The 55,429-nt window shown below is 73.7% G+C and carries 57 protein-coding genes, 1 tRNA gene and 2 pseudogenes (2 of these 60 only partly in view); 25 read left to right on the plus strand and 35 right to left on the minus strand.

The genetic code is table 11. The annotated features are described in order from the left end of the window. Positions 1-357: the final stretch of an APC family permease gene (locus PVK37_RS03995; RefSeq protein WP_275032346.1), read on the plus strand. It extends 888 nt beyond the left edge of the window; 357 of the gene's 1,245 nt are visible here — the last part of the coding sequence; the start codon falls outside the window, past its left edge; its stop codon occupies positions 355-357. On the opposite strand, the gene PVK37_RS31805 is transcribed toward PVK37_RS03995, so the two are convergent. From PVK37_RS31805 to PVK37_RS04010, 3 genes are read right to left on the minus strand one after another with little or no spacing between them, the layout of a single operon-like run. Beyond that, positions 348-758 carry a hypothetical protein gene (locus PVK37_RS31805; protein WP_275032347.1) on the minus strand — a complete coding sequence of 137 codons (411 nt, stop codon included), beginning with the start codon at positions 756-758 and terminating at the stop codon, positions 348-350. The genes PVK37_RS03995 and PVK37_RS31805 overlap by 10 nt on opposite strands. Positions 759-785: 27 nt before the next feature. Then, positions 786-1,046: a hypothetical protein gene (locus PVK37_RS04005; protein WP_275032348.1), complete on the minus strand. Its 261-nt coding sequence runs from the start codon at positions 1,044-1,046 to the stop codon at positions 786-788. Beyond that, on the minus strand, positions 1,046-1,333 hold the full coding sequence (locus tag PVK37_RS04010) for a DivIVA domain-containing protein (protein WP_275032350.1): 288 nt from the start codon (positions 1,331-1,333) through the stop codon (positions 1,046-1,048). The genes PVK37_RS04005 and PVK37_RS04010 overlap by 1 nt, the downstream gene beginning before the upstream one ends. 155 nt (positions 1,334-1,488) lie before the next feature. On the opposite strand from PVK37_RS04010, the gene PVK37_RS04015 reads away from it, so the two are divergent. Then, positions 1,489-1,707: a helix-turn-helix transcriptional regulator gene (locus PVK37_RS04015; protein ID WP_275032351.1), complete on the plus strand. Its 219-nt coding sequence runs from the start codon at positions 1,489-1,491 to the stop codon at positions 1,705-1,707. 46 nt (positions 1,708-1,753) lie between these two features. After that, positions 1,754-1,942 (plus strand): hypothetical protein, encoded by a 189-nt coding sequence (locus tag PVK37_RS04020; RefSeq protein WP_275032352.1) that lies wholly within the window; start codon positions 1,754-1,756, stop codon positions 1,940-1,942. A gap of 30 nt (positions 1,943-1,972) precedes the next feature. Here the strand turns inward: PVK37_RS04020 and PVK37_RS04025 are convergent, their stop codons facing one another. Then, positions 1,973-3,871, minus strand: coding sequence for a potassium channel protein (locus PVK37_RS04025; RefSeq protein ID WP_275034949.1), 1,899 nt, complete (start codon positions 3,869-3,871; stop codon positions 1,973-1,975). A gap of 67 nt (positions 3,872-3,938) precedes the next feature. Here PVK37_RS04025 and PVK37_RS04030 point away from each other — a divergent pair, with 67 nt between their 5' ends. The 6 genes from PVK37_RS04030 to PVK37_RS04055 all read left to right on the plus strand — a co-directional run bounded on the left by PVK37_RS04030 (position 3,939) and on the right by PVK37_RS04055 (position 9,978). After that, positions 3,939-4,421, plus strand: a complete 483-nt coding sequence (locus PVK37_RS04030; RefSeq protein ID WP_275032353.1) for an MSMEG_6728 family protein — start codon at positions 3,939-3,941, stop codon at positions 4,419-4,421. Positions 4,422-4,438: 17 nt separating this feature from the next. Continuing rightward, the gene (locus PVK37_RS04035; RefSeq protein WP_275032354.1) at positions 4,439-5,977 is read left to right on the plus strand and encodes a hydroxysqualene dehydroxylase; all 1,539 of its coding nucleotides are present in this window, start codon (positions 4,439-4,441) and stop codon (positions 5,975-5,977) included. 110 nt (positions 5,978-6,087) lie between these two features. Next, positions 6,088-7,257, plus strand: a complete 1,170-nt coding sequence (locus PVK37_RS04040) for a hypothetical protein (RefSeq protein WP_275032355.1) — start codon at positions 6,088-6,090, stop codon at positions 7,255-7,257. A 330-nt stretch (positions 7,258-7,587) separates the two neighbouring features. Further along, positions 7,588-8,031: an HNH endonuclease gene (locus PVK37_RS04045; protein ID WP_275032357.1), complete on the plus strand. Its 444-nt coding sequence runs from the start codon at positions 7,588-7,590 to the stop codon at positions 8,029-8,031. A gap of 289 nt (positions 8,032-8,320) precedes the next feature. Continuing rightward, positions 8,321-8,725, plus strand: a complete 405-nt coding sequence (locus PVK37_RS04050) for a YciI family protein (RefSeq protein WP_275032359.1) — start codon at positions 8,321-8,323, stop codon at positions 8,723-8,725. Then, positions 8,722-9,978, plus strand: a complete 1,257-nt coding sequence (locus PVK37_RS04055) for an RNA polymerase sigma factor (RefSeq protein WP_275032360.1) — start codon at positions 8,722-8,724, stop codon at positions 9,976-9,978. Before PVK37_RS04050 ends, PVK37_RS04055 begins: the two co-directional genes overlap by 4 nt. A gap of 186 nt (positions 9,979-10,164) precedes the next feature. Here the strand turns inward: PVK37_RS04055 and PVK37_RS04060 are convergent, their stop codons facing one another. The 3 genes from PVK37_RS04060 to PVK37_RS04070 all read right to left on the minus strand — a co-directional run bounded on the left by PVK37_RS04060 (position 10,165) and on the right by PVK37_RS04070 (position 12,600). Next, positions 10,165-11,388, minus strand: a complete 1,224-nt coding sequence (locus tag PVK37_RS04060; protein WP_275032361.1) for an RNA polymerase sigma factor — start codon at positions 11,386-11,388, stop codon at positions 10,165-10,167. Continuing rightward, positions 11,385-11,735 (minus strand): YciI family protein, encoded by a 351-nt coding sequence (locus PVK37_RS04065; protein WP_275032362.1) that lies wholly within the window; start codon positions 11,733-11,735, stop codon positions 11,385-11,387. Before PVK37_RS04065 ends, PVK37_RS04060 begins: the two co-directional genes overlap by 4 nt. A gap of 91 nt (positions 11,736-11,826) precedes the next feature. Beyond that, entirely contained in the window at positions 11,827-12,600 is a 774-nt protein-coding gene (locus PVK37_RS04070) for an enoyl-CoA hydratase/isomerase family protein (RefSeq protein ID WP_275032364.1), read from the minus strand. 193 nt (positions 12,601-12,793) lie between these two features. On the opposite strand from PVK37_RS04070, the gene PVK37_RS04075 reads away from it, so the two are divergent. Then, a complete protein-coding gene (locus tag PVK37_RS04075; RefSeq protein ID WP_275032365.1) occupies positions 12,794-13,450 on the plus strand; it encodes a type 1 glutamine amidotransferase domain-containing protein in 657 nt (218 codons plus the stop codon). Between the two features lie 60 nt (positions 13,451-13,510). Here PVK37_RS04075 and PVK37_RS04080 read toward each other — a convergent pair whose 3' ends face one another. Together PVK37_RS04080 and PVK37_RS04085 are read right to left on the minus strand one after the other, a co-directional pair. Then, positions 13,511-13,921 carry a VOC family protein gene (locus PVK37_RS04080; protein WP_275032366.1) on the minus strand — a complete coding sequence of 137 codons (411 nt, stop codon included), beginning with the start codon at positions 13,919-13,921 and terminating at the stop codon, positions 13,511-13,513. 35 nt (positions 13,922-13,956) lie between these two features. Then, positions 13,957-14,358: a helix-turn-helix domain-containing protein gene (locus PVK37_RS04085; protein ID WP_275032367.1), complete on the minus strand. Its 402-nt coding sequence runs from the start codon at positions 14,356-14,358 to the stop codon at positions 13,957-13,959. A gap of 146 nt (positions 14,359-14,504) precedes the next feature. Here PVK37_RS04085 and PVK37_RS04090 point away from each other — a divergent pair, with 146 nt between their 5' ends. After that, positions 14,505-15,371, plus strand: coding sequence for an alpha/beta fold hydrolase (locus tag PVK37_RS04090; protein WP_275032368.1), 867 nt, complete (start codon positions 14,505-14,507; stop codon positions 15,369-15,371). A 195-nt stretch (positions 15,372-15,566) separates the two neighbouring features. On the opposite strand, the gene PVK37_RS04095 is transcribed toward PVK37_RS04090, so the two are convergent. Continuing rightward, positions 15,567-15,643: transfer RNA gene (locus tag PVK37_RS04095), tRNA-Thr, on the minus strand. A 377-nt stretch (positions 15,644-16,020) separates the two neighbouring features. Between PVK37_RS04095 and PVK37_RS04100 the strand changes: the two genes are divergently transcribed. Beyond that, positions 16,021-17,112, plus strand: coding sequence for an ABC transporter ATP-binding protein (locus PVK37_RS04100; RefSeq protein ID WP_275032369.1), 1,092 nt, complete (start codon positions 16,021-16,023; stop codon positions 17,110-17,112). 67 nt (positions 17,113-17,179) lie between these two features. On the opposite strand, the gene rlmB is transcribed toward PVK37_RS04100, so the two are convergent. Beyond that, entirely contained in the window at positions 17,180-18,322 is a 1,143-nt protein-coding gene (gene rlmB / locus PVK37_RS04105; RefSeq protein ID WP_275032370.1) for a 23S rRNA (guanosine(2251)-2'-O)-methyltransferase RlmB, read from the minus strand. Then, the gene (gene cysS / locus PVK37_RS04110; RefSeq protein WP_275032371.1) at positions 18,322-19,737 is read right to left on the minus strand and encodes a cysteine--tRNA ligase; all 1,416 of its coding nucleotides are present in this window, start codon (positions 19,735-19,737) and stop codon (positions 18,322-18,324) included. The genes rlmB and cysS overlap by 1 nt, the downstream gene beginning before the upstream one ends. Before the next feature lie 351 nt (positions 19,738-20,088). Between cysS and PVK37_RS04115 the strand changes: the two are divergent. Both PVK37_RS04115 and PVK37_RS04120 read left to right on the plus strand, forming a co-directional pair. Further along, a pseudogene (locus tag PVK37_RS04115) lies at positions 20,089-20,724 on the plus strand (IclR family transcriptional regulator); the annotation flags it as partial. Positions 20,725-21,013: 289 nt separating this feature from the next. Next, the gene (locus PVK37_RS04120) at positions 21,014-21,946 is read left to right on the plus strand and encodes a DUF559 domain-containing protein (protein ID WP_275032372.1); all 933 of its coding nucleotides are present in this window, start codon (positions 21,014-21,016) and stop codon (positions 21,944-21,946) included. Positions 21,947-22,214: 268 nt separating this feature from the next. Here PVK37_RS04120 and PVK37_RS04125 read toward each other — a convergent pair whose 3' ends face one another. The 6 genes from PVK37_RS04125 to PVK37_RS04150 all read right to left on the minus strand — a co-directional run bounded on the left by PVK37_RS04125 (position 22,215) and on the right by PVK37_RS04150 (position 27,753). Beyond that, positions 22,215-23,903: a S8 family serine peptidase gene (locus PVK37_RS04125; protein ID WP_275032373.1), complete on the minus strand. Its 1,689-nt coding sequence runs from the start codon at positions 23,901-23,903 to the stop codon at positions 22,215-22,217. 89 nt (positions 23,904-23,992) lie between these two features. Next, positions 23,993-24,682, minus strand: a complete 690-nt coding sequence (locus PVK37_RS04130) for an HAD family hydrolase (RefSeq protein ID WP_275032374.1) — start codon at positions 24,680-24,682, stop codon at positions 23,993-23,995. Between the two features lie 17 nt (positions 24,683-24,699). Then, a complete protein-coding gene (locus PVK37_RS04135; RefSeq protein WP_275032375.1) occupies positions 24,700-25,269 on the minus strand; it encodes a GNAT family N-acetyltransferase in 570 nt (189 codons plus the stop codon). Positions 25,270-25,311: 42 nt separating this feature from the next. After that, on the minus strand, positions 25,312-25,893 hold the full coding sequence (locus tag PVK37_RS04140; protein ID WP_275032376.1) for a pyridoxamine 5'-phosphate oxidase family protein: 582 nt from the start codon (positions 25,891-25,893) through the stop codon (positions 25,312-25,314). Between the two features lie 86 nt (positions 25,894-25,979). After that, a complete protein-coding gene (locus tag PVK37_RS04145) occupies positions 25,980-27,380 on the minus strand; it encodes a class II fumarate hydratase (RefSeq protein WP_423790999.1) in 1,401 nt (466 codons plus the stop codon). Positions 27,381-27,477: 97 nt separating this feature from the next. Continuing rightward, on the minus strand, positions 27,478-27,753 hold the full coding sequence (locus PVK37_RS04150; protein ID WP_275032378.1) for a hypothetical protein: 276 nt from the start codon (positions 27,751-27,753) through the stop codon (positions 27,478-27,480). Positions 27,754-27,969: 216 nt separating this feature from the next. Between PVK37_RS04150 and PVK37_RS04155 the strand changes: the two genes are divergently transcribed. Next, entirely contained in the window at positions 27,970-28,161 is a 192-nt protein-coding gene (locus PVK37_RS04155) for a hypothetical protein (protein WP_275032379.1), read from the plus strand. 210 nt (positions 28,162-28,371) lie between these two features. Here PVK37_RS04155 and PVK37_RS04160 read toward each other — a convergent pair whose 3' ends face one another. The 3 genes from PVK37_RS04160 to PVK37_RS04170 form a co-directional block, all read right to left on the minus strand. Further along, positions 28,372-30,039: a fumarate hydratase gene (locus PVK37_RS04160; protein ID WP_275032380.1), complete on the minus strand. Its 1,668-nt coding sequence runs from the start codon at positions 30,037-30,039 to the stop codon at positions 28,372-28,374. Between the two features lie 171 nt (positions 30,040-30,210). Beyond that, positions 30,211-31,626 carry a PQQ-binding-like beta-propeller repeat protein gene (locus tag PVK37_RS04165; RefSeq protein WP_275034950.1) on the minus strand — a complete coding sequence of 472 codons (1,416 nt, stop codon included), beginning with the start codon at positions 31,624-31,626 and terminating at the stop codon, positions 30,211-30,213. Between the two features lie 130 nt (positions 31,627-31,756). After that, positions 31,757-33,151: an MFS transporter gene (locus PVK37_RS04170; RefSeq protein ID WP_275032382.1), complete on the minus strand. Its 1,395-nt coding sequence runs from the start codon at positions 33,149-33,151 to the stop codon at positions 31,757-31,759. Positions 33,152-33,221: 70 nt separating this feature from the next. Between PVK37_RS04170 and PVK37_RS04175 the strand changes: the two genes are divergently transcribed. Then, positions 33,222-34,238: an ArsR/SmtB family transcription factor gene (locus tag PVK37_RS04175; RefSeq protein WP_275032383.1), complete on the plus strand. Its 1,017-nt coding sequence runs from the start codon at positions 33,222-33,224 to the stop codon at positions 34,236-34,238. Here the strand turns inward: PVK37_RS04175 and PVK37_RS04180 are convergent. Continuing rightward, the gene (locus tag PVK37_RS04180) at positions 34,233-34,724 is read right to left on the minus strand and encodes an FBP domain-containing protein (protein WP_275032384.1); all 492 of its coding nucleotides are present in this window, start codon (positions 34,722-34,724) and stop codon (positions 34,233-34,235) included. The two genes, PVK37_RS04175 and PVK37_RS04180, sit on opposite strands and share 6 nt — an antisense overlap. Positions 34,725-34,795: 71 nt before the next feature. Between PVK37_RS04180 and PVK37_RS04185 the strand changes: the two genes are divergently transcribed. Then, positions 34,796-35,389, plus strand: a complete 594-nt coding sequence (locus PVK37_RS04185; RefSeq protein ID WP_275032385.1) for a TetR/AcrR family transcriptional regulator — start codon at positions 34,796-34,798, stop codon at positions 35,387-35,389. Between the two features lie 26 nt (positions 35,390-35,415). On the opposite strand, the gene PVK37_RS04190 is transcribed toward PVK37_RS04185, so the two are convergent. Beyond that, positions 35,416-35,937, minus strand: coding sequence for an Lrp/AsnC family transcriptional regulator (locus tag PVK37_RS04190; protein ID WP_275032386.1), 522 nt, complete (start codon positions 35,935-35,937; stop codon positions 35,416-35,418). Positions 35,938-36,050: 113 nt separating this feature from the next. Between PVK37_RS04190 and hppD the strand changes: the two genes are divergently transcribed. The 3 genes from hppD (at position 36,051) to hisC (ending at position 39,708) form a co-directional block, all read left to right on the plus strand. Then, the gene (hppD, locus tag PVK37_RS04195) at positions 36,051-37,256 is read left to right on the plus strand and encodes a 4-hydroxyphenylpyruvate dioxygenase (protein WP_275032387.1); all 1,206 of its coding nucleotides are present in this window, start codon (positions 36,051-36,053) and stop codon (positions 37,254-37,256) included. 149 nt (positions 37,257-37,405) lie between these two features. Next, complete coding sequence (locus PVK37_RS04200) at positions 37,406-38,608, plus strand: RDD family protein (protein ID WP_275032388.1); 1,203 nt, start codon at positions 37,406-37,408, stop codon at positions 38,606-38,608. Beyond that, complete coding sequence (gene hisC, locus PVK37_RS04205) at positions 38,605-39,708, plus strand: histidinol-phosphate transaminase (RefSeq protein ID WP_275032389.1); 1,104 nt, start codon at positions 38,605-38,607, stop codon at positions 39,706-39,708. The genes PVK37_RS04200 and hisC overlap by 4 nt, the downstream gene beginning before the upstream one ends. Before the next feature lie 118 nt (positions 39,709-39,826). Here hisC and PVK37_RS04210 read toward each other — a convergent pair whose 3' ends face one another. The 5 genes from PVK37_RS04210 to PVK37_RS04230 all read right to left on the minus strand — a co-directional run bounded on the left by PVK37_RS04210 (position 39,827) and on the right by PVK37_RS04230 (position 44,431). Further along, positions 39,827-41,101, minus strand: coding sequence for an outer membrane protein assembly factor BamB family protein (locus PVK37_RS04210; protein WP_275032390.1), 1,275 nt, complete (start codon positions 41,099-41,101; stop codon positions 39,827-39,829). A 46-nt stretch (positions 41,102-41,147) separates the two neighbouring features. Continuing rightward, positions 41,148-41,651: an SRPBCC family protein gene (locus PVK37_RS04215; protein WP_275032391.1), complete on the minus strand. Its 504-nt coding sequence runs from the start codon at positions 41,649-41,651 to the stop codon at positions 41,148-41,150. Between the two features lie 201 nt (positions 41,652-41,852). Then, entirely contained in the window at positions 41,853-42,062 is a 210-nt protein-coding gene (locus PVK37_RS04220; protein ID WP_275032392.1) for a DUF397 domain-containing protein, read from the minus strand. Positions 42,063-42,245: 183 nt separating this feature from the next. Then, positions 42,246-43,502 carry a fumarylacetoacetase gene (fahA, locus tag PVK37_RS04225; protein WP_275032393.1) on the minus strand — a complete coding sequence of 419 codons (1,257 nt, stop codon included), beginning with the start codon at positions 43,500-43,502 and terminating at the stop codon, positions 42,246-42,248. After that, positions 43,499-44,431, minus strand: a complete 933-nt coding sequence (locus tag PVK37_RS04230) for a hypothetical protein (protein WP_275032394.1) — start codon at positions 44,429-44,431, stop codon at positions 43,499-43,501. Before PVK37_RS04230 ends, fahA begins: the two co-directional genes overlap by 4 nt. 90 nt (positions 44,432-44,521) lie before the next feature. Here PVK37_RS04230 and PVK37_RS04235 point away from each other — a divergent pair, with 90 nt between their 5' ends. Then, the gene (locus PVK37_RS04235; RefSeq protein ID WP_275032395.1) at positions 44,522-45,688 is read left to right on the plus strand and encodes a homogentisate 1,2-dioxygenase; all 1,167 of its coding nucleotides are present in this window, start codon (positions 44,522-44,524) and stop codon (positions 45,686-45,688) included. A gap of 48 nt (positions 45,689-45,736) precedes the next feature. Here the strand turns inward: PVK37_RS04235 and PVK37_RS04240 are convergent, their stop codons facing one another. The 4 genes and pseudogenes from PVK37_RS04240 to PVK37_RS04255 form a co-directional block, all read right to left on the minus strand. Further along, positions 45,737-46,750: a tetratricopeptide repeat protein gene (locus PVK37_RS04240; RefSeq protein ID WP_275032396.1), complete on the minus strand. Its 1,014-nt coding sequence runs from the start codon at positions 46,748-46,750 to the stop codon at positions 45,737-45,739. Positions 46,751-46,896: 146 nt separating this feature from the next. Next, positions 46,897-47,367, minus strand: a pseudogene (ispF, locus tag PVK37_RS04245) (2-C-methyl-D-erythritol 2,4-cyclodiphosphate synthase); the annotation flags it as partial. Positions 47,368-47,383: 16 nt separating this feature from the next. Further along, complete coding sequence (gene ispD, locus PVK37_RS04250) at positions 47,384-48,088, minus strand: 2-C-methyl-D-erythritol 4-phosphate cytidylyltransferase (protein WP_275032397.1); 705 nt, start codon at positions 48,086-48,088, stop codon at positions 47,384-47,386. Positions 48,089-48,142: 54 nt separating this feature from the next. Continuing rightward, on the minus strand, positions 48,143-48,628 hold the full coding sequence (locus PVK37_RS04255; protein WP_007073334.1) for a CarD family transcriptional regulator: 486 nt from the start codon (positions 48,626-48,628) through the stop codon (positions 48,143-48,145). A gap of 355 nt (positions 48,629-48,983) precedes the next feature. Between PVK37_RS04255 and PVK37_RS04260 the strand changes: the two genes are divergently transcribed. Then, on the plus strand, positions 48,984-49,682 hold the full coding sequence (locus tag PVK37_RS04260) for a hypothetical protein (protein ID WP_275032406.1): 699 nt from the start codon (positions 48,984-48,986) through the stop codon (positions 49,680-49,682). Positions 49,683-49,855: 173 nt separating this feature from the next. Here the strand turns inward: PVK37_RS04260 and PVK37_RS04265 are convergent, their stop codons facing one another. From PVK37_RS04265 to PVK37_RS04275, 3 genes are all read right to left on the minus strand, one after another. Further along, the gene (locus tag PVK37_RS04265) at positions 49,856-50,626 is read right to left on the minus strand and encodes a hypothetical protein (protein WP_275032408.1); all 771 of its coding nucleotides are present in this window, start codon (positions 50,624-50,626) and stop codon (positions 49,856-49,858) included. A gap of 25 nt (positions 50,627-50,651) precedes the next feature. Then, on the minus strand, positions 50,652-51,701 hold the full coding sequence (locus PVK37_RS04270) for a type III polyketide synthase (protein WP_275032409.1): 1,050 nt from the start codon (positions 51,699-51,701) through the stop codon (positions 50,652-50,654). Between the two features lie 94 nt (positions 51,702-51,795). Further along, positions 51,796-52,560: a methyltransferase domain-containing protein gene (locus tag PVK37_RS04275; RefSeq protein ID WP_275032411.1), complete on the minus strand. Its 765-nt coding sequence runs from the start codon at positions 52,558-52,560 to the stop codon at positions 51,796-51,798. Positions 52,561-52,605: 45 nt separating this feature from the next. On the opposite strand from PVK37_RS04275, the gene PVK37_RS04280 reads away from it, so the two are divergent. The 3 genes from PVK37_RS04280 to radA form a co-directional block, all read left to right on the plus strand. Continuing rightward, a complete protein-coding gene (locus PVK37_RS04280) occupies positions 52,606-53,448 on the plus strand; it encodes a UbiA family prenyltransferase (RefSeq protein ID WP_275032412.1) in 843 nt (280 codons plus the stop codon). Between the two features lie 140 nt (positions 53,449-53,588). Next, a complete protein-coding gene (locus PVK37_RS04285) occupies positions 53,589-54,359 on the plus strand; it encodes a RodZ family helix-turn-helix domain-containing protein (protein WP_275032413.1) in 771 nt (256 codons plus the stop codon). Between the two features lie 88 nt (positions 54,360-54,447). Further along, positions 54,448-55,429 carry the 5' portion of a DNA repair protein RadA gene (gene radA / locus PVK37_RS04290; RefSeq protein WP_275032415.1) on the plus strand. 470 nt of this gene lie beyond the right edge of the window, so 982 of the gene's 1,452 nt are visible here — the first part of the coding sequence; its start codon is at positions 54,448-54,450; the stop codon falls past the right edge of the window.

Genomic DNA, 55,429 nt, shown 5'->3' on the forward strand with positions numbered 1-55,429 from the left:
CTGCCCGGCCCGCTGGCCGCCGTGCACCCCCGGTACCGGGTGCCGCACCGCGCCGAGCTGGCGGTGGCCGCCGTGGTGGTCGCGGTGGTGCTGCTGGCCGACGTACGCGGGGCGATCGGCTTCTCGTCCTGCACGGTGCTGGTGTACTACGCGATCACCAACGCGGCGGCGCTGACGCTGGGGAAGGACCCGGGTCGGCGGCTGCCGGTACGGGCGCTGGCGGTGTTCGGGCTGGTCGGCTGCCTGGTGCTCGCGGTCAGCCTGCCACTGTCCAGCGTGCTGGCCGGTTTCGGCGTCCTCGCCGTCGGCACCCTCTGGTACGCCGCCCGCCACCGGTTCAGGGGAGATCAGTCATGAACAGCTTCGTCCGGTGGCGGGACATCCGCGCCGAGCAGGTGGAGCGGGCCGGCGGCGAAGAGGCCGTCGAGGCGGGTAAACGGGAGCTGGCCGCCCAGGCCGTCCGGCACCGGGACCGGCCCTCCGTCGCCGGCCGGCTTACGGGTCAGGATCTCCAGCAGGACCGGATCGGCGAAGACCTCCGCGGTGTGCCGCCACTGGGCCAGGAGCACCGCGGCCGCTGACGGATCCTCCGGTGCGGTCCCGTCCCGCGTCACCGTCACCAGCTCGGCCACGAGGCCGTCCAGGTCCGGCTCGGGCAGATGGACCGTCCAGGGCAACACGTCGCCGAGCACCTGACGGACGGCGTCGTCGGATGCCGCTGATCGCACCAGGCTGGTCAGAAGCTGCGTGGTGAACACGCCGTACTCAACGCTTCTCCGGTGTCGTCAGCGTGTCAGGCGGCGGGTGCAGGGGCCGTCGTGGGTGGCACGGAGGACGCAGCGCCGGCCGCCGGGCAGCCGGGCGTCGCAGAAGACCCGGTGCCGTACGCCCTGCTGGTCTTCGTACGAGACGGTGGTCTCGCCGGGGTCGGTCTGTGGCAGGACCCCCGTCCAGCGGGCGACCACCCGGGCGACGCGCTGTGCGGCGGTCAGGTCGACGGCGGTCACCGGCAGGTGGATGACGAAGCGCTCCGGTTCGGCCGCCATCAGCGGTAACGCCGCTCGTTGCGGCCGGATGCCGGCCGGTCGTGCCAGCGACGGATGACGTTCCTGAGCCGACCGGATTCCTCGCGCACCCGGACGATCTCGGCCTGGAGGTCGGCGACCTCGACGGCGACCCGGGCCAGGAACTCCCGTACCTCGGCCGGGTCGAAGCCCCGCCGGCCGAACCGCGACCACTTGAAGCTCGCGTTGCGGATCTGACGCGGACCGAGCAGACCGCGCCGGACGTACACCGTGCCCCCGCACCGCTCACTTGCCTGACCTTGTTCCATCGGCATCACCTGACTCCGTCTGGTGGAACGTGGGCTGCTCGGCCGCCCGATGTGGCCCTCCTCAGCCAACACCTCGATGCACCCCCCTGTCAAGATGGGGGTCCCCGATCGGGGAGCGCCATTCGGCGAGGCGCGATCGTGCCTAGTTTCGAGTCATGGACGGCGGACCGGGCGAACTGATGGGTCCTTGGGAGATCTGCCAACGCCTGCGGGTCTCGCGTTCGAGATTCCAGCAGATCGCGCTGCGCCCCTCGTTCCCCCGGCCCTACCAGGAACTGAAAGGCATGAAGGTCTGGCTTGCCGCCGACGTGGAAGCCTGGATCGCCGAGCATCGACAGCCACGTCCGCCAGCCGACGACGACGAGCCCAGGTGACCGGGGCCTCGGCCGGCAGCCGACGAATGTCTCCTACGGTGGAGGCGTGACTCCTCGCACGACGATGCCCAGCGGATCCGACTGGCGCGACGTCAAGGCCCGCGTCCGGGCAGCACACCCCGACTGGGACTCTGTCGACCGGGTCGCCCGCCGGGCCCGGTTCCGCGAGCAGCTGCTCGCTTCGGTCAATGGCGTCCACCTCGGGGATACCGACAAGCACAGCGACGTCGGCTGAGGGCCGTGCCTGCGGTGGGAACGCGGCCGGTCAGGGCGTGACCGGCTCGTCCGGCCCGCCGGGGGACTCGGCCGGGGTCGAGGACCCGGGGTCGCTGGCCGATTCCGACGGTGGGGCGGACCGGGCCGCCGGCGGCACGGCTCCCGGCGGTACGGCTCCGGGCGGGGGCGGCGCGGTGGCGGCGGTGGTGTCGCGGAGCAGGGCGGTCAGGCCGGCCCGACGGGCCAGTACGGTCATCCGGTCCCCCGCCGTCAACACCAGGCGCGGGTCCGGGTTCCACTCGAAGCGGGGCTGGCCGGCGCGGGCGTGCGCGAGCAGCCGTACGCTGCCGGGGCGGCCGACCGCCGCGAGCGGGCGACCGTCCAGCGGTGATCCGGCGGCCACGGAGACCTCGGTGACCAGCAGCGCGTGCCGGCCGACCGGGATGGTGGCGATCATCGCGCGGTCCAGCAGCGCGGCGGTGAACGACGGCGCGGCCAGGTACGACACGCTGCGCGAGATGCCGATGCCGAAGGCCCGCTGGACGCGTTCGGCGAAGTCGCCGTCGAACAGGCGCAGCACCACCCGCAACTGCTCGTTGAGCACCCGACCGTTCAGCGCGGCCTGGAGGTTGGCCCCGTCGTCGGTGGAGAGCACCACCAGCGCCTGGCAGGACCCGACCGACGCAGCCCGCAGCGTCTCCTCCAGGGCCGCGTCCCCGACGATCAGCGGTACGCCGAGCCGCCGGGCCAGCGACGCGCCGCGCGGCTCGGGGCGCTTGTCGATCGCCACCACCTCGACGCCGAAGTCGTGCAGCTGGGCCATCACCCGGGTACCGACGTTGCCGAGGCCGACCACCACCACGTGCCCGGAGCGGTCCGGTTGGATGCGTCCGGAGTGCAGCGCCAGCCGGGCGTTGACCACGCCGTCCACCACCACGGCGGTGATCAGCGGGATCAGCGCCAGCCCGGCGATGCTGAGCACCACCTGCATGATCTGCTCGGCGAGCGGCTTGGTGACCTCCGGGTCCTGTCCACTGAGCGTGGTGACCAGGGTGAGGTAGAGCGCGTCCGCCCAGTTCAGGTGGGCGGCCCGGCCGTTGAGCCAGCCGAGCACCCCGATCAGGGCCAGCACCACCAGCACCGCGATGCCGATCTTGCGGGTGGCGAAGCTGCGGACCGCGCGGACCAGCACGGCCAGCGGCCGACGTCGGCGGCGGTCACGTCGGGCGCGGGCCAGCCGGCGGGCCGCCAGCTCGGTGCCCGGGGCCCGGCCGGTCGCCTCGGCGAGCACCACGTCCGCCGTGGACCCGTCGGCCGGCAGCAGCCGCACCTCGCGCGGGTCGCGCAGGTCGGCGACCGCGCAGACGACCTCCTCCTGGCGTACGTCGGCGCGGCGGGCCACGTACAGGGTACGGCCGGCGTGCCGGAAGTGGGTCGGCGCGACCTCGCCGAGCGCGGCGGCCACGAACGCCGGGGCGGCCATGGTGGCGTCCGAGAGCACCGCCGAGTCGGGGAAGATCTGCCGTACGCCGTTGGCGAGTCCGGTGTTGAACATCCGGACCACCAGCCGCAGCCCCGGCTCGACCTCCTGGGCGCAGAGCGCCGCCGACAGGTTGCCCACGTCGTCCTGGTGCAGCAGGGCCAGCCCGTCCGCGCCGGCCAGCCCGGCCCGGCGGAACGTCGCGGTGTCCAGCCGGTCGGCCCGGACCACGTCGATGCCGTGGATGTCCCGCCCGTCCGGCCCGTCGGAGCGCTGCCGCTCCGGTACGACCAGGGTGACCCGGATCCGGCCGGCGGCGACCTCACTGGCGAGCAGCGCCCGGACCACCCAGTACGCGAGCGGGTCGTGCCCGCAGACCACGTAGTGCGGGCGGTTGCCACCGTTGGTACGTAACCGCCGACTGGCCCGCCACGCACGGTCGAGCAGGGGCTCCGCCATGCGCCGCATGCTATCCATTCCGGTCCACGGTGGGCCGGTCAGGCATGCGGCGGGGCGGACCGGGTAGGCCGGACGGATGCAGACGTTCCTGCCGTACCCGGACTTCCTGGCCAGCGCCCGGGTGCTGGACCAGCGCCGGCTCGGCAAGCAGCGGGTGGAGACGATCCAGGTGCTGCGCGGGTTGACCCGCCCCGGGTACGGCTGGCGGCACCACCCGGCGGTGAAGATGTGGGCCGGGTACGAGGAGGCCCTGGTCCGGTACGGGCTGGACGTCTGTGCGGTGTGGTGCGCGACCGGCCGGGCGGACACCTGCGCCGGCACCCTCACCACCGACCTGGCCGCCGCCTGCGGCGTCCACCGGGTGCGTACCCAGGCGGAGCTGGCCGGGGCCGGCGAGTTGCCGCCCTGGCTGGGCCGGGACGACCTGCACCGCAGCCACCGTTCGTCGCTGCTGCGCAAGGACCCGGACCACTACCGCCCGTTCTTCGGCGACGTACCGGACGACCTGGAGTACGTCTGGCCCGCCTCGGACCGTCCCCGTCGCTGCGGCCCAGGGTGAGGTGTCAGGCTGGACACATGACGTTGTCACAGCAGGTCGGCCGGTTGATCGGCGTACGGGAACACGTGGTCGACCCGGGCGGTGGTGGCGCGGCCCGGGTGCCGCGCCCGGTCGACGTGGTGGTGGTCGGCGGTGGCATCGCCGGCATGTCGGCGGCGGTGGTACTCGCCGAACGGGGTGTCCGGGTGACGGTGCTGGAGGCCGCACCCACCCTGGGCGGTCGGCTCGGCGCGTGGCCGGAGACGTTGGCCGACGGCACCGGTCAGGTGGTCGAGCACGGCTTCCACGCGTTCTTCCGGCAGTACTACAACTGGCGGTCGATCCTCCGCCGGGCCGACCCGGAGCTGCGGTTCCTCCGGCCGGTGCCGGGTTACCCGATCCTCAGTGCGCAGTGGCCGACCGAGGAGTTCGGGAAGCTGCCGCCGGCCCCGCCGATGAACCTGCTGGCGCTGCTGGCGCGCAGCCCCAGCCTGCGGCTGCGGGACCTGCGCGGAATGGACCGGGACGCCGCCCTGCCGCTGCTCACCTACGATCCGGAGCGGACGTACGCCGAGCTGGACGGCCGGACCGCCGAGGAACTGCTCGACTCGCTGCGGCTGCCGGACCGGGCGCGGGCCATGCTGTTCGAGGTCTTCTCGCACTCGTTCTTCAACCACGAGGCGGAGATGTCGGCGGCCGAGATGGTCGCGCAGTTCCACTTCTACCTGCTCGGCAACGCCGAGGGGTTGGCGTTCGACGCCCCGGACGAGGACTACGCCACGGCGGTCTGGCAGCCGCTGACCGGGTACCTGGAGCGGCACGGAGGCCGGGTGCTGACCGGTACGCCGGCCACCACGGTGGACCGGGACGCGGACGGCTGGCGGGTGGCGACCGCCGACGGGACGGCGTACCGGGCCGGGCACGTGGTGCTGGCCGTCGACCCGCCGGCGCTGGCAGCGCTGGTCAAGGCGTCACCGGGGCTGGCGTCGGTCGCCCCGGAGCTGGTGGCCCGGATGCCGGCGTTCGGCACCCCGGGGCCGCCGTACGCGGTGGCCCGCTACTGGCTGGACGGGGACGTACGCGCCGACCGGGCGGTGTTCAACGGGGTGTCCCGGCAGGCCACCCTGGACTCGGTGACCCTCTACCACCGGCTGGAGAACGAGTCCCGCCGCTGGGCGGAGCGGACCGGCGGGTCGGTGGTGGAGCTGCACGCGTACGCCTGCGAGCCGGGGGTGCCCGCCGACGAGCTGGCCGAACGGATGCGCGCCGAGCTGGTCACGCTGTGGCCGGAGGTGGCCGGGCTGCCGGTGCGGGAGCTGCGGGCCCGGGTCGAGGCGCAGGCCCCGGCGTTCACGCCGGGCAGCCATCCGACCCGGCCGGGAGTACGCACCGACGCGGCCGGGCTCTACCTGGCCGGCGACGGGGTGCAAACGGAGTTCCCGAGCGCGCTGATGGAACGCTCGGCCGCGACCGGGATCCTCGCCGCGAACCACATCCTGCGGGCCGAGGGTGGGGCCGCCGAGCCGGTCCGGTCCATCCGCCCGCGCGGTCTGCTCGCCGGCCGGCGTCCCCGCTGACCGGACGACACGTGGTCACACCGGACCGTTGCAGGAAATGACCGTTTCACGAAATTAGCACTGGTATTCGAATACGCTCGGAGGTGGATCGGAACGCCAGCGGGGGACATGTGCAGCAGCCACGCCACCAGCAGCTCCGCGCCGAGCCGGCGACGACCAGCCGGCGGGAGCCGGCCCGCCCCGACGAGCCCGGCCGGGACGACGAACACCCCTGTGCCGACGAGCGGGCGTGCGTGGTGACCGCCCTGCGGCTCGGCTGGTGGATGGCCGACGCGTACGCCCACGCCCAGACCGCCGACCTGCGCAACGGCGGGGACCTCCGGTCCGGCGTCCCACCACCGAAACTGTCCAACCTGACCGAGATGTCCGGCCGGCACCGGATGCAGATGTACCTCGACGGAGTGGAGGTGGCGCTCGGCCAGATCGCCGCGCTGAGCCGCAACGACGGCGTCGGGCCGTCCACCGCCGCCGCCCAGGCCCGGGTCAAGGAGGCCGAACACGACCGGCCCGGCGACGTCGCGGCGATGCTGCTCGCCCTGGACGAGCTGAACGTGGACGTGCTCCGCTGGGCGATGGCCACCAACCACCGGATCGGGCTCGCGTACCGGCTCGGGCGGTCGCTCGCCGACACCGTACGGCGGTGTGACGCCGACCAGTTGGCGCACCGGTTCGGCGGCCGGCAGACCGAACTGCGCCGCTGGCTGGACGAGCTGGCCACCGTGCTGCCGCCGTACGCCGCGCCGGTGGTGCGCCGCTCGCTGGAGAGCTGGACGACGGCGGTCCGGGCCGCGCTGGCCGGCGACCCGGCCGAATCCGACCCCCGCGATCTCGCCGACGAGCTGCGTAACCAGGGCGACCTGTGGCGCGGCGTACTGACCGGCGGCCTGCACCCCCGCGACCTGCTCGACGAGGAGCACTACGCGATCGTCGCCCGCAACCTGATCATCCGGGACCGGAAGCTGGTGGTCCGGGCGGTACGCGGCATCCTGTACCCGGTGCTGGTGCCGCTGGTGCTGATCCTGGTGGTGATGGTCGGGGTCAGCGCCGCCGCGGCGGCCGGCTCCCCGGTCACCCGGGCCGCCATCGCGCTGCTCGGCCTCGGCGCGGGGCTGGCCGCCATCTGGCGTACCGTCTCCGGCCCGGCGCTCCAGGTCGCCGGCGAGGTGAACCGGCCGCTGCTGCACAGCGAGCTGGTGGTGCAGATGGCCCGTTGCGTCAGCCGCCCGCTCGACGCGGCCCGTGCCGCCAGCACCGCCCGCCGCGAACGCCGGGCGAGCTGACCGGGCCACGCCACCGGGCCAACGTGACCGCCGCCGGGACCGCCGGTCCGGGTGACGGTCGGAGTGATCGAAATGCGTTGCCGGTGTCACCGCCCGGCCCCTACCGTGAATCCCGCACAGCCCACCACCGACCCGGGAGTACGCGATGACGTTGCGGCAGCTCAGCGCCGTCGTGTCGGCGTACCCGGGTGACCGCCGGGGCGAGCGGTGCCGGGGCAGGCGGCCCGACTGACGCGCGTACGTCGCACGTCGGCCCCAGCCGCCCGTCCCGCCGTCGGACCGGGCGGCTTTTCGTTGCCCGTGGACAGAGCTTCGTGAAGGAGGGATCCGGTGAACGCCGTCCTCGTCGTCAACGCCGACCTCGGCCCGCTGCACCGGGTCACCGTCCAGCACGCGATCCGGATGCTCTGCCGCCGGGTCGCCGAGATCCACGAGGCCGAGCCGGACCGGCTGGTCGGCGTCTTCCCGCTGCCCCGGGTGGTGCGCCTGGTCCGGTACGTGGTCACCCGCTGGCGGTTCAACGCCGGCCCGCCCTGGTCACGGGCCGGTGTGCTGCGCCGGGACGGCCGCTGCTGCGGGTACTGCGCCGCGCCGGCCAGCACCGTCGACCACATCCTGCCCCGCTCGCGCGGCGGCCGGAACACCTGGCGGAACACCACCGCCGCCTGCTACGCCTGCAACCAGCGCAAGGGCGACCGTACGCCGGAGGAGGCGGGCATGCCGCTGCGGCGCGAACCGGTGGCCCCGACCTGGGCGGCGCTGGCCGGCCACTGACCGTGCCCCGGGGGGGACGGGCCGGCCGGCGGGTGACGGGGGTCGCGTCGTGGCGGTACGCCATGACGCGGCACCCGCCGGCCCCTCACGCCCTGCCGGGTGCGCGGCACCCGCCGGTCCCCGGCTCCGGACGGGTGCGCGGCGGCCGGTACCGGCCGCCGGCCACGTCGCCGGACGGTACCGGCCGCCGGCCACGTCGCCGGACGGCAGGATGTCCGGTAGGGGCGTCCGGCTCCGACGTACCTGGTGACGGCACCCCGACGGGGCCGCGCCAGAGGAGGAACACCCGATGAAGTACATGATCATGTTGTACGGCTCGCAGCAGGACTACGACGCGATCGCCGGCCGGCCCGACGGCGGGAAGCCGCCGATGTCGCCCGAACAGGTCGCCGCGATGCACGCCCACATGGCGGAGATCCACCAGAAGCTGGTCGAGTCCGGCGAACTGGTCGACGGCCAGGGCCTCACCGCCCCGGTGCACGCCCGCCGGGTGCGGCTGCGCAGCGGTACCCCGGTGGTGACCGACGGGCCGTACCCGGAGGCGGAGGAGGTGCTCGCCGGGTACACCATCGTCGACTGCGCCAGCTTCGACCGGGCCACCGAGATCGCCGCCGGGTTCGTCGACCCCGACGCGACCGGCCAGTACGTGGACGTCCGGCCGATCGTGGAGAACGTGGACGAACTCGGCCTGTGAGCACCCCCCACCGGGACGTCGAGGGCCTGCTGCGGCAGTTGACGCCGCAGGTCCTCGGCGCGCTGGTCCGCCGGTACGGGCACTTTGCCACCGCCGAGGACGCCGTACAGGAGGCGCTGGTCGCGGCGGCGCTGCGCTGGCCGGTGGACGGGGTGCCGGAGCAGCCGCGTGGCTGGCTGGTCACCGTGGCCGGCCGACGACTGACCGACCTGCTCCGCAGCGAGCAGGCCCGTCGGGAGCGCGAGGCGGGGGTGGCCCGTCGGGCGCCGGCCGACGCGTGGCTGGCCCCGCCCGCCGACCAGCCGGTCACCGCTGCGGACGACTCGCTCGTCCTGCTCTTCCTCTGCTGCCATCCGGCGCTCTCCCCCGACGCCCAGATCGCGCTCACCCTGCGCGCGGTCGGCGGGCTGACCACCGCCGAGATCGCCCGCGCCTTCCTGGTGCCGGAGGCGACCATGACCCGTCGGATCAGCCGGGCCAAGCAGCGCATCCGGGCCAGCGGCGTGCCGTTCGGGCTGCCCCCGGCCGGGGACCGGGCCGCCCGGCTCGGCGCGGTGCTGCACGTCCTCTACCTGATCTTCAACGAGGGGTACGCGAGCACGTCCGGGCCACACCTGCACCGGTCCGCGCTCGCCGCCGAGGCGATCCGGCTGACCCGGCTGCTGCACCGCCACCTGCCCGACGAAGGCGAGGTGACCGGACTGCTCGCCCTGATGCTGCTCACCGACGCCCGCCGGCCGGCCCGGACCGGCCCGGCCGGGGAACCGGTCCCGATGGCCGAGCAGGACCGCAGCCGCTGGGACGCCGCCGCGATCCGGGAGGGGGTGGCGCTGGTCGAGGCCGTGCTGGGCCGGGGGCCGGCCGGGCCGTACCAGATCCAGGCGGCGATAGCCGCACTGCACGACGAGGCCCCGGAGGCGGAGACGACCGACTGGCCGCAGATCGTGGCCCTCTACGAACTGCTGCTGCGGCTGGCCGACAACCCGGTGGTACGGCTCAACCACGCCGTCGCGGTGGCGATGGTCGAGGGGCCGCAGGTCGGCCTGGGCCTGCTCGCCGTGCTCGCCACCGACGTCCGGGTCACCGAGGGGCACCGCTTCCACGCGGTCCGGGCGCACCTGCTGGAACGGGCCGGGGCGAAGGCCGAGGCGCGGGACGCGTACCTGGTGGCGGCCCGGCGCTCGACCAGCCCGCCGCACCAGCGGTACCTGCACGCCCGCGCCACCCGACTGACCGACCCGCCACCCGAATGACCGGCCCGCCGCCCGGCTGACCGAGCCGGCACCCGAATGACCGACCCGGTAGCGGGCTGCCCCGTCGTCGCGCTCGCCACCCCGTGCCGATGGCTCAGCCGGCCCGCCGGGCCGGCTGAGCGTCCCCGTTGGCCGGCGCACCGGCCCGCTCAGCCGGCCCCACCCGGGCCGGAGCGCCGGCTCCGGTCAGCCGGAGCCGGTCGCCACGAGCGTCCGCCGCTGCTCACGGAGCAGGTCCCGCTCGGCGGTGTTGCGGGTCCGGGCGATGGCCGCCTCGTAGGCGAGCACCGACTCGGCGGTCCGCCCCAGCCGACGGAGCAGGTCGGCCCGGACCGCGTGGAAGAGGTGGTACCGCCCGAGGTCCAGCCGGTCCACCTCGGTCAGCGCCGGGCCGGGCCCGTCGACCTCGGCGACCACCACCGCCCGGTGCAGCGCCACGACCGGGCTCGGCGCGACCACCAGCAGCTGGTCGTAGAGGGCCAGGATCTGCCACCAGTCGGTGTCGGCGGCCGTCCGGGCGTCACTGTGCACCGCGTTGACGGCCGCCTGGATCTGGTACGGGCCGGGCCGGTTGCGCCGCAGGCAGCGCCGGACGAGTTCCTGCCCCTCACGGACCAGGTCGGCGTCCCACCGGCTGCGGTCCTGCTCGGCGAGGCGCACCAGCCCGCCGGCCGGGCCGGTACGGGCCGGCCGACGCGCCTCCACCAGGAGCATCAGGGCGAGCAGCCCGGTCACCTCCGGCTCGTCCGGCATCAGCTCGGCCAGCAGCCGGCCCAGCCGGATCGCCTCCGCGCAGAGTTCCTCGCGGACCAGCCGGTCCCCGGAGCTGGCCGTGTACCCCTCGTTGAAGATCAGGTACACCACGGCCAGCACGGCCCGGAGCCGTTCCGGCAGGTCGGCCTCCGCCGGCACCCGGTACGGAATCCCGGCAGCCCGGATCTTGCCCTTGGCCCGGACCAGCCGCTGCGCCATGGTCGACTCGGGGACCAGGAAGGCGTACGCGATCTCGGCGGTGGTGAGCCCGCCGAGCAGCCGCAGGGTGAGGGCGACCCGGGCGCCCGTGGCGAGGGCCGGATGGCAGCAGGTGAAGATCAGCCGGAGCCGGTCGTCCCGCACGGGCCCCTCCTCCTCCGGTTCGGCGCGGGCGTGCAGCAGGGCGGCCTGCGCGTGCCGGTCGGCCCGGGACGCCTCCCGCCGGAGCCGGTCGACCGCCCGGTTCCGCGCGGTGGTGATGATCCAGCCGGCCGGGCTGGGCGGCGGGCCGTCCACCGGCCAGCGCCGTACCGCCTCGGTGAAGGCGTCCTGGACCGCCTCCTCGGCGATGTCCAGGTCCCCGAAGACCCGGGTCAGGACGGCGACCGCCCGCCCGTACCCGGCCCGGAAGGCCCGCTCGGTGGCGGCAGCCGTCACGCCGGCCCGTCGTGGAACGGCCGGACCTCCACCGGGAGCGTGGTGGCCCGCGCCAACCGGCCACCCCACTCGATGGCGGTGTCCAGGTCGGTCGCCCGGATGATGGTGAAGCCGCCCAGGTGCTCCTTGCCCTCGGTGTACGGGCCGTCGGTCATCAGCAGTTCCCCGTCGGTGACCCGGAGCAGCGTCGCCGTGCTCGGCGGGTGCAGACCGCCCGCGAACACCCAGACCCCGGCCGCCCGCATGTCGGCGTCGACCGCCGCCACGTCCCGCATGATCTTCTCCAGTTCCGCGGCCTCCGGCGCGGGACCGTCCGGCTCGATCACACTCAGCAGATACTGTTTCACCGTCTCGTCCCATCTGTCGCCGCCGGCCCGGTGCCGGCGCTCACCTGGTACACGAACGGAGCCGGGCGAGATCGACACCTGCGGCGAAAAATCACTCTCCGGTGGGGAACGTCCAGGCGAACCGGGCCGGACGCCGCTCGTGGAAGGCGGCCACGCCCTCGCGGGCCTCCCCGCTGGTCCGGGCCTGGCCGTGCCACCAGGCCACCCGCTCCGGGTCCGCCCGGCCGTCCACGATCTCCTTGGCCGCGGCGACGCTGAGCTGGGAGCGGACGGCGATGCTCCCGGTCAGGTCGGTGATCCGGTCGGCGAGCCGGTCGGCCGGTACGACCTCGTCGGCGAGGCCGACCCGGGCCGCCCGCTCGGCGTCGATCAGCTCGCCGGTGAAGAGCAGGTACTTGGCGGTCGCCGGGCCGACCAGCGCGGCCAGCCGACGGGTGGCCGGCGTCGGATAGACCAGTCCCAGCCGGGCCGGCGGCACCCCGAACCGGGCGTCGTCGGCGACGACCCGCAGGTCGCAGGCGACGGCGAGCAGGCAACCGCCGCCCACGCAGGCCCCCCGGACGGCGGCCACCGTCGGCTTGGCGAACGCGGCGAGCCGTTCCTCGGCGACCACCGCCGTGCTCGCGTCCCCGGCGGCCAGCATCTCGTCCACGTCGCCCAGGTCGGCCCCGGCGCAGAAGGTGTCGCCCGCCCCGGTGAGCACCAGCACCCGGACGGCCGGCTCGGCCTCGATCCGGTCGAGCAGCAACGGCAACTGCCGCCACATGTCGGGGGTCATCGCGTTACGCCGGGCCGGGTTGCTGATCACCACGGTCGCCACCGGGCCGGCCGTCTCGACGGTCAACGTCGCCTCGCCCACCGCCACGCCTCCTCACCCGCCGGTCGGGGCCGGCCCGCCGACCCTAACCACGCAGGCCGGACGGCGTCCGGGCGGGTGAGCTGGTTCACCCGCCGGGCAGCGCCCGGTGCACCGGGCGGGCCTTCGTACCGGTAAACCTGTCACGGGTGTGTCCTTCGCCTATTGGTCAGCGGTGGCCACCCGCGCCAGCATGGCGGACATGACACGTGCACTGATCGCCCTGACCAGCCATGACAAGCTCGGCGACACCGGCCGGGGGACCGGCTACTACGTCGGCGAGGCCGCCGAGCCGTGGGAGGTGTTCCGGGCCGCCGGAATCGACGTCGACCTGGTCTCGGTGGCCGGTGGGGAGCCGCCGGTGGACGGCCTGGACGCCGACGACCGAACCCAGCAGGACTTCCTCGCCACCGCCGACGTGGCGCACACCCGACCGGCCGCCGAGGTCGACCCGGCCGGGTACGACATCGTGTTCTTCGCGGGCGGCCACGGCACGATGTGGGACTTCCCCGACAACCCGGACCTGGCGCGGATCGCCGCCGCCGTCTACGAACGCGGTGGCGTGGTGGCCGCCGTCTGCCACGGGCCGTCCGCCCTGGTCAACCTGAAGCTCTCCGACGGCCGTCACCTGGTCGCCGGCAAGCGGGTGGCCGGCTTCACCAACGACGAGGAGGCGGCGGTCGGGCTGACCGAGGTGGTCCCGTTCCTGCTCGCCGACAAGCTCACCGAGGCGGGCGCCGAGCACGTCCCGGCCCCGAACTTCACCGAGCAGGTGGTCGCCGACGGGCGGCTGGTCACCGGCCAGAACCCCCAGTCCGCCCGCGCCACCGCCCAAGCCGCCCTCAAGGCCCTGCGCTGACCGCCTCGCCGGGTCGACCAGGAGGAGGATGCCAGCCTCCCGGTCGACCCGGCGGCCGGTTCAGAACATCTGGCCGATGCGGATCCGGTTCCCGAAAGGGTCGCGGATACCGAAATCGATGCCGTACGGGCGTTCCGTCGGCTCGTCGGTGACGTCCACACCCCGGGCGACCAGGTCCTCGTACGTCTTGTGGGCGTCGTCGGTGGTCATGAAGAGGTACCCGCCCAGCGCCCCCTTGGTGAGCAACTCCCGTACCTGCTCGGCGGTGGCCGGGTCCAGCGCCGGCGGGCCGGGCCGTTCCAGCAGGATCTCCCGCCCACGGTCGCCGGGCACGTTGACCGTGAGCCAACGCATGAAGCCGAGGTCGGCGTCGGTGTGCACCTCCAGCCCGAGCTTGCCGACGTAGAAGTCGAGCGCCTCGTCCTGGTCGAGCACGTAGATCTGGGAGCGGCTGATCGCGTCGATCGTCATGCCGATCACGCTAGAACCCGGCCCTGACCTGCTGCTTATCCAAAACTGCTGGGCCTGGTCCAGGCCTTGGTGAAGCAGCTCGGCACGCCCCCGGCCGCCGTCGTACGTTTCCGGAACGCGGTGGGCGACGCCCCGACGATCTCCCGGAAGGTACGGCTGAAGGTGCCCAGGCTGGCGAAGCCGACCGCGTAACAGATGTCCGTCACGTCCCGTTCGGTATCGGTCAGCAGGCTCATCGCCCGCTCGACCCGGCGGCGCTGGAGGTAGCGGTGCGGGGTTTCGCCGAAGGTCGCCCGGAAGGTCCGGATGAAGTGCGCCTCGGAGACGTGGGCGATCCGGGCCAGGGTAGGAATGTCCAGCGGCTCGGCGTACCGCCGGTCCATCGCGTCCCGGGCCCGCAGCATCGCCCGGTTGGACTGCTCGACCGCCCGGCTCATCGGCCCATCACGGCAGCCAGCCTACGTCCGACCGCAGGTGGACCGGCCCGACCGCAGGTGGACCGGCCCGACCGCAGGTGGACCGGCCGCCGGCAGGTGGACCGGGCCGACGGCAGCGTCGGCCGAACTGCGGCACAATGTCTGATATGGAATTCACGGTCCAGGTCTCCGCGCCCTACCGGCTCTGGGCCCGCGCGGTCGGTCCGCTCGACGCGCCACCACTGCTGCTGGTCATGGGCGCGAACGCCAACGCGCTGACCTGGCCGCCGGCTCTGGTCGAACGGCTCGCCACCCGACACCGCGTGATCGTCTACGACCACCGGGACACCGGCCGCTCCACCTGGGCCTTCGACGAACACCCGTACCAGATCACCGACCTCGCCGGCGACGCGCTCGCGGTACTCGACGCGGCCGGAGTGGCGCGCGCCCACGTGGTCGGCATGTCCATGGGTGGCGTCCTGGTGCAGCTGCTCGCCCTGGACCACCCTGACCGGCTGCTCAGCGCCACCGCGTTCTGCACCGCCGCGCTCGGCGCCGGCCTGGCCGGCGGGACGGACGCGCCGGCCCTGCCGGACCCGGACCCGCGGCTGCTGAAACTGTGGCAGCAGTTCACCGACGAACGGGACCGCGAGGCGGAACTCGACTGGCGGGTGGAGCACTGGCGGCTCCTCAACGGCGACGTGGTCCCGTTCGACGCGGCGGCGTTCCGGGCGATGGAGGAGTCCTGCATCGACCACGCCGGCACGCACCGCAACGCCGCCGCCCACGCCCGCGCCGGCCAGGACGGGCTGGCCCGGGGTGACGAGCTGGGCCGGGTACGGGTGCCGTTCCTGGTCGTCGAGGCCCCGGAGGATCCGATCAACCCGCCGCCGCACGCGGCGTACCTGGCCGGGCTGATCCCGTCGGCGAAGCTGGTCACCGTCCCCGGCATGGGGCACGCGCTGGCCCCGGCGGTGCTGGACCCGTTCGCCGACGCGGTCGAGACCCACATCGGCTCGGTGGGACCGGGGTAGACCACCCGGCCGACGGAACCCCGGCCCGGACCACCCGGCCGACGGTTCCCGGCGCGGGCCAACGGGCCGGCGGTTCCCGGCGTGGGGCAGCGGGCCGATGGGAAGATCCGGGGCGGAAGGTCCAACGGGTGGGACCCGGGGCGGACCGCTGGTCGGGTCCGTCCGGGGCGGAACGGACCCGAAACCAACGGGAAATGGAGCCCCCGGCCGGGATCGAACCGGCGACATCTCGCTTACAAGGCGAGTGCTCTGGCCAGCTGAGCTACAGGGGCGCGTGCGTCCGTGGTCAGCATAGCGACTGGCGTCCGGATTTCATCGTTCACCAGGCCCCTCAGCACCGGAAACGTGACCGGATGCCGTCCTTGCGGTCGGGTTGTGACTCTACGGTGCACGCAACGCAGTCAATGTCCGAGCGATTGATGTCCGTGCGTGCCTGAGTGACCGGTATGCGAATGTCGTCGGTCCCACCCCTCGCCCACCGTCTTGGCAGCGGAAGGAATCCCGTTTACCGTGCAGTGACACGGATGACATTCCGGTGACCTCAGGGTGCCCGGGTGCCGCCCGTCTGGCCGGCGCGGTCCACCGCGCCGGTTGCTCCTTCACTCGGATCGTCCGGCACGTTCCTGCCGGTGAAAGGAAGCGCTTCACCATGGCCACGGTCACCTACGCCAAGGCATCCCGCATCTACGCGGGCACCGAGCGTCCCGCCGTCAACCAGCTCGACCTGGAGATCGGCGACGGCGAGTTCCTCGTCCTGGTCGGCCCCTCCGGTTGCGGCAAGTCCACCAGCCTGCGGATGCTCGCCGGCCTGGAGGACGTCGACGAGGGCTCGATCTACATCGACCAGCGCGACGTCACCCACCTGCCGCCGAAGGCCCGCGACATCGCGATGGTCTTCCAGAACTACGCCCTCTACCCGCACATGACGGTGTACGAGAACATGGCGTTCGCCCTGAAGCTCCGCAAGACCCCCAAGTCGGAGATCGACCGGCGGGTCAAGGAGGCGGCCGCCCTGCTCCAGCTGGAGGAGTACCTCAGCCGGAAGCCGAAGGCCCTCTCCGGTGGTCAGCGCCAGCGGGTCGCGATGGGCCGGGCCATCGTCCGGGAGCCGCAGGTCTTCCTCATGGACGAGCCGCTGTCGAACCTCGACGCCAAGCTCCGGGTGCAGACCCGTACCCAGATCGCGTCGCTCCAGGCCAAGCTGGGCGTCACCACGGTCTACGTCACCCACGACCAGGTCGAGGCCATGACCATGGGTCACCGGGTGGCCGTCATGCTCGACGGTGTCCTCCAGCAGGTGGACACCCCGCGGGCGCTCTACGACACCCCGGCGAACGTCTTCGTCGCCGGCTTCATGGGCTCCCCGGCGATGAACATCAAGACCGTGGCGCTCGGCGAGAACGGTGCGTCCTTCGCCGAGATGCTCATCCCGCTGACCCGGGAGCAGGTCGAGGCGGCCCGCGCCGAGGGCGGCAACGGCAAGGTGACCGTCGGTTTCCGGCCGGAGGACTGCGACCTGGTCAGCCCGACCGAGGGCGGCATGCCGGTCGTCGTCGAGCTGGTCGAGGACCTCGGCTCGGACGCCAACGTCTACGGCCACGCCGCGCTGGAAGGTGCCAACGAGCGGTTCGTGGTGCGGACCGACCGGCGGGCCATGCCGAACATGGGTGACACCGTGTTCGTCAAGCCGCGTACCGGCCGGACCCACGTGTTCAACGCCGCCACCGGCCACCGGATCTGACGTACGAGACGAAAGGGGCGGCCCGCACCCGGCGGGCCGCCCCTTTCGGTGTCGGTGCGGTGGTGGCTCAGGCGGCGGCGCGCCGCCGGGCCACCTCGGCCAGGGTGACCGCGGCGGCCACGCTGGCGTTCAGCGACTCGACGTCGGAGACCATCGGGATGCTGACCGTCAGGTCGCAGGTCTCCCCCACCAGGCGGGACAGCCCCCGCCCCTCGGAGCCGACCACCACGACCAGCGGGCCGACCGCGGCTTCCAGGTCGTACAGGTCGGTCTCGCCGTCGGCGTCCAGCCCGACCACCATGAACCCGGCCTCCTGGCAGGCCTTCAACGAGCGGGTCAGGTTGGTCACCTGGGCGACCGGCACCCGGGCCGCTGCGCCGGCACTGGTCCGCCAGGCGGTCGCGGTGATCCCGGCGGCCCGGCGCTCCGGCACGAAGACCCCCTGCGCGCCGAACGCGGCGGCCGACCGGATCACCGCGCCGAGGTTACGCGGATCGGTGACGCCGTCCAGCGCGACCAGCAGCGGGGCCGTCTGCTCCAACGCGGCGGCCATCAGATCCTCGAACGGCTCGTAGGCGAACGGCGGCACCTGCAGGCCGATGCCCTGGTGCAGCACGCCCCCGGTCATCCGGTCCAGCTCGGCCCGGCTGATCTCCAGGATGGCGATGCCCCGGTCGGCGGCGGTCCGGACGATCTCGTTGACCCGGTCGTCGCTGTCGATGCCCTGCGCCGTGTAGAGCGCGGTGGCCGGCACCTGTGCCCGCAGCGACTCCAGCACCGGGTTCCGCCCGACCAGCAGCTCCGGGCCGTCCTTCGACGGGTTCGACTTGCGGCCGGGGGCGACCCGGGGGCCGGTCCGCCCGGTGGGCTTGCCGCCCCGGGCCGCACCACCCCGGCCACCGGCGGCCCCGCGACCGGTCGGGGTACCCCGACCGCCGCCCTTGCCCCAGGTGGTGTCCTTGGCACCGGGCTGGCCGACCTTGGGGGCGCGGCCCTCCTCGGCGGCGGCGCGGCGTTCCTTGTCCTGCTTCCAGGCGGTGCGCTGGGGCAGCTTCTCGGTGCCCGAGTACGCCTTGTGCCACGGGCGTTCGTCGGCGGGTAGGGTCTTCCCCCGCCCGGCGAGGGCGTCCCGGTTCTTGCCGCCGGAACCCTTCGGGGCCCCCTGCTTCGGGGCGAGTCGCCGGCCACGGCGCTGCGAATTGCCGGGCATCAGTCCTGCTCTCCAATAGTCCAACGGGGGCCCTGGGGGGTGTCCTCGACCACCACGCCGGCCTGCTTGAGCTGGTCGCGTACCGCGTCGGCGGCGGCCCAGTCCTTGCGGCTGCGGGCCTGGGCACGCTGCTCGAGAGCCAACGCGATCAGGGAGTCCACCACGTCGCGCAGGTCGTCGGTGGGGGTGCCACCGGTCCACGCGGCGTCCAGAGGGTCGACCCCGAGGATATCCAGCATCGCCCGCACGGCGGCGAGCGCGGTGCGGACCGTCACATCGTCGCCGCCGGCCAGGGCGGTGTTGCCGTCCCTCAGCACGTCGTGCAGCACGGCGAGGGCGGCGGAGGTGTTCAGGTCGTCGTCCATCGCGGCGACGAACGCCGCCGGCAGCTCACCGGGTACGCCCGCGCCCACCCGCTCGGCGGCCCGCTGCACGAAGCCCTCGATCCGTCGGTACGCGACCGCCGACTCGCGCAGCGAATCCTCGGTGTAGTCGATCCGGGACCGGTAGTGCGCGGAGGCGAAGTAGTACCGCAGCTCGACCGGGCGCACCCCGAGCGACGCCACGTACGCCAGGTCGAGGGCGTTGCCGGCGGACTTGCCCATCTTCGCCCCGCCCAGGCTGAGCAGCCCGTGGTGCACCCAGTAGCGGGCGAACGGCAGACCGGCGGCCTGCGACTGGGCGATCTCGTTCTCGTGGTGCGGGAAGGTCAGGTCGAGCCCGCCGCCGTGGATGTCGAACTCCGGGCCGAGGTAGCGCCAGCACATCGCCGAGCACTCGATGTGCCAGCCGGGCCGACCCCGCCCCCACGGCGACGGCCAGTACGCGTCGGCCGGCTCGTCGGGCTTGGCGCCCTTCCAGAGCGCGAAGTCACGCGGGTCCCGCTTGCCCCGGTCCGGGGCGTCCCCGGCGGACTGCATGGCGTCCGGCGACTGCCCCGAGAGCGAACCGTACGCCGGCCAGGAGGCCACGTCGAAGTAGACGTCACCGGAGCCGTCGGTGGCCGGGTAGGCGTGCCCGCGCTCGATCAGCGTCGCGATCAGCTCGTGCATCTCCGGGACGTGTCCGGTGGCCCGGGGCTCGTACGTCGGCGGCAGCACGTTGAGCGAGCGGTACGCGGCGGCCAGGACGATCTCGTTCTCGTACGCGATGGCCCAGAACGGGCGGTCCTGCTCGCACGACTTGACCAGCAGCTTGTCGTCGATGTCGGTCAGGTTGCGGATGAACCTGACCTCGAAGCCGCGCGCCAACAGCCAGCGCCGCAGCACGTCGTAGTTGACGCCGGAACGAAGATGACCGATATGCGGAGGGGCCTGGAGGGTGAGACCACACAGGTAGACCCCCACCTTGCCGGCTTCCCGCGGGACGAAGTCCCGCACCGATCGGGTGGCGGTGTCATACAGGCGTAGCGTCACCGTACAAGGGTAACGGTCCCCACATCCGTGGGCTGCCCGGTGCCGGGTCGTACGCTGCGTGCTGTGGAGACGGCGGCAGACCCCGAGAAGGCGTCCCCGGCCCGGGACGCGGAGACCGGTACAGGCCCCGGCAGATCCTCCCCGACCCCGGCCGGACAAACCGGCCCTGGCCCTGGTCTTGGCCCTACTAGTCCCGGTCCCGGTCCCGGCTTTGGCCCCGGCTCCGGTCCTGGCCCTGGCCCCGGCCCCGGCCCTGGCCCCGGTCCCGGCCCCGGCCCCGGCCCCGGCCCCGGCGGAGCATCCCCGACCCGAGGGGGAGAGAGCGGGACGAGCCCCGGCGAAGCGCCGCCGGCCTCGGGCGGAGAGACGGCGCAGACCCTCGACCGTGGCCTCCGCCTGCTGCACCTGGTCGCCGACGCCCCCGGCGGGCTGACCGTCACCGAGGCGGCACACCGGCTGGGCATCGGCCGGGCCGCGGTCTACCGGCTGGTCAGCGCGCTGACCGGGCACGGCATGCTGCGCCGCGACGGGGCGGGCCGGCTGCGCCTCGGCGCGGGTGTGCTGCACCTGGCCCGCCGGGCCCAGCCGCTGCTCGCCGAGGGGGCGCTGCCCGCCCTGCGTCGACTGGCCGAACAGGTCGGGGCGACCGCCCACCTGACCGTCGTGGAGGGCGGCGAGGGGGTGGCGCTGGCCGTGGTCGAGCCGAGCTGGACGTCGTTCCACGTGGCATACCGGTCCGGGTCGCGGCACCCGCTGGATCGCGGGGCGGCGGGACGGGCCATCCTGGCAGGTCGGGCCGGGTCCGCCGGCCCGGTGAGCACCGTCGGGGAACTGCAACCCGGCGCGTACGGGGTGGCCGCGCCGGTGCTCGGCGTACCCGGGCTGGAGGCGAGCGTCGGCGTGGTGGCACTGGCCCCACTGGACGCCACGAGCGTCGGCGACCAGGTCCTCGCCGCCGCCACCGCGATCGCCCGCGCCCTGTCCTGAGCAGCCGGCCCCTCCCGACCGCCTGACCGCCTGACCGCCTGACCGTCGGCGTCGGCGTCGGCGTCGGCGTCGGCGTCGGCGTCGGATGATCAACTCCGGATGCGGCATGTCGGGGTCAGCGGGACGGCCGACACCCCGATATGCCGCATTCCGAGTCGATCATGCACGAGCGACAGCCCTAGCACAGGTGACACTGGCGGGGGCGGTTGTCCACAGGGACTGCCGGGGCGGAGGCCGGGTTGTCCACAGGGGGTGTCGCCGACGGTCGACGGCGGGCACCCTGACCGGTGTGCCCGTACGCACTCATCGCCCCTCAGCGCTTGCCTGGCAGGTGTTCCGCGGCTCGGACGTGGTCCGACGCGGGCTCCTGACCCGGGATCAGCTGCGCAGCTCGGCCTGGATCCGGCTGCGCCACGACAGCTATGCCGACTCCCGGTTGGGCCGGGACCACGGGCTCGCCTGTCGGGCGGTGGCGCTGCGACTTCCCGCCGACGCGGTCTTCGCTGGTCCTTCGGCGGCCTACCTGCACGGCGTCGAACACGCCGCCGGCTTCACCGACGACGTTCACGTCGTCGTGCCCCGACCGGCCGGGCTCCGTAGCCAGCGTGGCCTACGGGTGCACACGACCGCCCTGGTCGTAGGCACACAGCTGGCGGGAGAAACCGGACACCGGACACCGCCCGGTCGGGCCAGGACGCCGCTCCTGCGCGATCCGACGTGGGCGGCCTGGGAAACTGCGGTGTGGGTGGAGCCGGTCCGGGCTGTCGGCGTCATCGATTCCCTGCTCGGTCAGGGGTTGACCAACCGGGGCGCGCTCCACGACTTCGCGACCGGCAACGCCGAGCGACCGGGCGGCAGACGTGCGGCCCGCGTGCTCGCGCTGGCCGATCCGGGCGCCCAGTCGCCTCCCGAGTCCCACCTCCGGGTCAGGTTGATGATGGCCGGGCTGCCCCGCCCGATCACCCAGCATCCGATTCGGCTGACGTCCGGGCTGGTGCTTCATCCGGATCTGGCCTGGCCGGAGTATCGGGTGGCCGTCGAGTACGACGGACAATGGCATGCCGACCCGGACCAGCTGCACCGCGACCGGAAGCGGTTGAACCAGCTCGTGGCGGCCGGTTGGCTCGTCCTGCACGTGACCGGCCGCCGACTGCGACACGACTTTCCGGCAGTCGTACGCGAGGTCCGGGCCGCGCTGTCGACCTGCGGCTGGCATGGCTGACGACGGCACGGCCCGCCCCGGCCGGGACTCGGGCACCATGTCGGCCCACCCCGGCCGGGACTCGGACACGATGTCGGCCCGCCCTGGCCGGGAGGCGGACACGATGCCGGCCCGACCTGGCCGGGAGGCGGACACGATGCCGGCCCGACCCCGACGCGCGGCCCGGGGCCGGATCGGCCGAGACCGCGACACCCGGACGTTCGGGTGCCGCGGTCTCGGCATCGGGAGTCAGGATCTCCGGAGGGCAGGCCCCTCGGGGATCGGCAGACTACGGGCGGGCGTTCGGCTTCAGCGGGGTCTTCACGGCGGCGTACGCGTCGACGATGCCGTACCCGTAGAAGCCGTTGAAGTTGAGGCCACCGGCGCAGTACGCGTCGTAGGTCTCGTCCCGGCCCTCGTTGCGGTACTGCTGCAGCCGCGGCTCCGGGCAGGCGCGCTCGGCGGCCGTCCGGTAGAGGTGCTGCTCGACCAGGTCCGGGTCCATGCCGAAGCCGCCCCGGCGGTCCTTCTTGCCGAACTTGCTGACGATCAGCGCGGTGACGCCGGCGGCGTGCGGCGCGGCCATCGAGGTGCCCTGGAGGTAGGTGTAGTAGCCGCACTCACCGTTGGCCTTGCAGTCCTTGAAGACGAACGTCTCCGCGCCCGGCACGATGTTGCCGGCGGCGTCGACCGAGCCCTCCTCCTGCAGGACGTGCTTCGGGTACGCCGACAGGATCATGTTGGCGTCGGTGCGGTACGTGTCGGTGCCGAAGCCGTCCCGGAACCAGCCACCGGGGGCGGCCACGGAGATCCGCTCGGTGCCGTAGTTCGAGAAGTCCGACTTCTTGTACGACGGGCCGAGCGAGGAGACCCCGATGACGTGCGGGCCCTCGACCGGCAGGTCCCAGCAGCTCGCGTTGTCGATCTCCCGGGGGTAGGGGTCGGCGCCGTAGTCCGGGCTGGACTCGTCGACGCGCGGGTCGCCGAGGTCCTCGTTGTTGTTGCCGAGCGCGCCGACCAGGGTGACGCCCTTGCGGTGGGCGTAGGTCAGGGCCCGCTTCATCGCCGCGATGATCGCCCGCTGCTCGGCCTGGTCCTCGGCGGAGTCGGCCGGGTTGGCGGTGCAGTTGTACAGCCACGGGTCGACGTAGAAGGACATGTTCACCACGTCGAGACCGCTGTTGGCGGCGTGCACCAGCGAGTTGACCACCGGGTCGAGGAAGAAGTAGCCCGAGTCCTGGCCGCCCTTCAGCTCGACCAGCGACACGTTCGGGGCGACCCCGGAGATACCGAAGCCGTTGGCCGCCGCGCCGATGGTGCCGGCGACGTGGGTGCCGTGCCCGTTGTCGTCGGTGCCGACCGGGTCGAGGCAGCTCGCCACCTCGCAGGGCCCGTCGACGTCCACCATGTCCGGAGCGAAGTTGCGCGACAGCGACCAGTCGAAGTTGGGCGCGATGTCGGGGTTGCTGGCGTCGACACCGGTGTCCAGGATGCCGACCTTGACCCGGCGGTCCCCGGGCTCGATCTTGCGGGACTTGTCGGCCCGGATCATCTCCAGACCCCAGAGCTTGTCGTCCAGCGGGTCCATGCTCTTGTTCGACCTGCCGGGCTTCTTGGCCGCGTTCTTCGCCGCGGCCAGCAGGTGCTCCTGCTCGACCCGGTCCAGCTTGGGCTTGCGGCCGATGGCCTTCCGCTCGCTCACGCCGAGCACACTGCCGGCCGCGACGGCCCTGCTGGCGAAGTCCGCCCGGTCGCTGGTGACCTGGAAGATGCCGACCTCGTCGGTACGGGACACGACGGTGCCGCCGGCCGCCCGGATCGCATTGATCGCGGCGTCCGTGGAGGCACCCTCCTCGGCGACCACGGTGAACGTCCGGGCGGCGGTCCGCTCGGCGTTCGCGGGGCCGGCCGGGCCGGTCACCGTGAGTGCCAGCGCCGTTGCGGTAGCGACGGCACCGGCGGTGAAGCGCTTGCTCACCACATCAGATCCTCTCGTTGAGGGACGTGGCAGACATCAGACAGCATCGTTGCCGGTCTCCGCTAGAGGAAAGACGGATGGAGATGCGATCACCGTCGTTGTCGCGCCGACCGGCCGACCAGGCTCAGCAGTTCGGTCACTGTGGACACCGTCGCGTCCGGCGTCACCCCCGGTGGGCAGGGGTTGCCCTGGCGGTTCAGCCAGACCGCGCGCAGGCCGGCCCGTTGCGACGCGACCACGTCCAGGGTGAGCGAGTCCCCCACGTACAGCACCTGGGACGGTGGCACCCCGGCCGCGCCCACCACCGCCGCGAAGAACGCCGGATCCGGCTTCTTCGGCAGACCGTTCTCGTGTGCGTACAGTTCGAAGGCGAACTCGCCGGCCAGCCCGCAGCGGGCCGCCCGGCTGTTGCCGTTGGTCGCGTATCCGAGGGTGACCCGGTCCCGCAGCGCGGCGAGCGCGGGCAGCACGTCCGGGTAGGGCCGGGTCAGCGCGAACCGTCGGGCGAAGAACAGCTCGGCGAACCGGTCCAGGTCGTCCGCCAGCCCGACCCGGGACAGCGACCGGGCCAGCGCGGCCCGCCTGATCTCCGCCACGGGTGCGGAGCGGTGCGCGCCGAACACCGCACCCCAGTCGGACTCCAGGTCCGCGAGATCGATCTCGGCCGCCGCCGGGGTCAGCCGCCGCATCTCCTCGAGTACGGCCACCAGCCCGCCGGTCACCGCCGGCCGTAGGTCCACCAGCGTCTCGTCCGCGTCGAACACCACCGCACCGACCATGGGAGCGTCCTCTCCCGTCATCGTCCGGAACGGAGGATCTCGTACTCCACCTCGCCGTGCTCGGTGCCGGGGATCGGGTCGTCCCAGGTGAGGTGGAAGGTACGAACGTGGCGCAGGCCGGCCCGTTCCAGCACTCGCCGCGAGCGGACGTTCACCGCCATCGTCTCGGCCCAGACCCGGCGCAGTCCGAGCTGGTCGAAGGCGTACCGGATCAGGGCGCGGGAGCCCTCGGTGGCCAGCCCCCGGCCCCAGGCCGACCGGCGGAGCCGGTAGCCCAGTTCGGCCTGCGTCCGGTCGTCGCCGGCCGGTGGGTCGAGCGCGAACCAGCCGAGGAACTCCCCGTCGGTGCGGCTGACCGCCGCCCACCGGCCGAGGCCCGGCGACCGCTCGTACCCGGCCAGGATCCGGGGCAGCAGGTCGTCCCGGAGTACCGGCAGCGGAGTGGGCCGCCCGTTGGTCAGGTACCGCATGACCTCCGGGTCGGCGTCCAGTTCGACCAGATGGTCGAGATCGGCGGGTGTGAACCGGCGTAGCCGGAGACGGTCGGATTCCAGCAGGGTTCCGGCTGGCGCGTCCGCATCGGTCATGTTCGACATGGTGGCCCGGCCCGGCTCGACCGGGCCACCGCTTTACTCCGTTCGCAGCGGCCCCGGCAGGCACCGGACATCGGCGGACGTCGTCGTCGGCCCCGGCGACGAGCCGTCGGCCGGGACGTCAGCGGACGACACCGGCCAAGACGTCAGCGGACGACACCAGCCAGGACGACAGCGGGCAATACCGGCCAGGACGACAGCGGACGACACCAGCCAGGACGACAGCGGGCAATACCGGCCGGGACGACTGCGGACGACGCCGGTCAGGAGCCAGCGGGTGACGGTGACCTGGAGCAGGACGTTGCCGCCCGGCGGCTGATCCGGTCCGGTCACGTCCCAGCCGTACTTGTCGCGGAAGGCTGCGACGACCTCGGCTGGAAAGGTGTCCCGGTGCACGGTCACCGTGCCTTCCGCGACCACCGGCCCGTCGGCGTCCTCCAGGGCCAGTGAGACGCGGGGGTCGCCGGTCACGTTGCGGGCCTTGCGGTTGCCGGCTGCCGTGCAGATCCACCACTGCCCCTGCCGGTGGACGAACCAGACCGGCGTGACGTGCGGGGAACCGTCGGGGCGGAGGGTGCAGAGCCAGGCGTTACGCTGCCCCGCCAGCCGGGCCGCCACCGGACCGTCCAGCGCGGACGCTGCGGCCCGGACCGGCGCGGGTACACCGTCGGCCGGCTCAGGGGTGGGCAAAGCGGTCGGCCGGGTCAGGGGTGGGTCATCCGGAGCACGTCCAATGCCTCGTCGAGCTGGTCGGCGGTGAGCTTGCCGCTGTCCACGTGGCCCCGGGCCAGCACCACCTCCCGGATGGACATCTCCTTGGCGAGGGCCTCCTTGGCGATCGAGGCGGCCTCGTCGTACCCGAGGTGACGGTTGAGCGGGGTGACGATGGACGGCGAACCCTCCGCGTACGCCAGGCAGACGTCGGCGTTGGCGGCCAGGCCGGCGACGCAGCGGTCGGCGAACAGCCTGGCCGACGCGGCCAGCAGCCGGATCGACTCCAGCAGGTTCCGGGCCATCACCGGCAGCATCACGTTCAGCTCGAAGTCACCCTGTGAGCCGGCGAAGGCGACGGTGGCGTCGTTGCCGACGACCTGGGCACAGACCTGCCGGACCGCCTCGGCGACCACCGGGTTCACCTTGCCGGGCATGATCGACGAGCCGGGCTGGAGGTCGGGGATGCGCAGTTCACGCAGGCCGGCGCGAGGGCCGGAGCCCATCCAGCGTACGTCGTTGGCGATCTTGTAGAAGCCGACCGCGATGGTGCGCAACTGGCCCGACGTCTCGACGAGGGCGTCCCGCGCGCCCTGCGCCTCGAAGTGGTTGCGGGCCTCGGTCACCGGCAGACCGGTCGACTCGCGCAGCTTCCCGATCACGGCGGCGGCGAAGCCCAGCGGGGTGTTGATGCCGGTGCCCACGGCGGTGCCGCCGAGCGGCAGCTCGGCCAGCCGGGGCAGGGCGGACTCCAGCCGCTCGATCCCGTACCGGATCTGCGCGGCGTAGCCGCCGAACTCCTGGCCGATGGTGACCGGGGTGGCGTCCATCAGGTGGGTCCGGCCGGCCTTGACCACGGTCTCGAACTCGGCGGCCTTGGCGTCCAGAGCCTCGGCCAGCTTGGCCAACGCCGGAAGCAGGTCGTGCGTGACGGCCTGGGTGGCGGCCAGGTGGATCGAGGACGGGAAGACGTCGTTGCTGGACTGGGAGGCGTTGACGTCGTCGTTCGGGTGGACGTCCCGGCCCAGCTCCCGGCTGGCCAGGGTGGCGATCACCTCGTTGGTGTTCATGTTCGACGAGGTGCCCGAGCCGGTCTGGAAGACGTCGATCGGGAACTGGTCGTCGTACCCGCCGTCGGCCACGTGCGCGGCGGCGGCGGCGATCGCGGCGGCCACCTCCGCGTCGAGGACCCCCAGTTCGGCGTTGACCTGCGCGGCGGCCCCCTTGATCTGGGCCAGCGCCCGGATCTGGGCGGACTCGATGCCCCGGCCGGAGATCGGGAAGTTCTGCACCGCCCGCTGGGTCTGGGCCCGCCACAGCGCGTCGGCGGGCACCTCCACCTCGCCCATCGAGTCGCGTTCGATCCGGTAGCCCACTGCCTCTGGAGTCGTCACGCGTTCCATCCTGCCCCGTCGGCCGGGTCACCGCAGGAAGGAGAACCAGAAACCGGGGCACGCAGCAAGCGACACCGGAGCCCGGGGATCTTGCCGGTCAGGCGTCGACGGATCCGGCATTGCCCGGCTCCACACCGCCGGCTCGCAGGATTCGCCGGACCTGTTCACGCCCGTAGCCGGTGACCCGGGCGATCTCTCCGACTCGGGTGCCGCCTCGGTACGCCGCCACGATGGCGTCGGCCAGCCGTTCGCGCACCTTCGGAACATCTGCACGAGCCGAGGCGACCTCCGCCAGCCCGTCCTGTACCCGCTGGAGGGCGGCTCGGTACGCCTCCGATGCTGCCTCAAGGTCGCCCACCACGTGGCCACTCAACCACGCACCCCGAATCCCACCTGACAGCACATCAAAGAGGCCACCTTAACGGTTAGCAGGTGGCCTCTTGACGGCTATCATGGTGGCGATATTCCTAGTCGGCCCCCGGCTGGCGTAGCGGCGCTGACCGGGGGCCTTGATCGGACATGGGAGGTCCGACCCGATGAACAGTTTGCCCAACCGTCTCAAGTCGTCTGCGCGCGGAAGGCTCACCTCGTGACGATCCTGGCGGTCGGTCCACGGAAGCTCCCGGAGCGGGGCACGGTGGAGGTGTGGTTCGACACCGGTAGCGGGGCGCGAGGCCAGCGCGCCACCGTCTCCGTACAGCGCCTCACCCTCGCCGACCTCGACCGAGGGGAGGGTACGACGGCGCTGTACGAGTACCAGCCGTACCACTGCTGGGGCTGAGCCGACCAGTTGGCGCGACGGAACCCCCGGCAGTTGCGCCGGGGGTTCCGCTAGGTGCTGCCTGGTGGATCAGCCGGTAATAGCACGACCGTTGGTGGCTGCCTGAGGTGTAATCCGTCCGGCGTGTCGTCCACCTGAGCCACCCAGAAAACCGGCGCGACGCCCAGCCGGTTCCGGGCGACCCGCAGCACGGGATCCGCAGGGCAGGACCTAGCGGCGGCCGATGGTGAGGGTCGGCTTGGTGACCTCGGCGAAGAAGTCGTTGCCCTTGTCGTCGACCACGATGAAGGCCGGGAAGTCCTCCACCTCGATCTTCCAGACCGCCTCCATGCCCAGCTCGGGGTATTCGAGGACCTCGACGTGCTTGATGCAGTCCTGGGCGAGCCGGGCCGCCGGCCCGCCGATCGAGCCGAGGTAGAAACCGCCGTGCTGGTCGCAGGAGCGGGTCACCTGGGCGGACCGGTTGCCCTTGGCGAGCATGACCAGCGAGCCGCCGGCGGCCTGGAACTTCTCCACGTACGCGTCCATCCGGCCGGCGGTGGTCGGGCCGAACGAGCCGGAGGCGTACCCCTCGGGGGTCTTGGCCGGGCCGGCGTAGTAGACGGCGTGGTCGCGCAGGTACTGCGGCATCGGCTCGCCCGCGTCCAGCCGCTCGGCGATCTTGGCGTGGGCGATGTCCCGGGCGACGACCAGCGGGCCGGTCAGCGACAGCCGGGTCTTCACCGGGTACCTCGACAGCTCGGCCCGGATCTCGTCCATCGGCCGGTTCAGGTCGACCCGGACGACCTCGGAGGTCTCCAGGGTCTCGTCGGTGACGTCGGGCAGGTAGCGGGCCGGGTCGGTTTCCAGACGCTCCAGCCACACGCCCGACGGGGTGATCTTGGCGACCGCCTGCCGGTCGGCCGAGCAGGACACCGCGATCGCCACCGGGCAGGACGCGCCGTGCCGGGGCAGCCGCACCACCCGGACGTCGTGGCAGAAGTAGCGTCCGCCGAACTGCGCGCCGATGCCGAAGTTGCGGGTCAGCTCCAGCACCTCGGCCTCCAGTTCGAGGTCCCGGAAGCCGTGCGCGCCCATCGACCCCTCGGTGGGCAGCGCGTCCAGGTACTTCGCGGAGGCGTACTTGGCGGTCTTCAGCGCGTACTCGGCGGAGGTGCCGCCGATGACGATCGCCAGATGGTACGGCGGGCAGGCCGACGTGCCGATCAGCCGCAGCTTCTCCTCCAGGAACTGCATCATCCTGGTCGGGTTCAGCAGCGCCTTGGTCTCCTGGTAGAGGTACGACTTGTTGGCCGAGCCGCCGCCCTTGGCCATGAACAGGAACTTGTACGCGTCCGGGTGGCCGTCCGGGTCCTCGGCGTAGATCTCCACCTGGGCGGGCAGGTTGCTGCCGGTGTTGCGCTCCTCCCACATGGTCAACGGGGCGAGCTGCGAATAGCGCAGGTTGAGCTTCGTGTACGCCTGGTAGACGCCCCGGGAGATCGCCTCCGCGTCGGTGCCGTCGGTGAGCACGTGCCGGCCGCGCTTGCCCATCACGATCGCGGTGCCGGTGTCCTGGCACATCGGCAGCACCCCGCCGGCCGCGATGTTGGCGTTGCGGAGCAGGTCCAGCGCCACGAACCGGTCGTTCGGGGAGGCCGCCGGGTCGTCGATGATCGACCGGAGCTGGGCCAGGTGGGCCGGGCGCAGGAAGTGCGCGATGTCGTGCATGGCCTCGGCGGTCAGGGCGGTGAGCGCGGCCGGGTCCACGGTGAGGAACCGGCGGCCACCCGGACCGTTGACGACGTCGACGCCCTCGTCGGTGACCAGGCGATACTCGGTCTGGTCGACGCCGACCGGGAGCAAGGGGGCGTAGGTGAACGCGGCGGCACTGCTCATGAGCGGAAAGCCTAGGGCAGTGTGGTCCGCTCGTCGTACCCGCCGGGTGAGTCGTGCGACACCGCTCTCATCCGTGCGGGTCGGGGCCGGTCGGCCGGGCCGGGCCGCCACGCCCGGCAGGCCGACCGGCGCGGCGCCGAGGGCACCGGCAGCCGTTCCGGAGCCGGCGGGTCAGCCGTCCTTGCCGCCGCCGGTGTCCGGGCATTCCTCGCGTTTCGCACCGCAGTTCTCCCCCGGACCGGTGTCCCCGCCGGGCCCGGTACCGTCGCCGGGACCAGGGCCGCCGCCCGGACCGGTGCCGCCGCCGTCGGCCGGGGGCGCGCCGCCCGGCACACCGCCGAACCGGACGTACCCGATCTCCCGCCCCTCGCCGATCACCATGCCGGCGGGTCCGACCGCCAGCACGTTCGCCGAGGTACGCAGGTTCGCCAGTTCCTTCCCGCTGCCGGGGTCGACGGCGACGATCCGGGACGGGTCGTCCTCGCTGAGCACCGCCGCGTACGGGGTGAGCGCCCCGGACACCTTGTCGCCGGCCGGACGGGTCCAGCGCGGCCGGTCGACGCCCAGTTCCCGGCCTGCCACCGACCGCTTGTCCTTCGACCGGGCCAGGGCGTACCGGTCGTCCACGGCGAGCAGCTTCTCCCCCGCCGCGCCCACCCAGAGCAGCCGCCCGTCGTACGCGTCGACCACCGTCTCCCGGGTGTCCGGTGCCACTCCGACCACCACGTTCCGCGCGCCCTGCGGATCCTCCCGCTGGACACATCCGGCGTTGTCTGCGGTCCGCAGGTTGATCCCGTCCCGCCGCCACACCTCCCGGCCGGTGGTCACCTCCCGCCCGGAGATGCTGAAGTAGCAGGTGCCGTCCTGGGATCGGGCCGCCAGCCGCAGCAGCCGCCCACCGACGGTCACCAGCCGTTCCTCCCGGGTCGGCTCGACGTCCCGTACCACCCGCCCGGTCGCGGTCTCCAGCACGTGCACCCGGCCGTCGACCGGGAACCCGAGCAGGGCCGGCACCGCTTCCGGACCGGCCGCCCCGGGGTCGATCCGGTGCCCGGTGAGCCGTCGGGTACCGAGCAGTTCCGGGTTGTCGGCGAAGAAGCCGCTCTCCACCCCGGGCAGGAACGCCGTCCAGAGTGGTCGGGTGCCGCGCGGCTCCCAGGCGCTCACCGTGCAGTCGGTGGCCTGCACGCAGCGGGCGTCCAGCAGCACGTTGCGGTACGTCCACACCGCCACCGCCCGGTCGTCGCGGCGGCGCACCGCACCGGTCACCGGGTCGAGCACCTCGTACCCCTTGACCAGCAGCTTGCCCACGGCGACGACGGAGTCCCGGCCGTTGCCGGCGACCGCCGCCCAGTCCGCCTTGCGCTCCCACAGCGGCGCGCCGGTGGCGAGGCTGCGCCCCTCCACCCGGGTCCGCTGCTCGACCACGACGGCGTCCCCGGCGATGGTGACGCTCTTCGGCGTGCCGCCGATCCGCCGTTGCCAGGTCACGTCGGGCTCGGAGATCGGCTGGCTGCGGTTCACCGCGTCCCACACCCCGGGCCACGGATTCCACACGCCGGTCGCGGTGAGCGCCACCAGCGCGATCACCGCCAGAATCACGTAGCAGCCGACGCACCGACCGCCCTGTCGAGCCACACCGGACACCGTAGCCAGATCCACACAGCTCCCGCGCCACCCGTACGGCCGTGTCGGTGACTATTCCGGGCGACGCCGGTCAGGCGGCGACCGTCCGCCCATCCGGCACCGGTCGCGCGGTGAGCACGTGCCAGAGCAGGAGGGTGGTCAGCAGCGAGGCCGCTCCGGAGGCGGCCATCGCCACCGCCGGGCCGGTCAGCTCGCTCAGCGCGCCCGCGCCGGCCGCGGCCAGTCCCTGCGCCGTCATCATGCCGGTGCCGGTCAGCCCGAACGCCTGGCCGCGCCGGCCCGGCGGCACCGCGTCCAGGAAGCGGCGGGCCAGTCCGAGCTGGTAGGCGTACCCGGCGGCGGCCACCGCGAACAGCACCGCGGCCACGGCCAGGCCGGGCCGCAGCGGAAAGACCAGCAGCGGTACGCCGAGCAGCAGCGCCAGCCACGGGCTGAGCCGTTCCCGTAGGGCCGGCGCGACGAACCGGCCGACCAGCAGGTCACCGACGAGCATGCCGAACGCGCCGGCCATCAGCAGTACGCCCGCGCTTGTTCCGGGGCCGAGTTCGGCGGCGTACGGCACCGCGACCGCCTCGGCTCCGACCAGCATCGAGCCGGGCAGCCACTGGGCCAGCAGGAGTCCCCGGATCCGCCGGTCACCGAGGAGTTCCCGGTTGACCCGCCAGGTCTCCCGCACCGCCCCGGAGGTGGCCCGTCGCCGCCCGCCGGACCGTCCGGCCCGCGCGACCGGCTGTCCGGCCGCCTCCCCGGATGGTCCGACCACCCCGTCGGACTGCCCGACCACCGCACCGGACGGTCCGGCCGCCTCGTCGGACGGTCCGTCGGGCTGGGCGGACCGGCGGCCGGGCCGGTGGCGCAGCCCGAGCCGGACCAGCAGGGCGGAGAGGGCGCAGGTGGCGGCGGTCAGCCAGAGCGCGCCGTACGGGCCGACCAGGCCGAGCAGCAGTCCACCGACGGCGAACCCGACGACCTGGGTGCCGCCGGAGGCCACGGTGAGCAGGGAGCGGCCCAGCACGTACGCGTCCCCGTGCAGCATCTCCGGCAGCAGGGCGGTGCGGGCGGCGCTGCTGACCGGGCCGAACAGGCCGACCACGAAGACCAGCGCGAGCATGCCGGTCGGCGGGAGCACGCCCACCGCGAGCACCACCACGAGGGCCAGCCGGAGCAGGTCGTACCCGACCATGAGGGCCCGGGGCGGCCAGCGGTCGGCCAGCGCGAGCAGGAACACCCCGCCGAACGCGTGCGGCAGGAACCCGGTGACGTACGCCAGCGCGGCGATCAGCCCGGAGCCGGTGCGCTCGTAGACGAGGACGGACAGGGCGAGCATCTTCACCGTCTCGCCGATCAGGAAGACCCCGAAGCTGACGAAGAGGACCCGGAACTCGGCGACGGCGAAGACGTCCCGGAAGGTGGCCGGCCGCTCGGGGACGGTCGGTGGTGCGGGGGCGGTACGGGCAGCGGTCACGATGGGCATCCTGGTCGGGTGCCGCTGGGCGCTCTATCCTTTCGCCCATAGTCGAAAGGTAGGCCGTCACGTGCGGATTCAGGTGACTCCGGCGGACATCGCGGCCAGTCGGTACGCCATCTCCCCGCTGGGCGAGGCGATGTGGGCGCTGCGGTTGTGCGCCGGTCAGCACAGCACCCCGGCGCTGGCCCCCTGGGTGGCCCGGGTCCGCCCGGCGTACGAGCGGCTGCGCCGGGAGCTGCCGGCGGTGGGCGCGCTGGTGGCCCTGCTGCGCCGGAACGCGTACAACGCGGACTTCGTCCAGCCCCCGCCGGCCGGTACCGGGCGCAGCTTCGCCGACGAGCTGGCCGTGGTCCGGGCCACCCCGCTGGCCCAGGCCCGGGACGAACTGGCCCGCAACCTGGCCGGGCACCGCACCCCGCCGGCGTACGCGCAGCGGATCTACGCCGCGCCGGACGTGGTGGACCGGTTGGCGGACGCGATCGAGGCGGTCTGGGCGGCCCTGGTCGAGCCGGACTGGCGGCGGTTGCGCACCATCCTGGAGCGGGACCTGGTCCAGCGGGCCGGGCGGCTCGTCACGTACGGCTGGGGGGCCGCGGTGGCCGACCTGGACCCTCGGCTGAGCTGGGAGCCGGGCGGTCACCTGGGCGCCATCGTGGTGGCCGACCGGGATCGCGGCACGTACTCGCTGGGCGGCAAGGGGCTGCTGTTCGTCCCGACCGTCTTCGGGTCGATGATCAACTATGTCGAGCCGCCGTGGCCGTTCGCGCTGGTGTACCCGGCCTCCGGCGTGGCCGACCTGCTCGGGCCACCGGACCCGGACCGCCCGCCGGACGCCCTGGACCGGCTGCTCGGCCGGTCCCGGGCAGCGGTGCTGCGGGCCCTGGCCGCACCGGCCACCACCAGTCAGCTCGTCCGGCAGCTCGACCTGCCGCTGGGCAGCGTCGGCGGGCACCTCGCCGTGCTGCGCGACGCCGGGCTGGTCCGCCGGACCCGGACCGGCCGGGCGGTCCGCTACACCCGCACCCCGCTCGGTGACGCCGTCAGCGGCGACGCACCGGCCGGCCTGACCGGCCCGGAGTCATGAGACGACCCGGGCGACGAAGGCGGCGAGGTTGGCGACGGTACGGTCGATCTTCTCCGGCACCGTCAGCGACTCGGGCAGCCGGCCCCCGGCCCCCACCTGCCGGAGCCCCCGCACGTAGAGCGAGCAGGCCAGGTCGTCGCAGACGTAGGTGCCCACGGAGTTGCCCTGCTGACCGGCCCGGCCGGCCTTCGGCGCGACCATCAGCGCCACCCCGCCGGAGTGGGTGGTCAGGCACATCGCGCACATGCCCGGGGCGGCCCGCCCGGCGGCGGGGTTGGCGCGGCGCAGGGCCAGCCCGCGCGGCCGCCCGTCCAGCTCGGCGACGAGGAAGGCCCGGCCCGGGGCCTGCGGGTCGTGCCACCCGAGGAAGTCCAGGTCGGCCCAGGGCCGGTCGGCGAGGTCACGCGGGACGAACAACCGCTTGGCCTGCCCCCGGGTGCAGTTCACGAAGCTGGTACGGATCTCCTGCTCGGTCAGCGGCTTCATAAAGGGCACGGTAGTTTGCCTAAAGGGTTTAGGCAAAAGCATAATCAGTGGCGGTTGGACGAGGGAGGGCCATGGCACGCGCAGGATTGACCCCGGAGCTGCTGACCCGGGCGGGGGCGGAGCTGGCCGACGAGGTGGGCTTCGACCAGGTGACCGTGTCGGCGCTGGCCCGCAGGTTCGGGGTCAAGGTCGCCAGCCTGTACTCGCACGTATGCGGCACACCCGACCTGCGGACCCGGATCGCCCTGCTCGCCCTGGCGGAACTCGCCGACCGGGCCGCCGAGGCACTGGCCGGACGGGCCGGACGGGACGCCCTGGCCGCCCTCGGCAATGTCTACCGCGACTACGCCCGCGCCCATCCCGGCCGCTACGCCGCCGCCCAGCTCAGACTGGATCCGGAGACCGCGGCGGCCAGTGCCGGCGGGCGGCACGCCCAGCTGACCCGGGCGATCCTGCGCGGCTACCGACTCGACGAACCGGACCAGACGCACGCCGTCCGGCTGATGGGCAGCGTCTTCCACGGCTACGTCAGCCTGGAGCTGGGGGGAGGGTTCAGCCACAGCGCCCCCGACACCGAGGAGACCTGGACGCGAGTCCTCGACGCCCTCGACGCCCTGCTGCGGAACTGGCCCGCCCCCGACCCGCGGTCCGCCCCCGACCGGTAGCCGCGGTCACCCGTCGGCCTCTTCCGTCAACTCCGTCCGTCGACCGCCGGGCGGTCCCGGGACTCGGCCACCGCCGAGCGGATCAGCGGCAGCACCCGGTACGGGATCTGCTCGGCCAGCGCGATGATGGTCGACGCCCGGGTGATCCCGGGGTGCGCGACGATCTGGTCGATGACCCGCTGGAGGTCGGCGTTCGACCGGGCCACGATCCGGCACAGCACGTCGCTGGAGCCGGTGATGGTGTGCGCCTCCAGCACCTCGGGGATCTCGGCCAGGTGGGCGGTCACCGGATCGTGGCCCTGCCGCTGGCTGATCTCCAGGGTGACGAACGAGGTCACCGCGAACCCGATCGCGGCCGGCGAGATGTCCGGCCCGAACCCGGCCACCACCCCCCGGTCGACCAGCTTGTCCAGCCGGGCCTGCACGGTGCCCCGGGCCACCCCCAGCCGGCGGGAGCACTCCAGCACCCCGATCCGCGGCTCGGCGGCGAGCAGCTCGACGAGCCAGACGTCGAGCTGATCGAGCTGTACAACCTGCCCAGTGGTCATGGTCCGGAACCATACCGAATGCGCAACCTGACCAGCGATAAGGCGAACGGTTGCCCAGCGGGACGCCGCCCGCGATCCTCGCCACAAGAGGCCCGGCACGGAGGGAGTCCACGATGACCCAGGCGATCGACCGACCGCAGTCGACCGAAGAAGTCGACGTCGACGCACTCGTCGGTGCCGTCGACCACGACATCAGCCACGACCCGTTCCCGGTACGCGGGCTCGACCACGTCACCTTCCTGGTCGGCAACGCCAAGCAGGCCGCGCACTACTACTCCACCGCGTTCGGCATGACCTGTGTCGCGTACCGGGGGCCGGAGCAGGGCCACCGCGACTACGCCGAGTACGTGCTGACCAGCGGGTCGGCCCGGTTCGTCTTCCGGGGCGCGGTCCGCCCCGACGCGCCGGACGCCGCCCTGGTCGCCAAGCACAGCGACGGGGTCACCGACATCGCGCTGGAGGTCCCGGACGTCGACGCGGCGTACGCGCACGCCACCCGGCAGGGGGCCACCGGGCTGCTCGACCCGCACGAGGTCACCGACGAGCACGGCACGGTCCGGATCGCCGCCATCGCCACCTACGGCGACACCCGGCACACCCTGATCGACCGGTCCCGGTACACCGGGCCGTTCCTGCCCGGCTTCGTGGCCCGTAGGCCGATCGTCGACCGGCAGCCCATGATCGACGCCGGCCTCCAGCCGAAGCGGTTCTTCCAGGCGGTCGACCACGTGGTCGGCAACGTCGAGCTGGGCCGGATGGACGAGTGGGTCGACTTCTACCGGCGGGTGATGGGCTTCACCAACATGGCGGAGTTCATCGGCGACGACATCGCCACCGACTACTCGGCGCTGATGAGCAAGGTGGTCGCCAGCGGCACCCGCAAGGTCAAGTTCCCGCTCAACGAGCCGGCCATCGCCCGGAAGAAGTCACAGATCGACGAGTACCTGGAGTTCTACCAGGGGCCGGGGGCGCAGCACATCGCGGTGGCCACCAACGACATCCTGGCCAGCGTCGACGCGATGCGGGCCGCGGGCGTCGACTTCCTGGACACCCCGGACTCGTACTACGACGACCCGGAGCTGCGGTCCCGGATCGGCAAGGTCCGGGTGCCGATCGAGGAGCTGAAGTCCCGCAAGATCCTGGTCGACCGGGACGAGGACGGCTACCTGCTCCAGATCTTCACCAAGCCGGTGCAGGACCGGCCGACGGTCTTCTTCGAGCTGATCGAGCGGCACGGCTCGCTCGGCTTCGGCAAGGGCAACTTCAAGGCCCTCTTCGAGGCCATCGAGCGCGAGCAGGAGAAGCGCGGCAACCTCTGACGCGTACGGGCGGGGCACCCGCCCTGTCGATCAGGAGGTCCGTGTCACGGGTCCGGGACGGATCCGTACCCCGATTCTCTTGATCGACAAGGGCGGGTCCCGGGAACCGGCAGGCTGGTCCGCAGGGAAAGCGTCGTTAAGGTAGCTGCGTGAGTGTGCAACCCGGCTGGTACGTCGACCCTGCCGACCCCGAGACCCAGCGCTGGTGGGACGGTGAGGGGTGGCTCGGCGCGCCGATACCCGCCGGGGCCACCCCGCCGGACGGGCCGCCACCGGCCGAACCTCCGCCCACCCCCACCGACTCCCCGACCTCCGGTGCCGCCGGCTCCGGCGTCCCGACCCCGGGCGCGGCCGGCTCGGGTGTCCCCGGCGCGGCCGGCTCCGGTACGGCGACGCCGGGTACCGCCGGGCAACCGGCACCGACCTCCCCGGCCGCCGCTCCCGGGTACGCCGGGCCGCAGTACCCGGGCGGCCCGCAGTACCCGGGCGCGCCCCACGTCGGCCCGCCGTACCCGGGTGGTCCTCAGTACCCGGCCGGTCCGCCCCACCCCGGCCAGGGGCAGCCCGTGCCTGGGCAGCCCGGCCAGGGGCAACAGCCCGGCGCGGGCTGGCCACCGGGGGCACCGCACCAGCCACCGTACGGGCCGCCACCGTACGGACCGCCCGGCCAGCAGCCGCTCCCCGGCTACGGCCCGCCCCCCGGCTTCCCGCCCGGCTGGCCGTACGGCGGACACCCCGGCCGGCCGCCCGAGCCGCGCCCGCACGGCCTGCCGCTGGCCGGGTACGGGGCCCGGTTCCTGGCCCGCCTGATCGACTTCACCATCGTGTTCGCCCTCAACGCCGTGGTGAACGGCTGGTTCGTCTGGCAGTTCGCGAAGGAGATGTCCCCGGTCTGGCGGGAGTTCTGGGCCCGGGTGTCCAGCGGGTCCACCTCCACCGACCCGCTGCCCCAGCCCGGTGACCAGGCCGGCGGCCTCCAGGTGGCGATCCTGTTGATCGCGACGGCCCTGTGGTTCGCGTACGAGGTGCCGGCGATGGCCAGCGGCGGGCAGACCTTCGGCAAGCGGGTGCTCGGCATCCGGGCCGTACCGCTCGCCGGTGACCAGCCGCTCGGCTTCGGCCGGTCGTTCCGGCGCTGGAACACCCTCGGCCTGCCCACCCTGCTGTGGTACTGCTGCGGCCTCGGTCTGCTGCTCCAGTTGATCGACGCCTTCTCCCCCCTGTTCGACCACCCGCTCCGCCAGGCCCTGCACGACAAACGCGCGCAGACCGTCGTGGTCCAGGTACCCCGCGCCACCCCCACCCGAGAAGAACCGCACGATCGTGCCCGCCCCCCGGGAGAATCCGCATGACCGACACCGGACGCCACCAGCCGCCGCTGCGGCTCACCCGCGCCGACCTCGACGCGCTGCCCAACTACGTACCCGGCCGCAGCCCGGCCGACCTGGCCCGGGAACTGGGCATCCCGGAGGCCATCAAGCTGGCCAGCAACGAGGTGCCGTACGGGCCGCTGCCCGGCGTGGTGGAGGCGGTCGCGGAGGCCGCCGCCGGGGTGCACCGGTACCCGGACATGGGCGTGGTGGCGCTGCGCACCGCGCTGGCCGAACGGTACGGCGTGGACCCCGACCGGGTCGCCACCGGCTGCGGGTCGGTGGCGCTGGCCGAGCACCTGGTCCGGGCCACCTGCCTGCCCGGTGACGAGCTGGTCTACTCGTGGCGCTCCTTCGAGGCGTACCCGATCATCGCGGCGACCAGCGGGGCGACCAGCGTGCAGGTCCCCAACCGGCCGGACCACGGGCACGACCTGGCGGCGATGGCGGCGGCGGTGACCGACCGGACCCGCATGATCCTGGTCTGCAACCCGAACAACCCGACCGGGACCTTCCTGCGCCGCCCGGAGCTGGAGCGCTTCCTCGACGCGGTGCCGGACGACGTGCTGGTGGTGATCGACGAGGCGTACCGGGAGTTCGTCACCGACCCGGAGGTGCCGGACGGGCTGACCCTCGCCGACCGGCCCAACGTGGTGGTGCTGCGTACCCTCTCCAAGGCGTGGGGGCTGGCCGGGCTGCGGATCGGTTTCCTGGTCGCGCAGCCGACCGTGGCCGCCGCCATCCGCAAGGTGGTCACCCCGTTCTCGGCCAGCGCAGCCGCCCAGGCCGGTGCGCTGGCCGCGCTCGCCCAGGCCGACGAGATGGAACGTCGGTGCGCCCTGGTCGTCGCCGAACGCGACCGGGTCACCGAGGCGGTACGCAAGTTCGTCCCGGACGTGCCGGCCAGCCAGGCCAACTTCGTCTGGCTGCCGCTGGGCGACCGGGCCGTGCCGTTCGGCAAGGCGTGCGAGGCGCGCGGTGTGATCGTCCGCCCGTTCGCCGGGGAAGGGGTACGCGTCACGATCGGCACCCCGGCCGAGAACGACGCCTTCCTGGCGGCGGCGGAGGCCGTACTGACCTGACCCCCGCCGTACCCCGCTGAGCCCGCCGCACCCGGCCTGAACACCCGCCGTACCGGCTGCCTGCTGCCTGGCCGCCGGCCCGTCGACCCACCCACCGGGTCGGTCGGCGGGCCGGTGGTCAGGTCGCGGCCAGGACCACCGGTTCGGCCATCCCGTAGTAGCGCTGGTCGTCGGCCCCGACGTCGACCGGGGTACGCAGGCGTTCCACCGCCAGGTAACCGTCGGCGGCGTAACCGAGGCCGGGCGTCCAGCCGATACCGTCCCGCCCGACGGTCAGCCGGAACCGGGACCGCTCGACGCCGGTCGCCGGATCGAGGGTGACCAGGTCCTTCTTGTCGGTCAGCAGGTGTACCCGGCCGGGCTGGGCGGCGACCACCCTGGTCCCGGGGCCGAGGTCCGCGCGCCGCCACACCTCGTCGCCGGTGCGTGCCGCCCGTCCGGTGACCGTCCCGTCGTCGGCCACCACGACCCCGGTTTCGCCGGCCAGCACGGTCCCGGCCCGGTCGAGCCCGGCTGCGGCGACCGGCGCCCCGGTGCCGACCAGCCAGCCCCGGCCCCCGGTGGGATCCGCCTCGCTGTCCGTCGTCTCGGCGATGTGCAGGCCGCCGCAGCCGGACCGGGCGGTGGCGCAGCCGATCGCGGCGACGGTCAGCCGCGCACCCGCGCCGGGCGGGTTCCAGCGCTCGGTGACCGTACCGGTGGTGACGTCCCGGAACTCGACGACCGGACTGTCCGCGCAGCGGTCCAGGGTGGCGAGCCGGCCGGCGTTGGTGGTGCCGATGTCGGTACGGCAGCCGGATTCGAGGTCGACCCGCCAGAGCCGCTGCCCGGTGGTCAGGTCGGTCCCCTGCGCCTGCTGGTCGCCGACGGTGACCACCACGGTCCGTCCGCCGGCCGCGGCGGTGTGCAGCCCGGCCGGGTACCAGACGGTCGCCGCCCCGGTGCGCCGCCCGGTGTAGCCCTCCTGCGGGACGGGCGCGTCGGCCCGCCAGGCGACCCGGCCGCTCTCCGCGTCCAGGGCCACCAGCTGCCCGTCCGACCAGTGGCCCACCACCGTGGTCCCGCCGGTCACCACCCCGCTGAGCTCTGCCGGCCAGCGCCGGTACGACCAGTACGGGGTGTTGCGTTGGCGGTCGTCGAGCGGCACGTCGGCCCAGACCTGCCGGGTGGTGGCGTACACCCGCAGCCGGCCGTCCACGAGCAGCGGGGCGGTGGAGAACCGGCCGATCGGGCCGATCTCGGGAGTGGCGGCCGGCGGCCGCTCCGCACGGGCGACGGTGACCACCTCGGCCGGGGCCAGCACCCGGTACACCGTGCCGGCGGCCAACCCGACGACGAGCAGCGCCGAAACCGTGACGACGACCCGTCGCCGCCGGTCCTTCGCGATCACCATGGGCGCACCTCCGCCCGGCACCCTACCCAGCGCAGGTGGCGGACGATCAGGCGGCGGCGGTCGAACCCGGACCGGTCGGATCCGGACCGGTCGGGCCGAGGGCGGCGGCCAGGTCGGCGAGGTCCTGGCGCAGCGCCCGCTCCACGGTCCGGGCGGCCAGCCCGCCGAAAAGCAGGGCCAGCACCCGCCCGTACGGGGCGGTCGGCACCGCCTCCTGCGTCACCGTGACGGCGGTCCGGGTGCGCCCGCGCCGGTGCACCGTCCGCAACGACCAGGTGATCCGGTAGTCGACCCCGATCCCGGGGGAGGCGAGCACCAGCCGGTCCGGCGGTTCGGCAGCGACGACCAGGTACTCCTCGTCCAGCCGACCACCGTCGGGCCGGACCCGGGTCTCCCGCCACGCCGTACCTGCGCCGAACGGGCCGGGTGTCAACACCTCGACCCGGTGGGCGGTGGCGAGCCGGTCGGTACGGGCGGACAGCTCGGTGAGGAGCCGCCACACGTCCTCGGCGGACGCCTCGACGAAGCCCGTGACCGACACCGTGGACATGACACCTCCCGTGCCGTCCACGGTACGGCCATCCCGCCGCCCACCCGCCCGGCCCCCGCAGACGATCAAGAGGTTCACCCGTGGTCCGGTCGAACGCGCCGGTGTCCTCCCCGGACCGGGCGGCGCGGGCCGGCGCGGGGGTCGACCGGCGGGGCGACGGAGCCTGCCGACCGGAACCTCCTGATCGGTGCCTGGGGCGGCTCAGGGCCGGAGCTGGCCGTCCCGCAGCGCGCCGACGAACGCCGACCACCCGGGCGGGCTGACCGCGAGCGTCGGGCCGTCGAGGTCCTTGGAGTCGCGTACGCCGACCACGCCGAGCGCGCCGACGAGGTTGTCCGCCACCTCCACGCAGAGACCCTGGTCGTTGGAACGGCTGCTCTTGCGCCAGATGGCGCCGGCGAGATCGTTCATCCTCGCTACCTCCTGTCCGGTGGGACGTCCCACGCTGTCGCCGTCCGATCGAACGGCGCTGTCCGGGACGATCAACGCGGCAGGGGGCGGGCAGGGTGCGCCGAGACATCGCACAACGCGTGCGATCAGCCACTCTGGGTGAGATTTCCTCCGAACTGACGGCGGGGGGCAGGTCAGCCAGGGCTACCGGCGGGGGGCCGGGAGGATGGTGCCGGTGACCTCGCCGAGGGCGACGACGGTGCCGGCCGGGCCGGGCGCGGTGGCCGTGACGGTGACGGTGTCCCCGTCGGCGAGGAAGGTGCGGGTACCGTCGCCGAGTTCGACCGGCTCCGCGCCGCCCCAGGTCAGCTCCAGGAACGAGCCGACCTGGCCGCGTTCCGGGCCGGACACCGTGCCGGAGGCGTACAGGTCACCGGTCCGCAGGGACGCACCGTTGACGGTCAGGTGGGCGAGCTGCTGGGCCGGCGTCCAGTACATGCCGGCGAACGGCGGCTCGGTGACCCGCTCGCCGTTCCACTCCACCACCAGCCGCAGGTCCAGCCCCAGGTGCGGGTCGTCCCGCAGGTAGTCGAGGACCGCCGGGTCCTGCTCCGGGGCGGGCACGAAGGCGTCGGCGAGCGCGTCCAGCGGGGTCACCCAGGCCGACACCGAGGTGGCGAAGGACTTGCCCAGGAACGGGCCGAGGGGTTGGTACTCCCAGGCCTGGACGTCCCGGGCCGACCAGTCGTTGACCAGCACCACCCCGAAGACGTGGTCGGTGAAGTCGGCCACCGCGACCGGCTGCCCGAGCGGGGACGGTACGCCCACCACGAAGCCCACCTCGGCCTCGATGTCGAGGCGTACCGAGGGGCCGAAGACCGGGCCGTCCGGGGTGGACCGCTGCCCGCAGGGGCGGACCACCGGGGTGCCGGAGACCACCACCGTGCCGGCCCGGCCGTGGTAGCCGATCGGCAGGTGCTTCCAGTTCGGCAGCAGCGGCGGCTGGCCGGGCCGGAAGATCTGCCCGACGTTCGAGGCGTGGTGTTCGGACGAGTAGAAGTCCACGTAGTCGGCGACCTCGAACGGCAGCGTCAGCTCGACCTCGGTCAACGGCACCAGCAGCGGCTCCACCGCCTCCCGGTGCTCCGGCGCGGTGAACAGTTCGACCAGGCGCTGCCGGACCGACGTCCACTGCGGCCGGCCGAGCGCCATGAACCCGTTCAGCGTGGCGCTGCCGAACGCCCCGGCGGCCAGCACCAGCCCGGCGGACTCGGCGGCGGCCAGGTCGAACACCAGGTCGGCGATGCGTACGCCGATCCGGGGTTCCCGCCCGGCGGCGCGGAACACCCCGTACGGAAGGTTCGTCACCCCGTACGGCGACCCGTCGGCGCCCGGCACCCAGCTCGCCGGCCGCGCCCCGTGCGGCGCGTCCGTCGGGTTGGTCTCGTTCGTCGTGCTCATCGCGTGAAGCCCCCGTCCACCAGCCCCAGCCGGATCAGATCGGTCAGTGGTTCGCCAACGCTGCACGAGCCGAAGCCGATCCAGAGTGGGCGCGGCTCGTCCCGCCCGGGTTCGACCCGCTGGAGCAGCGGGCGCGGATCGGTGGTGGTGAGCACCTCGGTGACCGCGTCCACGGCTCCGCCCTCGGCCGCCACCCGTACGGCGGCCAGCACGTTGACGAAACCGTGGTGGGTGAAGCCGGTCTCCGGGTCGACGTTGCGGGTGGCGTGGTGCAGCCCGGCGGTGAGCTTGAACGGCAGTTCCCGGTCCCGGCAGGCGCAGATCACGGTGGCCAGCTCACCCGCGGTGGGGAAGAGTTCGGCGGCCAGCCCGCCGGTGCGGAACTTGGCCGCGATCCGGGTGCCGGCGGCGCGTGCCTCGGCGAGCCGGTCCAGCGCGCCGAGCAGCCCCCAGGCGAGCGGGATCTCGGCGTACACGTCGAGGTCGGGGCCGGGGCCGGTGGAGCCGGCCGGGGCGCTGCGGGCGGCAAGGGCGGCCAGTTCGGCGAGGCCGGGCAGCGGATCCTCGCCCCGTTTGGCGACCGCCGCCTCCACCTGCCGGATCCGCAGCCGTGGGTCGGCCACCGCGCAGACCGCGCCGAGCTGGTCCAGGGGTACGTCGCCGATGACGCCCACGTCGAGCGTCCGGTCCTGCCCGGCCGGGGTGTCGCCAACCTGGTCAGGGCCGGCGGGCTGGTCGGTGTCGAGCAGGCGGGCCAGCCGGGGCAGGGCCGAGGCCGGCACCAGCAGCGGACCGACCAGGTCGGCGTACCAGGAGGCGCGATGTCGCCGGTGGGCGGCGAGGGCGTCGGACAGGGCGGCGCTGCCGGGTGGGAAGACGGCGGCGTCGTCGACGAGTCCGGTCAGCAGCCGGGGCACCTGCGTTGACACGAGACAAGAATCTACGGGACGCTACAAGGAACGGACAACAGCGTCCGATTACCGGACACCGTTGGTCGGTGAGTGAACCCGGGAGGCGAGATGCCGTACTACCGCAGCGTCGGAGAGGTGCCCCGTAAGCGCCACACCCAGTTCCGGCAGCCCGACGGCAGCCTGTACGCCGAGGAGCTGATGGGGCAGGAGGGCTTCTCCTCCGACTCGTCCCTGCTCTACCACCGGTACGCGCCCACCGCGATCGTCGCCGCCGAGGAGTTCACCCCGCCGCCGGTGACCCGGACACCCAACCTGCCGCTCAAGCCCCGGCACCTGCGTACCCACCAGCTCGGCGACGGCCCGGCCGACCCGGTGCTGGGCCGGCGGTACCTGCTCGCCAACGACGACGTCCGGATCGGGTACGTGGTCGCCGACCAGCCGTCCCCGCTGTTCCGGGACGCCACCGGCGACCACTGCCTCTACGTCGAGGCCGGCACGCTGCGGGTGGAGTCGACGTTCGGTGTCCTCGACGCGGTCGCCGGGGACTACGTGATCATCCCGACCTCGACCATCCACCGGCTGGTGCCCACCGGGGAGGAACCGGCCCGGTTGCTCACCGTCGAGGCCGCCGGGCACATCGGCCCGCCCAAGCGGTACCTGTCGGTACGCGGGCAGTTCCTGGAGCACTCGCCGTACTGCGAGCGTGACGTCCGGGGGCCGGACGCGCCGTTGCTGGTCGACGGCGAGGAGGTGCCGGTGCTGGTCCGGCACCGGCGGGGGTGGACCCGGTACGTCTACGCCCACCATCCGTTCGACGTGGTCGGCTGGGACGGCCACCAGTACCCGTGGGCGTTCTCCATCCACGACTTCGAGCCGATCACCGGCCGGATCCACCAGCCACCGCCGGTGCACCAGACCTTCCAGGGTCCGAACTTCGTGATCTGCTCGTTCGTGCCCCGCAAGGTCGACTACCACCCGGACGCCATTCCGGTGCCGTACAACCACCACAACGTCGACTCCGACGAACTGCTCTTCTACACCGGCGGCAACTACGAGGCCCGGCGCGGCTCCGGGATCGGGCAGGGTTCGATCTCGCTGCACCCGTCCGGTTTCACCCACGGGCCGCAGCCGGGCGCGGCCGAACGGTCCATCGGGGTGGACTACTTCGACGAGCTGGCGGTGATGGTGGACACCTTCCGTCCGCTCGACCTGTGCGACGCGGCGGCCGAGTGCGAGGACCCGGACTACGCCTGGACCTGGGCCCGCCGCCCCTGACCCGACCAGCCCGACCTGACCGGGGCGGCGGCGCGGGGGCGGGCGGGGTCAGCGGGTGATCCGGGAGAAGGCCACCAGTTCGGCCGCCGCGGCCACCACGATCGCCAGCACCAGCGGCCAGGGCGTACCGACCAGGGCGTGGAGCAGGATCAGCACGGGCGCGGCGGCGACCGCGTACACCGCCAGGGCCAGCGGCCGGTCGGTGCGCAGCAGACCGGGCAGGACGGTCCGGGTCAGGTCGGGCACCTTGGCGGCGTACCGCCAGACCAGCAACGCCGCGCCGAGCGCCGTCACCGCCGCGAACACCCGGGACAGGCCGCCACCGCCGGTGGACAGCAGGGCGACCGCCAGGACCCCCACCAGGGACCAGCCGGCACCGTAGAGCACCAGCCGACGTACCCCGTCGACGACGGTCGGGCCGGAGTCGACCCGCCCGGAGTTGATCGCGGCGGCCTCGGCGAGGTGTTCCAGCGCCTCGGCCCAGCGCCGCTGCTCCAGCCGGATGACCCCGACGTCGTGCCGGGCCTCGGCCAACGCCGGGTCAAGTCGGAGCGCCTCCGCGTACGCCCGCTCGGCAAGGTCGAACAGCTCCAGCCGCGCGGCCACCAACCCCAGCACCAGGTGCGCCTGGGGTTGCTGCGGGTCCAGTTCCACGCTCCGCCAGGCGGCGTTCAGCGCCGGCTGGCCGTTGCGCGACTCGGCCAGGATGGCCGCCGCGCTGCGCTGGGCGTACGCGTCGTCCGGGCCGAGCGCCAGGATCTGGTCGGCGGTCGCCGCCGCCTGCCGGAACTCCCGCAGGTCGGTCAGGGCCAGCGCGCGGACGGCCAGCGGCTCGACGGCGCCCGGGGCGGCGGTCACCGCCGAGGTGGCGGCGGTGAGCGCCTCGGCTGGCCGGTCCGCCGCCAGGTGCAGTCGGGCCAGCATGGTCAACGCCGGGGCGTGCGCCGGATCCTGGGCGGTGACCTGGGCGAGTTCGCCGGCCGCCTCGTCGTAGCGACCCAGCTCGGCGAGGAGCTGGGCGCGCTGGAGGTAGCTCTCGACCGCCTCGGGTTCCTGGGTCACGCCCGACCGCTCTCGCCCAGGCCGGCATCGGTGTCGACCGGGCCCACGGCGTCCGGACCGGCAGCGGCGGCCGGCGGGGCCACGGCGGCCGGGCCGGCGGCGGCGACGTCAGCAGCGGCGACGGGGATCACGGCGGCCGGCGGGACGGCCGGGTAGACCAGGGCCACCGCGATGCCGGCCAGTCCCTCGCCCCGACCGGGGAAGCCGAGCCCGTCGGTGGTGGCGGCCGACACGGTCACCGGCGCACCGACCGCCGCGGTGAGCACCCGCTGGGCCTCCTCCCGGCGTGGGCCGATCTTCGGCCGGTTGCCGACCACCTGCACGGAGACGTTGCCGATCTCGAATCCGGCGGCGCGGACCCGGCGGGCGCTCTCGGTGAGCAGGGCTACCCCGGAGGCGCCGGCCCACTCCGGCTCGGAGACCCCGTAGTTGGCCCCCAGGTCACCGAGTCCGGCGGCGGAGAGCAGGGCGTTGCAGGCGGCGTGCGCGACCACGTCGGCGTCGGAGTGCCCGGCCAGGCCCACCTCACCAGGCCAGTGCAGCCCGGCCAGCCAGCAGGGGCGACCGGGCTCGAAGGCGTGCACGTCGGTACCGACGGCCACCCGGGGAACGATCATGGAGTCAGGGTACGCGTCAGGGGGACTCGGCCAGCAGACGCTCGGCGAGGGCCAGGTCGAACGGCCGGGTGATCTTCAGGGCGTACTCCGACCCGGGTACACAGACCACCGGTACGCCCTGCTTCTCGACCAGACCGGCGTCGTCGGTGAGCGGGTCGACGGCGCCCGCGTGCGCGGCGGCCAGCACCGACCGGCGGAAACCCTGCGGGGTCTGCACGGCCCGCAGGACGGACCGGTCGACGGTGCCGCGCACCACCTCGACGGTCCCGTCGACCGAGACCTCCTTGACGGTGTCGACCACCGGCAGCACCGGGATCACCGCGTCGTGCCCGGCCCGGACCGCCGCCGCCACCGACTCGACCAGGTCGGCGGGGACCAGGGCGCGGGCCGCGTCGTGCACCAGGATGATCCCGGGTCCGTCCGGTACGGCGGCCAGGGCGGCGGCGACCGAATCCTGCCGTTGTGCCCCACCGGGGACGACGGTGACCGGGGCCACCGGGGCGAGCAGCTCGCGGACGAACGGGACGTCGGTCACCGGAGCGGCCACCACGACGGTGTGCACCGACGGCGCGGCGACGATCCGGCGTACCGCGTGCACCAGCAGGGGCTCGCCGGCCAGCGGGCGGAGCGCCTTCGGGGCACCGGGACCGAGCCGTACGCCGGCACCGGCCGCAGGCACGAGGACCGCGACGTCACCGCACGGATTGAGCTGCGCGGTCACGTCGCGGTCCTCGTTTTTCTTTGCTACGGGGTGGGTACGACGATGCTGTGGAAACTAGGCCTCGGTCAGGACCTTGTCGAGCAGCGTCTCCGCCTCGTCCTTGGTGCTCTTCTCCGCCAGCGCGACCTCGCCGACCAGAATGTCCCGGGCCTTCGCCAGCATCCGCTTCTCGCCGGCGGAGAGGCCCCGCTCCCGCTCCCGCCGCCACAGGTCACGAACGACCTCGGCCACCTTCAGCGGGTTACCGGAGGCCAGCTTCTCCAGATTCGCCTTGTACCGCCGCGACCAGTTGGTCGGCTCCTCGGTGTGCGGAGCGCGGAGGACGTCGAAGACCTTGCCCAGGCCCTCTTCGCCGACCACCTCGCGCACGCCCACGATCTCGGCGTTCTCAGCGGGCACCCGGACCGTGAGGTCACCCTGCGCAACCCTCAGGACGAGGTACTGCTTAGGCTCTCCCTTGATGACCCGAGTCTCGATTGCCTCGATGAGTGCGGCCCCGTGGTGGGGGTAAACAACGGTCTCGCCGACACTGAAAACCATAGGTTCGAAACCCCTTTCGCTGTGTCTAGGGTAACACGCTCAGGCACCGATGTCTCACTGCAGTCCTGACCGTAAGCGCAGCTCAGGGGCCATGTGAGAGGGATTTCTTCGGCTTGACAGGCGGTCAAACCGATGATTCGAACACGCTCTGTCACTGGCAGAACACGTCCCGGCGCGGGCCCCGGTGTGGTTATTCCGACCATCCGCCACACGGCTGTCCCGCAGGGGGCGGGTTCCATGGGGATGCACTCGTTCCATGGTACCGGCCGATCCAAGGGCACGCCCAGATGTAGCGCTGAGGCGGTCGGAGGAGGACGCTGGAGGGACACCGTCCCTCCCCCCACCTGGAGGTCCGATGGGCATGCCAGACGCGAACGGCCAGGGGCCGCCGGACGGCCTGCCCGACCTGCCCCCCGAGTGGGGCCGGATCGTCGTGCCGGACGACGCCTCCGCCCTCGCCGAGGAGGCCGAACGGGTACGCCGGGAGCTGCGCGCCGGCCACCGGCAGGCCACCCGCCGCCGGTGGCGCAGCGCCCTCGCCCTGCCTCTGCTGGTGCTGACCGTGGCGGTGCTCACCACCCTCGCCGGGCTGGTGGCGGTCACCTGGCCGCGTACCGACCGTGGGGGCCGGCCGACTGTCGCCGGCTCGTACGACCCGTCCACCGACCCGGTCGGCCGCCCGTTGCCGGCCCTGGACCTGGTCGACGACGCCCAGGCCCCGGTGCCGCTGCGCAGCCTGCTGCCGGCGGCGATCCTGCTGGTCGACGCCTGCCCGTGCCCCGAGCGGGTCGCCGAGGCGGTGGCCGCCGCCCCACCGGGCGTCCGGGTGGTCACCGTGGTCGGCGGGCGGACGGTGCCGCCGGCCGTCACCGGGCCGGACGTACGCCGGCTGGCCGACCCGGCCGGCGGGCTGCGCGCCCTGCTGCACGCCAGCCCCGCCCCCGGCACGGTCGGCGTGCTGCTGGTGGACCGCACCGGCACCGTCGTCCGGACCGTCCCGGCGGTCGGCTCGGTGGAGGACTACCGCGCGGACCTGGCCGCGCTCGCCGGCTGACCGGCCGACTGGGCCACCGGGCCGGTCAGCGGGGGGCGGCGGTGGACCGCCACCGGGGCCGGACACCGGAGGGCGGACACCGGGGCCGGGCACCGAGGCCAGACACCGGGGACGGACGCTGAGGGCGGACACCAGGGCCGGACGCCGGGGGTGGATCCGGTCGCGGGGGTGGGTCAGGGCAGTTGCAGGAAGACGGCGTTGACCTCGGCCGGGCCTGCGGTCGGGTGCGCCAGGCGCACCACGATCGGACCTCCGACGGAGGAGTACACCCCGTGCACCGCGAGCGCGCCGTCGCACCGGACCTCCTGCTCGGTACGGCCGCTGCCGCCGCTCCACACCCGCACCGTCAGGTCGCCGGGGCCGTGGCAGAGCAGCAACAGCCGGTACCGGGCGTTCGTGATGCCGGCGACCTGCCGGCGTACCTCCCGGACGTTGTCGGTGAGCACCCGGTTCTCCCGCCACAGCACGGTGCCGAGCGGTGCCGGGCCGGACCCGCTGTCGGCCAGGGCCAGCAGGTCCTCCGGGCTGGGCGCAGTGATCGCCTGGCCGGTCGCCGGGTCGACGAAGGCGACGATGCCGCCGTTCGGCCACCGTCTCTCCCGGGCGGCCCCACCGTCGGGCTGGATGTCCAGCCGGGACGAGTAGGCGGCCCCGGCCTGACCGGGGCGGGGTACGGGGAACGCGTTCGCGCGTGACAGGCCGGCCGCGTCGGGATACGGCAGGCCGGCCGGGCCGGCGCGGGGCAGCCCCGGTACGACACCGGACGGCACGCCGGTGCCAGCGGCGACGGAATCGGCGTGCGGGTCGGCGGCGGTCCACCACCAGCCGCCGGCGACCAGCGCGAGCACGGTCAGCGCGGCCAGCACGGGGCTACCGGTGCCGCCCCGGGAAGCGGGCCGAACGGTGCCGGCCCGGCCGGACCGTCCCTCCGGGTGGGAGCTCATCGATCGAGCGTAGCGGTTCTGCGGCTCAGTCCTGGCGGTCCAGCAGGGCCGCGTAGAGGGTCAGGCCGGGGCCGAAGGCGAGCAGCACGATCCGCTCCGGCGCGGTGGGCTGCCGGAACAGCCGGTCGAGGATCAGCAGCACCGTCGGTGACGAGCAGTTGCCGTGCTCGGCCAGGGTGGCCCGGGACGCGGCCAGCGCCGGCTCGGGCAGGGCCAGCTCGCGCTCCACCACGTTCAGGATGCGCGGACCCCCCGGGTGCACCGCCCAGCCGTCCACCGTGGACAGGTCGGTGCCGTGCCGGGCCAGCAGCCCGTCCGTCAGCCGCGCCACGTGCGCGGAGAGCACCTGGGGCACCTTGGGGGAGAGTCCCATCCGGAAACCGGTGTCGGTGACCTCCCAGGTCATGTGGTCGGCCGTGGAGGTGTCCGTCACCGAGGTGACCTCGCGCAGCGCGTACCCGGGACCACCCGGGACGAGCACGGCGGCGACCGCCGCGTCGGAGAAGAGGGCGTGCGAGACGATCTGCTGGGTGTCCACCCGGGCCGAGGCCGGCTGGATGTGCAGGCTGGTCAGCTCGGCACAGAGCAGCAGCGCCGGCCGGCCCCGGGCGGTGACGAAGTCGCCGGCCGCGCCGAGCCCGGGCAGCGCCGCGTAGCAGCCCATGTGACCGACGAACATGCGCTGGGTGTCCGGGGCCATGCCCAGGTCCCGGGCGAGCATGATGTCCAGCCCCGGGGTGGCGTACCCGGTGCAGGAACAGACCACGAACAGCCCGATGTCGCTGGCGGCCAGCCCGGCCGAGGTCAACGCCCGGCCCACCGCCTCCTTGCCCAGCGGCAGCGCCTCCACCTGGTAGCGGCGCATCCGCCGCTCGGTGGGCCACTCGGAGACGTCCTCGATCAGCGGGTTGACCGCCGCCTGCCGCCGGTTCACCCCGGAGTTCGCGAAGATCCGCCGGGCCAGCGCGCGGGTGCCACCGGAGTAGTGGGCGGCGAAGTAACCGTCCCAGAGCTCGTCCTGCGCGGCGGACGGCGGCTGTGCCGTACCGAGACCCGCGATCACCGGCACGGCCATGTTCCCACCTCTCGTCGAGCGTCCCACTGCCTGTAGACCAACGAGGAGGCGGGCATTTCCGCCTCCGGCGTCCCTTTACCCGCAGCCCTGCCGACTACCCTCTTCGGACGCCCCGCCCCTGGTAGAGCACGGCGGTCGACCAGGTGGGGACGATCCGGGGCGTACCGGCGGACCGGGCGGCCGCCAACCCGGGCACGGACCGCCGGACCAGCCACCCGACCAGCCCGCCGAGCTGCGGACGGACCCCGCGCACCCGCAGGTCGACGCCGTGCCGGGCGCACTCGCGGACCAGTTCGTCGGCGTCGACGAACAGGGCCGGGTCGTGGATGCCGCGCGGTACCGCCGGCAGCCGCTCGCCGATCCGGACCGCGACCAACCGGCTCAGCGCGGTGTCGTTCAGGGTGTCCAGCACCAGCAGCCCGCCGGGGCGCAGCAGACGGCACGCCTCGGCCACCGCACGCCGCCAGTCGGGTACGTGTTCGAGCAGCTCGCCGGCGGCCACCACGTCCGCGCAGCCGTCCGTCAGCGGCACCGCCGTGGCGTCGGCGTTGACCGCCGTCACGCCGTGCGCGGCGGCCTGCTCCAGCGCGGACCGGGTCAGGTCCACCCCGACGTGCCGGTACCCCTTGCCGGCCAGGTGCGGCGCGAGCAGTCCGGCCCCGCAGCCCAGGTCGACCAGGAGCGCCCCGGTACGCCGGGCCGGCGGCACCAGCGCGGCGCGGGCCTCGGCCAGCCAGTGCAGCATGGCGAACGCACCGTCCGGCCGCCACCACTCGCCGGCCAGGTCGTCGTACTGCCGGGGATCGTTCGGGGGAAGGTGACGCGGGCGGGTGGACACCGGTGCCGAACCGTCTCGCATGGAACGAGCGTGGCACGACCAGCCGGTAACGACCAGACTTCCCTTATGTGGCGAACGGTGTTAGGGCTGGTCAGAGCGAGTCATCCGGAGCCCGCCCTGGCGGTGACCGTGGTCGCCGGACTGCTCGCCTGGGGGGTCGGCCATCCCCCGGCCGGGATCGCCGCGGTGGCCGCCACCGTGGCCGCCAGCCAACTCGCCGTGGGCTGGTCCAACGACCGGCTCGACGCCGACCGCGACGAACTGGTCGCGCGGCGCGACAAACCGCTGGTCGCCGGGGCGGTCAGCCGTCGCACACTGACCGTCGGCACCGTGCTGGCCGCGCTGGCCGCTCCGGTGCTCGCGCTGACCACCACCAATCCGACGGCGGCGGCGTACGCGACCCTCGGTCTGGTCTCCGCCCTGCTCTACAACTGGCCGTTGAAGTCCAGCCCGGTCTCGGTGCTGCCGTACGCGGTCTCCTTCGGCGCGCTGCCCGCGTTCGTGGTGCTGGCCCTGCCCGGCGCACCCGCCCCGCCGGCCTGGCAGGTCGCCGCCGGGGCGCTGCTCGGGGCCGGCGCGCACTTCGCCAACGTGCTGCCGGACCTGGCCGACGACGCCCGGACCGGGGTGCGCGGCCTGCCGCACCGGCTGGGCGCGGCCGGCAGCGCGGTGGCCGCCGCCGTGCTGCTGCTCGCCGCCACCGTCACCCTGGTCCTCGGTCCGGCCGGGCCGCCGTCGCGCGCCGGCCTGTCGGCGGTGGTGGTCGCCGCCGTGGCACCACCGCTGAGCTGGTACGCCGGCCGCCGCGCCCGACCCACCGACGGTCGCCGGCCGACCGCCTTCCGGGCGGTCATCCTGGTCGCGGTGATCGACGTGGCGCTGCTGGTGGCGAGCGGTCGGCTGGTCTGACACGCCGGTCACCGGCCGGCTTTGCCGGGTCGCCGTGCGGGCCTCGATCAGCCCCAACTACGCTGGAGCGCGGTCTGCGCGGGTATGGCCACCGCACCGGGCGTACGCCCCGGGTGGGGATCGCAACGAGGAGGACCGACGTGACGCGCTCGATCAGGGGCTCCCGACGGGCGGCCGTGCTGCTGGCCGGTACGGCGGCAGTGGGCCTGCTGGTGTCCGGCTGTGGTGCCGGGCAGATCGCCGAGACCGCCCTCAAGCAACCGTCGGTCCAGGGTGTGAACACGGGTACGCCGGACGGCAAGTACCTGGTCCGGGGCCTGGTGGTCGACTTCCCGGGCGGTGAGGGCTACCCGTCCGGCGGCAACGCCCCGCTGAGCGTGGTGCTGTACAACGACACGCCGCAGGCGGTCCGGGTGACGGTCAGCACCGACAGCGCCCAGGCGGTCGTGCTGGCCGGCGCGGGCGCCTCCCCGTCGGCCACCCCGGGTGAGTCGGTCAGCCCGAGCGAGTCGGCCAGCCCGTCCGTTCCGGCGAGCCCCTCGGAGACCGCCAGCCCGTCCGCTCCGGCCAGCCCGTCGGAGACCGCCAGCCCGGCCCCGACCGACACCGCGTCCCCGTCCGCTCCGGCCAGCCCGTCGCCGACCGAGACGACGCCGGCCGGCGCGCCGCCCGTGGTCGAGATCCCGCCGTACGGCTACGCCCAGCTCAACCAGCAGGGCGGGCGGTTCCTCCAGCTCGTCGGCCTGACCGAGGAGCTGCGCCCCGGGCAGCAGGTCAACCTGGTCTTCGACTTCGGCGGCAAGCAGGTCAGCACCCCGGCTCCGGTCGGCGTGCCGCTGTCGCCGCAGGCCCCGCCGTCGCCGATCATCGAGCGGCACGGCGGCGAGGGTGGCGAAGAGGGCGGCCACTGAGCCGTACCCCTGACATCGACGACACCGCCGGCGTGGCGAACCCCACGCCGGCGGTGTTTTCGTCGTACCGGTTGGCTAGCGTCGCGGTGTGACGACCCCCCGAGCGACCCCGCGCGGCGCGACCGGTTCCGCCCGCTCCCGGGCGGCCCGCGAGCCACGCCCGGCGTACGAGTGCGACGCCTGCGGTCATCAGCCGCCCAAGTGGGTCGGACGGTGCCCGGAGTGCGGCGAATGGGGGTCGGTGGTCGAGTGCACGGTCACCGGGCCGACCGTCTCCGGCCGGGTGGTCAGCTCCCGGGCCCCGGCCGAGCCGGCCCGCCCGATCGCCACCATCAGCGCCGCCCCGGCCAAGGCCCGCCCCACCGGCGTCGCCGAGCTGGACCGGGTCCTCGGCGGCGGGCTGGTGCCCGGCGCGGTGGTGCTGCTGGCCGGTGAGCCCGGGGTCGGCAAGTCCACCCTGCTGCTCGACGTGGCCCAGCAGTGGGCGGCCGGCGCGGGCAGCCCGTCCCTGGTGGTCAGCGGCGAGGAGTCGGTCAGCCAGGTCAGGCTGCGGGCCGAACGGATGGACACCCTGCACGACCAGCTCTACCTGGCCGCCGAGAGCGACCTCGGCGCGGTGCTCGGGCACCTCGACGCGGTCAAGCCGGGGCTGCTGGTGCTCGACTCGGTGCAGACCATCTCCACCCCGGGCACCGACGGCGTGCCCGGCGGGGTCACCCAGGTGCGCGCGGTCACCGCCGCGCTGGTCTCGGTGGCGAAGGAACGCGGCATCGCCACCGTGCTGGTCGGTCACGTCACCAAGGACGGCCAGGTCGCCGGCCCCCGGGTGCTGGAGCACCTGGTCGACGTGGTGCTGCACTTCGAGGGCGACAAGCACTCCTCGCTGCGGCTGGTCCGGGGCGTGAAGAACCGGTTCGGCGCGGCCGACGAGGTCGGCTGCTTCGAGATGCACGAACGCGGCATCAGCAGCCTCGCCGACCCGTCCGGGCTGTTCCTGACCCGGTACGCCGAACCGGTGCCGGGCACCTGCGTGACGGTGGCGATGGAGGGCCGGCGGGCCCTGGTCACCG

Origin of the sequence: Micromonospora cathayae (assembly GCF_028993575.1) — a bacterium.
GTDB classification, from domain to species: Bacteria; Actinomycetota; Actinomycetes; order Mycobacteriales; family Micromonosporaceae; genus Micromonospora; species Micromonospora cathayae.

Coding starts and splice junctions, on each gene's coding strand:
- PVK37_RS04005 (WP_275032348.1), bottom strand. CDS start 1,046: ATGGCGGCCGAACCGGAGCGCTTCGTCATCCACCTGCCGGTGACCGCC.
- PVK37_RS04010 (WP_275032350.1), bottom strand. CDS start 1,333: ATGGAACAAGGTCAGGCAAGTGAGCGGTGCGGGGGCACGGTGTACGTC.
- PVK37_RS04015 (WP_275032351.1), top strand. CDS start 1,489: ATGGACGGCGGACCGGGCGAACTGATGGGTCCTTGGGAGATCTGCCAA.
- PVK37_RS04025 (WP_275034949.1), bottom strand. CDS start 3,871: ATGCGGCGCATGGCGGAGCCCCTGCTCGACCGTGCGTGGCGGGCCAGT.
- PVK37_RS04030 (WP_275032353.1), top strand. CDS start 3,939: ATGCAGACGTTCCTGCCGTACCCGGACTTCCTGGCCAGCGCCCGGGTG.
- PVK37_RS04035 (WP_275032354.1), top strand. CDS start 4,439: ATGACGTTGTCACAGCAGGTCGGCCGGTTGATCGGCGTACGGGAACAC.
- PVK37_RS04050 (WP_275032359.1), top strand. CDS start 8,321: ATGAAGTACATGATCATGTTGTACGGCTCGCAGCAGGACTACGACGCG.
- PVK37_RS04075 (WP_275032365.1), top strand. CDS start 12,794: ATGACACGTGCACTGATCGCCCTGACCAGCCATGACAAGCTCGGCGAC.
- PVK37_RS04080 (WP_275032366.1), bottom strand. CDS start 13,921: ATGACGATCGACGCGATCAGCCGCTCCCAGATCTACGTGCTCGACCAG.
- PVK37_RS04085 (WP_275032367.1), bottom strand. CDS start 14,358: ATGAGCCGGGCGGTCGAGCAGTCCAACCGGGCGATGCTGCGGGCCCGG.
- PVK37_RS04090 (WP_275032368.1), top strand. CDS start 14,505: ATGGAATTCACGGTCCAGGTCTCCGCGCCCTACCGGCTCTGGGCCCGC.
- PVK37_RS04100 (WP_275032369.1), top strand. CDS start 16,021: ATGGCCACGGTCACCTACGCCAAGGCATCCCGCATCTACGCGGGCACC.
- rlmB (WP_275032370.1), bottom strand. CDS start 18,322: ATGCCCGGCAATTCGCAGCGCCGTGGCCGGCGACTCGCCCCGAAGCAG.
- PVK37_RS04130 (WP_275032374.1), bottom strand. CDS start 24,682: ATGGTCGGTGCGGTGGTGTTCGACGCGGACGAGACGCTGGTGGACCTA.
- PVK37_RS04135 (WP_275032375.1), bottom strand. CDS start 25,269: ATGACCGATGCGGACGCGCCAGCCGGAACCCTGCTGGAATCCGACCGT.
- PVK37_RS04160 (WP_275032380.1), bottom strand. CDS start 30,039: ATGAGCAGTGCCGCCGCGTTCACCTACGCCCCCTTGCTCCCGGTCGGC.
- PVK37_RS04180 (WP_275032384.1), bottom strand. CDS start 34,724: ATGAAGCCGCTGACCGAGCAGGAGATCCGTACCAGCTTCGTGAACTGC.
- PVK37_RS04185 (WP_275032385.1), top strand. CDS start 34,796: ATGGCACGCGCAGGATTGACCCCGGAGCTGCTGACCCGGGCGGGGGCG.
- PVK37_RS04190 (WP_275032386.1), bottom strand. CDS start 35,937: ATGACCACTGGGCAGGTTGTACAGCTCGATCAGCTCGACGTCTGGCTC.
- hppD (WP_275032387.1), top strand. CDS start 36,051: ATGACCCAGGCGATCGACCGACCGCAGTCGACCGAAGAAGTCGACGTC.
- hisC (WP_275032389.1), top strand. CDS start 38,605: ATGACCGACACCGGACGCCACCAGCCGCCGCTGCGGCTCACCCGCGCC.
- PVK37_RS04210 (WP_275032390.1), bottom strand. CDS start 41,101: ATGGTGATCGCGAAGGACCGGCGGCGACGGGTCGTCGTCACGGTTTCG.
- PVK37_RS04215 (WP_275032391.1), bottom strand. CDS start 41,651: ATGTCCACGGTGTCGGTCACGGGCTTCGTCGAGGCGTCCGCCGAGGAC.
- PVK37_RS04220 (WP_275032392.1), bottom strand. CDS start 42,062: ATGAACGATCTCGCCGGCGCCATCTGGCGCAAGAGCAGCCGTTCCAAC.
- fahA (WP_275032393.1), bottom strand. CDS start 43,502: ATGAGCACGACGAACGAGACCAACCCGACGGACGCGCCGCACGGGGCG.
- PVK37_RS04235 (WP_275032395.1), top strand. CDS start 44,522: ATGCCGTACTACCGCAGCGTCGGAGAGGTGCCCCGTAAGCGCCACACC.
- PVK37_RS04255 (WP_007073334.1), bottom strand. CDS start 48,628: ATGGTTTTCAGTGTCGGCGAGACCGTTGTTTACCCCCACCACGGGGCC.
- PVK37_RS04260 (WP_275032406.1), top strand. CDS start 48,984: ATGGGCATGCCAGACGCGAACGGCCAGGGGCCGCCGGACGGCCTGCCC.
- PVK37_RS04265 (WP_275032408.1), bottom strand. CDS start 50,626: ATGAGCTCCCACCCGGAGGGACGGTCCGGCCGGGCCGGCACCGTTCGG.
- PVK37_RS04270 (WP_275032409.1), bottom strand. CDS start 51,701: ATGGCCGTGCCGGTGATCGCGGGTCTCGGTACGGCACAGCCGCCGTCC.
- PVK37_RS04275 (WP_275032411.1), bottom strand. CDS start 52,560: ATGCGAGACGGTTCGGCACCGGTGTCCACCCGCCCGCGTCACCTTCCC.
- PVK37_RS04280 (WP_275032412.1), top strand. CDS start 52,606: ATGTGGCGAACGGTGTTAGGGCTGGTCAGAGCGAGTCATCCGGAGCCC.